Source organism: Rhizobium sp. ZW T2_16, from assembly GCF_044987325.1.
GTDB classification, from domain to species: Bacteria; Pseudomonadota; Alphaproteobacteria; order Rhizobiales; family Rhizobiaceae; genus Neorhizobium; species Neorhizobium cellulosilyticum.
Window position 1 is genome coordinate 115,344 of the sequence record NZ_JBJDRG010000010.1, and the last position, 50,004, is coordinate 165,347.

General features: G+C 57.1%; 47 protein-coding genes and 2 pseudogenes (1 of these 49 cut by a window edge). 16 read left to right on the forward strand and 33 right to left on the reverse strand.

Annotated elements, in window-relative coordinates; genetic code table 11:
- Positions 1 to 435, forward strand: partial view of a LysR family transcriptional regulator gene (locus ACI3K0_RS21250; protein ID WP_206827357.1) — the 3' portion only. It extends 432 nt beyond the left edge of the window; only the last 435 of its 867 coding nucleotides appear in the window; the start codon falls outside the window, past its left edge; the stop codon is at positions 433 to 435.
- Positions 436 to 444: 9 nt separating this feature from the next.
- Here ACI3K0_RS21250 and ACI3K0_RS21255 read toward each other — a convergent pair whose 3' ends face one another.
- Genes ACI3K0_RS21255 through ACI3K0_RS21290 form a run of 8 tightly spaced genes read right to left on the reverse strand, consistent with a single transcriptional unit; the run spans position 445 to position 6,658 of the window.
- Positions 445 to 1,227: an SDR family NAD(P)-dependent oxidoreductase gene (locus tag ACI3K0_RS21255; RefSeq protein ID WP_404946199.1), complete on the reverse strand. Its 783-nt coding sequence runs from the start codon at positions 1,225 to 1,227 to the stop codon at positions 445 to 447.
- A 10-nt stretch (positions 1,228 to 1,237) separates the two neighbouring features.
- Entirely contained in the window at positions 1,238 to 1,993 is a 756-nt protein-coding gene (locus ACI3K0_RS21260) for an amino acid ABC transporter ATP-binding protein (RefSeq protein ID WP_183688259.1), read from the reverse strand.
- Complete coding sequence (locus tag ACI3K0_RS21265; RefSeq protein ID WP_404946200.1) at positions 1,990 to 2,985, reverse strand: NAD-dependent epimerase/dehydratase family protein; 996 nt, start codon at positions 2,983 to 2,985, stop codon at positions 1,990 to 1,992. The genes ACI3K0_RS21260 and ACI3K0_RS21265 overlap by 4 nt, the downstream gene beginning before the upstream one ends.
- Before the next feature lie 4 nt (positions 2,986 to 2,989).
- Positions 2,990 to 3,664, reverse strand: a complete 675-nt coding sequence (locus ACI3K0_RS21270; RefSeq protein ID WP_148144961.1) for an amino acid ABC transporter permease — start codon at positions 3,662 to 3,664, stop codon at positions 2,990 to 2,992.
- A gap of 12 nt (positions 3,665 to 3,676) precedes the next feature.
- Positions 3,677 to 4,342 carry an amino acid ABC transporter permease gene (locus ACI3K0_RS21275; RefSeq protein ID WP_404946201.1) on the reverse strand — a complete coding sequence of 222 codons (666 nt, stop codon included), beginning with the start codon at positions 4,340 to 4,342 and terminating at the stop codon, positions 3,677 to 3,679.
- A 55-nt stretch (positions 4,343 to 4,397) separates the two neighbouring features.
- On the reverse strand, positions 4,398 to 5,240 hold the full coding sequence (locus tag ACI3K0_RS21280; protein ID WP_404946202.1) for a substrate-binding periplasmic protein: 843 nt from the start codon (positions 5,238 to 5,240) through the stop codon (positions 4,398 to 4,400).
- A gap of 24 nt (positions 5,241 to 5,264) precedes the next feature.
- Complete coding sequence (locus ACI3K0_RS21285) at positions 5,265 to 6,179, reverse strand: polysaccharide deacetylase family protein (protein WP_404946203.1); 915 nt, start codon at positions 6,177 to 6,179, stop codon at positions 5,265 to 5,267.
- A complete protein-coding gene (locus ACI3K0_RS21290; protein WP_206827361.1) occupies positions 6,179 to 6,658 on the reverse strand; it encodes an ureidoglycolate lyase in 480 nt (159 codons plus the stop codon). Before ACI3K0_RS21290 ends, ACI3K0_RS21285 begins: the two co-directional genes overlap by 1 nt.
- Positions 6,659 to 6,898: 240 nt before the next feature.
- Between ACI3K0_RS21290 and ACI3K0_RS21295 the strand changes: the two genes are divergently transcribed.
- Positions 6,899 to 7,567 carry a GntR family transcriptional regulator gene (locus tag ACI3K0_RS21295; protein ID WP_148144965.1) on the forward strand — a complete coding sequence of 223 codons (669 nt, stop codon included), beginning with the start codon at positions 6,899 to 6,901 and terminating at the stop codon, positions 7,565 to 7,567.
- 339 nt (positions 7,568 to 7,906) lie between these two features.
- Here ACI3K0_RS21295 and ACI3K0_RS21300 read toward each other — a convergent pair whose 3' ends face one another.
- Positions 7,907 to 8,530 carry a plasmid pRiA4b ORF-3 family protein gene (locus ACI3K0_RS21300; protein ID WP_404946204.1) on the reverse strand — a complete coding sequence of 208 codons (624 nt, stop codon included), beginning with the start codon at positions 8,528 to 8,530 and terminating at the stop codon, positions 7,907 to 7,909.
- A gap of 146 nt (positions 8,531 to 8,676) precedes the next feature.
- On the reverse strand, positions 8,677 to 9,036 hold the full coding sequence (locus tag ACI3K0_RS21305; protein WP_404946224.1) for a response regulator: 360 nt from the start codon (positions 9,034 to 9,036) through the stop codon (positions 8,677 to 8,679).
- Positions 9,037 to 9,738: 702 nt separating this feature from the next.
- Here ACI3K0_RS21305 and ACI3K0_RS21310 point away from each other — a divergent pair.
- Entirely contained in the window at positions 9,739 to 9,987 is a 249-nt protein-coding gene (locus ACI3K0_RS21310) for a hypothetical protein (RefSeq protein ID WP_206827363.1), read from the forward strand.
- A gap of 267 nt (positions 9,988 to 10,254) precedes the next feature.
- Positions 10,255 to 11,880 (forward strand): hybrid sensor histidine kinase/response regulator, encoded by a 1,626-nt coding sequence (locus tag ACI3K0_RS21315; RefSeq protein ID WP_286194908.1) that lies wholly within the window; start codon positions 10,255 to 10,257, stop codon positions 11,878 to 11,880.
- Between the two features lie 18 nt (positions 11,881 to 11,898).
- On the opposite strand, the gene ACI3K0_RS21320 is transcribed toward ACI3K0_RS21315, so the two are convergent.
- The 6 genes from ACI3K0_RS21320 to ACI3K0_RS21345 all read right to left on the reverse strand — a co-directional run bounded on the left by ACI3K0_RS21320 (position 11,899) and on the right by ACI3K0_RS21345 (position 17,799).
- Complete coding sequence (locus ACI3K0_RS21320; RefSeq protein WP_210298164.1) at positions 11,899 to 12,519, reverse strand: response regulator transcription factor; 621 nt, start codon at positions 12,517 to 12,519, stop codon at positions 11,899 to 11,901.
- 178 nt (positions 12,520 to 12,697) lie between these two features.
- Complete coding sequence (locus ACI3K0_RS21325; protein WP_148144969.1) at positions 12,698 to 13,600, reverse strand: hypothetical protein; 903 nt, start codon at positions 13,598 to 13,600, stop codon at positions 12,698 to 12,700.
- Positions 13,601 to 13,702: 102 nt separating this feature from the next.
- Entirely contained in the window at positions 13,703 to 13,900 is a 198-nt protein-coding gene (locus ACI3K0_RS21330) for a hypothetical protein (protein WP_148144970.1), read from the reverse strand.
- Between the two features lie 147 nt (positions 13,901 to 14,047).
- Entirely contained in the window at positions 14,048 to 16,183 is a 2,136-nt protein-coding gene (locus ACI3K0_RS21335; RefSeq protein ID WP_404946205.1) for a peptidase domain-containing ABC transporter, read from the reverse strand.
- Complete coding sequence (locus ACI3K0_RS21340; protein ID WP_183688277.1) at positions 16,180 to 17,487, reverse strand: HlyD family secretion protein; 1,308 nt, start codon at positions 17,485 to 17,487, stop codon at positions 16,180 to 16,182. The genes ACI3K0_RS21335 and ACI3K0_RS21340 overlap by 4 nt, the downstream gene beginning before the upstream one ends.
- Before the next feature lie 189 nt (positions 17,488 to 17,676).
- Entirely contained in the window at positions 17,677 to 17,799 is a 123-nt protein-coding gene (locus tag ACI3K0_RS21345; RefSeq protein ID WP_286194912.1) for a hypothetical protein, read from the reverse strand.
- Between the two features lie 380 nt (positions 17,800 to 18,179).
- Between ACI3K0_RS21345 and ACI3K0_RS21350 the strand changes: the two genes are divergently transcribed.
- The gene (locus ACI3K0_RS21350) at positions 18,180 to 18,464 is read left to right on the forward strand and encodes a transposase (protein WP_286194914.1); all 285 of its coding nucleotides are present in this window, start codon (positions 18,180 to 18,182) and stop codon (positions 18,462 to 18,464) included.
- 149 nt (positions 18,465 to 18,613) lie between these two features.
- Here ACI3K0_RS21350 and ACI3K0_RS21355 read toward each other — a convergent pair whose 3' ends face one another.
- The 6 genes and pseudogenes from ACI3K0_RS21355 to ACI3K0_RS21380 all read right to left on the reverse strand — a co-directional run bounded on the left by ACI3K0_RS21355 (position 18,614) and on the right by ACI3K0_RS21380 (position 30,979).
- On the reverse strand, positions 18,614 to 20,812 hold the full coding sequence (locus ACI3K0_RS21355; protein ID WP_404946206.1) for a putative bifunctional diguanylate cyclase/phosphodiesterase: 2,199 nt from the start codon (positions 20,810 to 20,812) through the stop codon (positions 18,614 to 18,616).
- A gap of 346 nt (positions 20,813 to 21,158) precedes the next feature.
- The gene (locus tag ACI3K0_RS21360; RefSeq protein WP_286194916.1) at positions 21,159 to 24,158 is read right to left on the reverse strand and encodes a DEAD/DEAH box helicase; all 3,000 of its coding nucleotides are present in this window, start codon (positions 24,156 to 24,158) and stop codon (positions 21,159 to 21,161) included.
- Positions 24,159 to 25,042: 884 nt separating this feature from the next.
- Positions 25,043 to 26,935 (reverse strand): annotated as a pseudogene (gene malQ / locus ACI3K0_RS21365) (4-alpha-glucanotransferase); the annotation flags it as partial.
- Positions 26,925 to 28,409 (reverse strand): alpha-amylase, encoded by a 1,485-nt coding sequence (gene amyA, locus ACI3K0_RS21370; RefSeq protein WP_404946207.1) that lies wholly within the window; start codon positions 28,407 to 28,409, stop codon positions 26,925 to 26,927. The pseudogene malQ and the gene amyA, both read right to left, overlap by 11 nt.
- Before the next feature lie 501 nt (positions 28,410 to 28,910).
- Positions 28,911 to 29,348, reverse strand: a complete 438-nt coding sequence (locus ACI3K0_RS21375) for a BLUF domain-containing protein (RefSeq protein ID WP_404946208.1) — start codon at positions 29,346 to 29,348, stop codon at positions 28,911 to 28,913.
- A gap of 14 nt (positions 29,349 to 29,362) precedes the next feature.
- A complete protein-coding gene (locus tag ACI3K0_RS21380) occupies positions 29,363 to 30,979 on the reverse strand; it encodes an EAL domain-containing protein (protein ID WP_404946209.1) in 1,617 nt (538 codons plus the stop codon).
- A gap of 600 nt (positions 30,980 to 31,579) precedes the next feature.
- On the opposite strand from ACI3K0_RS21380, the gene ACI3K0_RS21385 reads away from it, so the two are divergent.
- Together ACI3K0_RS21385 and ACI3K0_RS21390 are read left to right on the forward strand one after the other, a co-directional pair.
- The gene (locus ACI3K0_RS21385; protein WP_404946210.1) at positions 31,580 to 32,107 is read left to right on the forward strand and encodes a DUF4142 domain-containing protein; all 528 of its coding nucleotides are present in this window, start codon (positions 31,580 to 31,582) and stop codon (positions 32,105 to 32,107) included.
- A gap of 248 nt (positions 32,108 to 32,355) precedes the next feature.
- Positions 32,356 to 32,835 (forward strand): DUF3833 family protein, encoded by a 480-nt coding sequence (locus ACI3K0_RS21390; protein ID WP_206827376.1) that lies wholly within the window; start codon positions 32,356 to 32,358, stop codon positions 32,833 to 32,835.
- Positions 32,836 to 33,047: 212 nt separating this feature from the next.
- On the opposite strand, the gene ACI3K0_RS21395 is transcribed toward ACI3K0_RS21390, so the two are convergent.
- The gene (locus ACI3K0_RS21395; RefSeq protein ID WP_206827378.1) at positions 33,048 to 33,755 is read right to left on the reverse strand and encodes a Crp/Fnr family transcriptional regulator; all 708 of its coding nucleotides are present in this window, start codon (positions 33,753 to 33,755) and stop codon (positions 33,048 to 33,050) included.
- 141 nt (positions 33,756 to 33,896) lie between these two features.
- Here ACI3K0_RS21395 and ACI3K0_RS21400 point away from each other — a divergent pair, with 141 nt between their 5' ends.
- Positions 33,897 to 34,133 (forward strand): DUF6894 family protein, encoded by a 237-nt coding sequence (locus tag ACI3K0_RS21400; protein WP_206827380.1) that lies wholly within the window; start codon positions 33,897 to 33,899, stop codon positions 34,131 to 34,133.
- Between the two features lie 166 nt (positions 34,134 to 34,299).
- Here ACI3K0_RS21400 and ACI3K0_RS21405 read toward each other — a convergent pair whose 3' ends face one another.
- The 5 genes from ACI3K0_RS21405 to ACI3K0_RS21425 all read right to left on the reverse strand — a co-directional run bounded on the left by ACI3K0_RS21405 (position 34,300) and on the right by ACI3K0_RS21425 (position 37,692).
- Positions 34,300 to 34,605, reverse strand: coding sequence for a hypothetical protein (locus tag ACI3K0_RS21405; protein ID WP_404946211.1), 306 nt, complete (start codon positions 34,603 to 34,605; stop codon positions 34,300 to 34,302).
- Positions 34,605 to 36,170, reverse strand: coding sequence for an IS66 family transposase (gene tnpC, locus ACI3K0_RS21410; protein ID WP_404946212.1), 1,566 nt, complete (start codon positions 36,168 to 36,170; stop codon positions 34,605 to 34,607). Before tnpC ends, ACI3K0_RS21405 begins: the two co-directional genes overlap by 1 nt.
- 72 nt (positions 36,171 to 36,242) lie before the next feature.
- Positions 36,243 to 36,590 carry an IS66 family insertion sequence element accessory protein TnpB gene (gene tnpB / locus ACI3K0_RS21415; RefSeq protein WP_404946213.1) on the reverse strand — a complete coding sequence of 116 codons (348 nt, stop codon included), beginning with the start codon at positions 36,588 to 36,590 and terminating at the stop codon, positions 36,243 to 36,245.
- Entirely contained in the window at positions 36,587 to 36,949 is a 363-nt protein-coding gene (gene tnpA / locus ACI3K0_RS21420) for an IS66-like element accessory protein TnpA (protein WP_174059037.1), read from the reverse strand. Before tnpA ends, tnpB begins: the two co-directional genes overlap by 4 nt.
- A 248-nt stretch (positions 36,950 to 37,197) precedes the next feature.
- Entirely contained in the window at positions 37,198 to 37,692 is a 495-nt protein-coding gene (locus tag ACI3K0_RS21425) for a sigma-70 family RNA polymerase sigma factor (RefSeq protein ID WP_206827382.1), read from the reverse strand.
- A 585-nt stretch (positions 37,693 to 38,277) separates the two neighbouring features.
- Between ACI3K0_RS21425 and ACI3K0_RS21430 the strand changes: the two genes are divergently transcribed.
- Both ACI3K0_RS21430 and ACI3K0_RS21435 read left to right on the forward strand, forming a co-directional pair.
- Complete coding sequence (locus ACI3K0_RS21430; RefSeq protein WP_404946214.1) at positions 38,278 to 38,790, forward strand: ferritin-like domain-containing protein; 513 nt, start codon at positions 38,278 to 38,280, stop codon at positions 38,788 to 38,790.
- Positions 38,791 to 38,866: 76 nt separating this feature from the next.
- Positions 38,867 to 39,448, forward strand: a complete 582-nt coding sequence (locus ACI3K0_RS21435) for a cysteine hydrolase family protein (RefSeq protein WP_206827386.1) — start codon at positions 38,867 to 38,869, stop codon at positions 39,446 to 39,448.
- Between the two features lie 31 nt (positions 39,449 to 39,479).
- Here ACI3K0_RS21435 and ACI3K0_RS21440 read toward each other — a convergent pair whose 3' ends face one another.
- The 3 genes and pseudogenes from ACI3K0_RS21440 to ACI3K0_RS21450 form a co-directional block, all read right to left on the reverse strand.
- Positions 39,480 to 39,659, reverse strand: coding sequence for a DUF2934 domain-containing protein (locus tag ACI3K0_RS21440; protein WP_206827388.1), 180 nt, complete (start codon positions 39,657 to 39,659; stop codon positions 39,480 to 39,482).
- A gap of 64 nt (positions 39,660 to 39,723) precedes the next feature.
- A pseudogene (locus tag ACI3K0_RS21445) lies at positions 39,724 to 40,223 on the reverse strand (ferritin-like domain-containing protein).
- 443 nt (positions 40,224 to 40,666) lie between these two features.
- The gene (locus ACI3K0_RS21450; RefSeq protein ID WP_148144979.1) at positions 40,667 to 41,674 is read right to left on the reverse strand and encodes an NAD(P)-dependent oxidoreductase; all 1,008 of its coding nucleotides are present in this window, start codon (positions 41,672 to 41,674) and stop codon (positions 40,667 to 40,669) included.
- Positions 41,675 to 41,841: 167 nt separating this feature from the next.
- Between ACI3K0_RS21450 and ACI3K0_RS21455 the strand changes: the two genes are divergently transcribed.
- The 4 genes from ACI3K0_RS21455 to ACI3K0_RS21470 all read left to right on the forward strand — a co-directional run bounded on the left by ACI3K0_RS21455 (position 41,842) and on the right by ACI3K0_RS21470 (position 44,734).
- Positions 41,842 to 42,378, forward strand: coding sequence for a TetR/AcrR family transcriptional regulator (locus ACI3K0_RS21455; RefSeq protein ID WP_404946215.1), 537 nt, complete (start codon positions 41,842 to 41,844; stop codon positions 42,376 to 42,378).
- Positions 42,379 to 42,457: 79 nt separating this feature from the next.
- Positions 42,458 to 42,943, forward strand: a complete 486-nt coding sequence (locus ACI3K0_RS21460) for a DUF1214 domain-containing protein (RefSeq protein WP_286194925.1) — start codon at positions 42,458 to 42,460, stop codon at positions 42,941 to 42,943.
- An 857-nt stretch (positions 42,944 to 43,800) separates the two neighbouring features.
- Positions 43,801 to 43,968, forward strand: coding sequence for a hypothetical protein (locus ACI3K0_RS21465; protein WP_404946216.1), 168 nt, complete (start codon positions 43,801 to 43,803; stop codon positions 43,966 to 43,968).
- A 235-nt stretch (positions 43,969 to 44,203) separates the two neighbouring features.
- Positions 44,204 to 44,734, forward strand: coding sequence for an acyloxyacyl hydrolase (locus tag ACI3K0_RS21470; protein WP_404946217.1), 531 nt, complete (start codon positions 44,204 to 44,206; stop codon positions 44,732 to 44,734).
- Positions 44,735 to 44,758: 24 nt separating this feature from the next.
- Here ACI3K0_RS21470 and ACI3K0_RS21475 read toward each other — a convergent pair whose 3' ends face one another.
- Positions 44,759 to 44,944: a hypothetical protein gene (locus ACI3K0_RS21475; protein WP_148144982.1), complete on the reverse strand. Its 186-nt coding sequence runs from the start codon at positions 44,942 to 44,944 to the stop codon at positions 44,759 to 44,761.
- A 686-nt stretch (positions 44,945 to 45,630) separates the two neighbouring features.
- Here ACI3K0_RS21475 and htpG point away from each other — a divergent pair.
- On the forward strand, positions 45,631 to 47,523 hold the full coding sequence (gene htpG / locus ACI3K0_RS21480) for a molecular chaperone HtpG (protein WP_404946225.1): 1,893 nt from the start codon (positions 45,631 to 45,633) through the stop codon (positions 47,521 to 47,523).
- A 301-nt stretch (positions 47,524 to 47,824) separates the two neighbouring features.
- On the opposite strand, the gene ACI3K0_RS21485 is transcribed toward htpG, so the two are convergent.
- Entirely contained in the window at positions 47,825 to 48,376 is a 552-nt protein-coding gene (locus ACI3K0_RS21485) for a TetR/AcrR family transcriptional regulator (protein ID WP_404946218.1), read from the reverse strand.
- A 168-nt stretch (positions 48,377 to 48,544) separates the two neighbouring features.
- Here ACI3K0_RS21485 and ACI3K0_RS21490 point away from each other — a divergent pair, with 168 nt between their 5' ends.
- Entirely contained in the window at positions 48,545 to 49,756 is a 1,212-nt protein-coding gene (locus ACI3K0_RS21490; RefSeq protein ID WP_404946219.1) for an MFS transporter, read from the forward strand.
- The last annotated feature ends 248 nt before the right edge of the window (positions 49,757 to 50,004 follow it).

Below are 50,004 nucleotides of genomic sequence, written 5' to 3' on the forward strand. Positions count from 1 at the left end.
GTGAAGCCGCCATTCGCGATCCCGAAGTCGTTGCGCATACATGCGTTGCGCCGGGAACGCCTCATGCTTCTGTCCAAACATGCCGTCGATCCGAACGCAATAGGAATGACACTCATGGGCGAGCCCTATCTCCGTTACGATCCCGGTTCATGGGGAGGCCGGATGGCGGCTCTGTTCATCGAAGAACGCAATCTTCAGCCGGACATCTTCTGCGACCTCGACGGACTGGAGGCAATCGCCATTCTTGTAGCAAACGGTATCGGCAACTCCCTGGTGCCGGCATGGGCCGGCTTCCAGCCGCAGGGGCTTTTCGTCACCGAAGTCGATGACGATGGGCGCTACGACCGCGAGATCGTCCTCCTTCGGTCGTCGCAGCCGCGGCGGCCGAAAGCGCTTGATATTTTTCACAGGACGCTGGTCGAAACGATAGATTGACCAGTTTGGTCAGCGCGCCATCCAGCCGCCGTCGACCATGAGATTGTGGCCGGTCAGATAGGTCGCCTCATCGCTGGCGAGAAACAGTGCGGCGCGGGCGACGTCGATCGGCTTGCCGAGGCGGGGCAGCGGCGTGCGGCTTTCGGAATAGGCTAGCATATCGGGATCGACGGCGCGGCCACCCTTGCCGGTGAGGATCTTGCCGGGTGCGACTGCATTGCAGATGATGCTTTCATGGCCGTAGTCGGAGGCCACCTGCTTGGTCATGTAGACCATGCCCGCCTTGCTGACACCGTAGGCGAAATCGCCGGGTGCGGCGATCATGCCGTGCTGCGAGGTGATGTTGACGATACGGCCCCGCGCCTCGCCGATGATCTCCTGGGTCACCATCTGGCGTACGGCGGCGCGAAGGCAGAGATAGGCGCCCTTGAGGTTCACATCGGTGACGCGTTCCCACTCCGCCTCGTCGGTATCGACGAGCGAGGAGCCGCCGCGAATGACGGCATTGTTGACGAGGATATCGACGCGGCCATAACGACCGGCGACATCGTCGAACAGGGATTGGACGTCCGAGCCCTTGGAAATGTCCGTTTTGACGAAGATCGCCTTGTCGGTGACTTTGTTCAGCTCTTCCAGCACCGGTGTGCCGCCTTCGACGACGTCGGTCGTTACATCGGCTGCGATGACAGTTGCGCCTTCCTGTGCAAACAGGAGTGATATCGCACGCCCGATGCCCGAGGATGCGCCCGTGACGATCGCGGTTTTGCCGGTCAATCTCCCAGTCAATCTCATTGTCATGATCCTAGTGCCTGATGACCTGCTGCAGGAAGGTCTTCGTCCGCTCGTGCTGCGGAGAGGAGAAAAATTGTTCCGGCGTGTTGCGCTCGACGATCGTACCGCGATCCATGAAGATGACCTGGCCGGCGACCGATCGGGCAAAGCCCATTTCGTGTGTGACGCAAACCATGGTCATGCCTTCGCGAGCAAGCTCCACCATCACGTCAAGCACTTCCTTGATCATTTCCGGGTCAAGCGCCGAGGTCGGCTCGTCGAACAGCATGATCTGCGGCTCCATGCAGAGCGCTCGGGCGATGGCGACGCGCTGCTGCTGGCCGCCGGAAATCTGGGACGGCATCTTGTGTGCATGATCGGCGATGCGAACGCGCTCCAGGTAATGGCGAGCAAGCGCTTCCGCCTCGGAGCGCGTCTTGCCGCGGTTCTTCATCGGCGCGATCATCAGGTTCTGCAGGACCGTCAGATGCGGGAAGAGGTTGAAGTGCTGGAACACCATGCCGACTTCTTGGCGCACCTTGTCCAGATTGCGGGCGCTTGCGCCGATCGAAATCCCATCGACGGTGATCGAGCCGGTGTCAAAGGTCTCAAGCCCGTTGATGCAGCGGATGAGCGTCGACTTTCCGGAACCGGACGGACCGCAGATGACGATACGTTCGCCGCGCGCGACATCGAGATCGATGCCGTCCAGCGCCTTGAAGTTCGAATAGGATTTGGTGACGGCGCGCATCTCGATCACGGTGCGGCCGAGGTTGACGGTATTCATGCGCTGATCCTCTTCGGAAGCGGGTCAAAACGGGTAAGCCATTCGGCATGGTCGATGGCGGCGGTCTCGCCGCGATAATGGATGTGATAACCGGTGTCGGACGAGAGCCGCTCGATAGAGAGCGGCGCGCGATCCTGAGCCATAGTCACGGTGACGCTGGCCGCTTCGTGCGCGGCAGCAAGTGCCGCGCCATTCCCGCAGACGAGCGTCGAGAAGGCGTTTGCCCAATCGAGGACCGTTTCGCACGCACCTGCACCGATATTGTAGGTGGTGTGCTTCAAGCCACTGCCGGTGAGAAGTCCGGCGAGACCGGCCGCTGCGTCGCGGCTGTAGAGCCAGTCGCCAGCCAGCGGGCGAGCCAGCGTCGCGACAGAACCCTTGCGCCATTGCGACAGGATCTGCGCATGCGGGCTCAGCAGCGGACGAACGCCGGTGTGATATTCCCACGGGCCGAAAAGCGGGCCTATGCGCGCGATCCTCAGGTCGAAGCCGTAAAGCGATGCAAGGCGCAGCGCCGTGTCTTCCGCTGCGACCTTGGTGATGCCGTATAGGCTTGCCGGATTGGGGGAAAAGCTGCCCTCGGCTATCGGGCCGTCCTCGACATCAACATGACCATAGACGGCAACGCTGCTCGTCGCGACGATACGGGTCAGCTCCGGTGCGTGACGCAGCATCTTCAGGAGCGTCGCGGTGCCGCCGACATTGACGGTTATGATCCGCGCCGCCATTTCCCGCTCGGCTTCCAGGTTGGGCGTCATGGCGGCCAGATGCAGGACCGCCTGCGGCCTTGACTTTGCAATCGCCGCTCCGACATCCGCTTCGCAGCAGATATCGCCCAGTATGACGGCTACGCCGGCAAGTTCTTCCGCGTGCACGAAGGCATCCGGCATTCCGGCCGTGGCGAAGAGCGTCACGTCATGGCCGGCCTTGAGAAGTGCTTCAGCCGTTGCAAGACCGACAAAGCCGGTGCCGCCTGTAATCAGAATGCGCACGCGGTCACGCCTTTCCGATGATGGCTTTGCGCTCCAAGCGCGATACCCAATGGGAGAAGGGCCAGAGCATGATGAAGAAGATGACGGCGGCTGCGGTCAACGGCGTCGGATTGTAGGTCTGTTCCTGGGCAACGCGTGCTGAACGTAGCAGTTCTGGAAGGGCGACAAGCGAAGCGATCGACGTTGTCTTGACCAGTTCGAGCGAGTTGCTGGCGAGGGGCGCTACGACTTTGCGGACCGCCTGCGGCAGGATGATGTAGATCATGCCGCGGAACTTATGAAAGCCCAGCGCCGCCGCCGCTTCATGCTGACCCTTTGGGATCGACTCCAGGCCGGCGCGAAAGATTTCGCTGAAATAGCCGGTGTTGTTGATGACAAGCGCGACGACCACGGCGGTGAAGCTGCCGAGCGTTAGGCCGAAAAACGGCAGGCTATAATAGATCAGCACCAGAAGCACGAGGACCGGGAAAGCGCGCAGCAGGTCGATTAAGATAACCATCAGCTTGCGAACCCGCGCACCGGCGAAACTGTAGGTGACGGCGACGGTCAGGCCGGAGAGCAGCGACAGGGGCAGAGCGACGATCGCCAACAGCAATGTAAGCTGCAGGCCCTGCAGCAGCAGCGGATAGACGAGTTTCAGGGAGTCGATATTGGCAAAATTGAGTAGAAGAAGTTCCATGTCCGTTTCTCCTCAATGCGAAAATCGACGTTCCACATAGCGGCTGAAGGCCACCAGCGGGATGAAGAACAGAAGATAGAAAAAGGCGGCGAGCGTCAGCGGCGAGGGATTGGCCTTGATCGACATGATGCTCTGGGCGCTGCCGAGGGTTTCCTGCATCGAGACGGCGACGCCGAGTGCGGTGCCCTTGGTAATCGCTATCGACCGGTTGGTCACGAGCGGCAGCGCAAGCCGGACGGCCTGCGGCAGGATGATGAAAGCAAGTGTGCGCCAGGGCTTGAAGGCGAGCGCTGTCGCGGCCTCCCACTGTCCTTTCGGTACGGCAACGATCGACGCCCAGAATATTTCCGCAGCGAAAGCTGACAGCACGGCGGAAAGGCCGAAGACTGTTGCCAGGAAGGGAGACAGCGTGATGCCGAGATAGGGCAGGCCGAAATAGACGAATATGAGCACGACCAGCTGCGGCAGGGTCCGGAAGATCTCGATAAAGGTGGTGATCACCCCATCGATCACACGGTTGCGCAAACAGCGAAGCACTGCAAGTGCAAGACCGGTCACAAGACCGATGACGATGACGGCCAGCGACGCCTGGACCGTGACCCAGAAACCCGCCAGCACTTCGGGAAACGCCTCTTTGAGGATTTCCCAATTGAGATAGTTGTCGATAATTTTCTGCATCGCGCGCTCCCGAAAGAGGCCGCCGATCATTGATCAGCGGCTTCGGTTTCCGGACTTATTTGCAGGCAAGTTCATGCGGCGTGGCGTCGTAGCCGGTGAAGCCCGGAGCGCCATAGCCAGGATAGACCGTGCTGAGCGGGCTGTCGTGAGCCGGCTTCTCGTTGTACCACTTTTCGTAAAGGGCAACGAGCACGCCTTCCTGCTTCAGGCATTCGATCGCGTCTTCTACCTGATTGCGCAGCGCCACGTCTTCATTGCGGAAAGCATAGCCGAACTTGCGGCCGTCGAAATCCTTGAAGGCGACTTCGATCATCGGGTTTTTGCTCGCGGCATAGACCGTGGTCGGGATTTCGTTGAGTGCGCTGAAGGCGCGGCGCGTCAGAACGGCCTGGACGGAATCCGGGAATGTATCGTAACGCTGGACTTCAAAGCCGTATTTTTCGGCGTTGGCGGTCGCCCAGGTGTCCGACAGCGTGCCGCGGTTAACGGCGATCGCCTTGCCCTTCAGATCCTCGAAGCCGGCAATCTTGTTGCCCTTGGCGACGATGAAACCGTTGCCGGTTGCGAAGATCGGCTCGGCGAAGAGCATCTTCTCGCTGCGGTCCTTGGTGATGTTGAGCGGGTTGACGGTAATGTCGATGCGGCTGGCGAAGAGTGCCGCAAACAGACCCGAGAAGTTGACGTCGGTGATCTCGACCTTCGGGCGGCCGATCTTTTCACCAATGGCGTTGATCAGGTCGACGCCGAAGCCTTCGGGGCCGTTCGCGCCGCGCACCATCCACGGGGCAACGCCGAAGTCGGAACCGACGACAAGTGGTTTCGCGTCCTGGCCGGTGGCGGCCGATGCCATTGTCAGTGCCATGAGGCCGGCGATGGTAGAGAGAAGCATTTTCTTCATTTTTTAAGTTCCCCTTTTGTCGAACTATGCTTGCGGTTGATGGTAGCGATGCCAGTGGCGGGCGATATCGGAGCGGGTAGTGACCCACACGTCATCGCCGTGACGGGCAACGTATTCGAGAAACAGCTTGAGGCCCGAGGCGCGACCGGGATGACCGGCAATGCGCAGGTGCAGGCCGATAGACATCATCTTCGGTGCGGTTGTACCTTCTGCGATCAGCATGTCGAAGCTTTCGCGCAGCATGCGGAAGAAAGCCTCGCCGCTATCGATTGCGCCGCGCATGAATTTTGCGTCGTTATTAGTCAGGCTGTAAGGGACGACGAGGTGGCTCTTGCTGTTAACGTCGAGCCAATAGGGCAGCTCATCATTGTAGGCGTCGCTGTCATAAAGAAAACTGCCGTTTTCGCTAAGCAGTAAACGGGTGTTGGTGCTCGGTCCGTAGCGGCAATACCAGCCATCGGGTGCACGCCCCGTCGTCTGCTTGATCGACGCGACGGTGCGGGCTATGCGCTCGCGCTCCTCGTCGCGCGTCAATGCGCGGTGATGTTCCCAACGCCAGCCATGGGCACAGATATCGAAGAGTTCGCTGTCGCGCACATGGGCGGCAATTTTCGGGTTGCGCTCCAGTGCAAGGCCACACGCCATGATCGTCGCCGGCATCTCGCGCTCTTCGAACAGGCGGGCAATGCGCCAGTAACCGACGCGACTGCCATATTCGAACATCGATTCCGCCGCCAGATCACGGCCGGGAAAGCTGCCGGAAGCGCCTTCCGTCAGCGCGGATTCGGTGGCCGGGTCACCATCCTCGATCGAAGGCTCTGAGCCTTCCTCGACATTGATGACGAAATTTAGTGCCAGCTTCGCGCCGCCCGGCCATTTAGGATCGGGCGGCGTCGGGCCATAGCCCTCGAAATTGCGCTGCGGGTGCTTTGCCTGCATCAGACGAGTTCCTTGAAATCGACGTGGAAGGGCTTTTCCAGGGGCAGAAAGATATCCGTATCGGCGGCCGAGCGCTCCATCGCCATCGTCACCACGAATTCCGCAGGAAGATCGAGGACCGACATGCCGGCGTGCCAGACATTGCGACGATAAAGGATGCCCTGACCGGGTTCCGAAACGAAGGCGCGAAGATCCGACAGGTCCGGCCCACCATCTGCAAGCGTGGGGCAGACGACGATCAGCATGCGCTGGCCTGACAGCGGGAAGAAAGCCTGATCGGAATAGGGATGCCGCTCCATCTGTGAAATTTCAAAAGGAAACGAGATTGCTTCAGCGATCTTTGTCACCCAGAATGCTTGACCTAGGTCTTTCTGGCCTTTGAGCGGGAAGTAGTGGCGGCGATCACTGCCCCGATGGGCGATCACTTCACCGAACTCCGAAAAGGCTTCCGCGGAAAGTGGGCGGGCATGCAACTTCACAAGGGAACTCCGTCTGACGATGCGCTTTACCAGGTCTGAATACCTGTGGTATCCCAAGCGGATACACGTGGGATTTTTATCGGGAAAAAGTCCGATGTAAAGAGTTTCATTGCGTTGCAGCATAATTTGTTGCGAAAGGGTGCGGTGCCGGTCAATCGGCTGGAGTTCGGCGGGCGCCTGCAGTAACGAGGATAGTTGTGGAGTGCTTGACCGCACACGCTACCAGTTGGGAGACATCACATGGCCGAGGCCGCAGAAATCGTCAGGACCGCAGGCAAAAAGTCCGTCAACTTAACGGAACAGGCCTACCAGTATGTCCGCAGCCTCATCCTTGCACAGGAACTGAAGCCCGGCGAAGTGTTTACCGAGCGCGCTCTGGCGGATCAGTTGAACGCGTCGAGGACGCCGATGCGGGCTGCGATCAATCGCCTTGTGGGGGAGGGGTTGGTTGAACGCCTGTCCAATGGCACGATCGTGATCAAGCAAGTGGCAATCGAGGAACTGATGGACATCCTCATCATTCGGCGAATGCTGGAAGGCGAGGCCGCCGCACAGGCGGCACAGCGCCATGTGCCAGCAAGTGTTGATGCCATTCTTCTAAAGAGCCGGGAAGTCGTGGCCCATCCCCAAATGGAGCTGGAGCCGTTCTGGAAATACGACGACGAGTTCCATGAGTTTGTCGCGGAAGCCAGTGGCCGACCGGTGCTGAAACAGTATGTCCAAAACATCCGTCAGCGGGCGCGCATGTGCCATGTCGTGCGAATGGAAAAGAGTTTTGAACATCAGGCGGCCGAGCATATAGCCGTTCTGGAGGCCATTGCCGCCGGCGATGCTCCTCGTGCACGCGCGGCGATGGAAGCGCATGTCGACGGGGTAAAAGACCGTTTTGTTCGCTGGTATTTTGCTTAGCGACGTCGGCCCAACTGCTTCCAGATTTATACGCGGCATTGAGTTGTGATATCACTTCAACGCCAGTGTTTTCTCCAGGCCGCAGAGGCCGATGCCGCAATTGCTCTAAACCTGAACGCAAGTGATTTTATTGAATATAATATGAGGACCGTCTTCTAAAGACGATGCTGGCGGCAAAGCTGCGCCAGGAAAACTCATGGCTTCGAGAGCGGCTCCGACGTCGATAGCGGCGGGCTAATTGCAGCCAGCCTATTTGATCCTGTGAGTTGGTCGCCATTCCTTCGGCTAGATCGCTTCAATCCATGGGGCTCTTGCCGAAGGGCTCGATCGCTCGCTAACTCATTTCTTCGGAGCCGTTTTGGGCTTCGGTTGATACAGCCGTCGTTTGGCATTCGACCGAAGAGCATTCCGGAGATCCTTGTCGGTCATCGCAAGGTCGAACCATTCCGGATCGAAATGACCACCGCACCAGCGCATGGTCTCTTCGAACTCGGGATCACCCGGGTCGGCGATGATGTCGAGGAACCGCTCGTAACTAGACACGCCGCCAACATCTTCAGGCGGACGCGCTCTTTCGCCGGCGATACAGCTGCCCTGTTTCGGCGCAGTGGCGAGCGTCAAAAACTCTTCGATCGCAACCGTGTGCCGCCAGCCGTCCCCGAAATCATAGTGGTAGCGCAACACTGCGCCTTCCTCGAAATCCAGCAGCCGAACCTCTGTTTGATCGAAGACCCGAGGATCCTCGTCAGTCGCGTCTTCGGTCAGGATCTCGACGTCGCCATAGCGTAGACCGCCGATGCGAAATTCATAAAGGTGATAGTTCCACCAATTGAACGCGGCCTGTATGCCAAGGTGCAACTGTTCCAGGTTCCAATGGATCGGCAGGATCAAGCGGCGCCAGACGTCCGGATTGATCTCGTCGATGGAAACTCTGATCAGCGCGGCATTCGGAGTTTTGCACATAGTGCCGAGTGAACAAGTATGACAGTGACCCGTCAAGAGGTCCTTCGTGGCGACTTATCAAGCGATAGCTGTAAAGCTCTGATCTCAGCTGACCACGAGACCAATAGGCTAGCTGCCGCCTCAAACAAGCGGATACGCCGCATTGGCTAGCTGATGTTGCCCTCTGCCCACAAGGTCTTCAGCGCCTGAACCAAAGCTTCAGTGTCATAGGGTTTTCCGACGAAGGCCATCCGCTCTGTATCTGGGAACCGTGACCGCATCTGCTCTTCGCTATGTCCGCAGGCAACAACGATCGGCAGATCCGGTCTGAGATCGCAAATTTCGCTAGCCAAGAAATCGCAGGGGCGATCGGGAAGTCCAAGGTCGAGGACCACACCGTCGATCTGACCATCCAGGACGTGGAGGCGCTCCATCGCTTCGGTCGCAGACCCGGCCTCCTCAATCAGAAAACCCTGGTCTGCAAGGTTTTCCGCCATGACCATTCGGATCAGTGCCTCATCTTCCACAAACAGGATCCGGTGTTGACGCTGGCTACGAAAGCTTGGCCAGCATGCGGGCCAGGGCCGTTGGTGTATTGGCGATTTGGCCAAACGCGCGCGCGTCACCACGCCCACCGCCGTCAGCCAGCGACACCGCGATCGTCTCTTTATGAACATCCAAGCCGATGTGATAGTCTCGTCCATGGCCCGTCTCCTATGCATGAGGCTCTACGAGGGCATCGCTCTCGCAACCCTCGATACCTGCATATTGTGAGACGGGTCACCCGGTCCCAGGCGAACATTTAGTCTAGCGCATCCTGAGGTTCTTCCAGTCCCAAACCAGAAAGGAGGCTTTAATCGGCTTCCCGACGCACTCTAACCAGAATCGCTTCGATTTTGACGGGGATCACGGAGACACAGTGGAGATTTTTCGCGGTGTCGCTGACTTTGAGAGCTGAGTGTCCAAAGCTGAAAGATTGGATCGTAAGGAATGGTCCAAAGCGGTGAAAACTGAACCGACCTAGTACATGTGCCCTAATAGTAGCAGCGACTTAACTGGCCTAATTTGTGATTGGGATCACGTCGGCATCCATACCCTAGTCCGGGGCGGATTTTTCATTGGCAAGTGAACGTTTCCGTCGCCTCGTTTAGGGGGCGATGCGTGTGCGTAAATGTGTTATGAAAAATTCGGACTGACGTCGATCCCGTGTTCACATGAAAGGAAAAATTATGAACAATCCACATGTTGAAAACGCAAACAAAGACATGGCGATGTTTGAGCTCGACCCGAGCGAAATCGAGGCCGTCAGCGGTGGTATCTCTAACGATACGGGCTATGGAGCAGCGCTTGGGGCCGCCGGCGGATTCCTGGCGATGGGCGCTTTGGGCGCTGCGGCTCTGACCCCGGTCGGTATGGGAGTAATGCTCGGCGCATCGATCGTCTCTTCCGGCATGGCAATGTATTACGCTGCACAATGATCTGACGACAATCAGCGACGGCGGACGAAGACCGCCGTCGTTACCTACCGGCACAGGTCTATATGTGAGAGCCTCTGCGGCACCTACCCGGCCTATGGCGGACCTGTCGCCAACACTCCAGCACACATTTCGCCGCCGCTCCGTGAGGATGCCGCCAAAACGGGTCGCCAATGGCTCACCTCAATGTGATCACCGATAGAACACCAGTACTAATGGCTGGAAACATTTTTCGGTGAGACAGTCACAAGGGCAAATCTGGGGGGCAAATTGGCAATCAATCTGAAAAACGACATCAATACCGATCTGGCCCACGCCGTTCTACGGGTCACCTCGATCGTCTGCATGACGACTTACGGCGCCATTCTCGTCGGCACGGGGCTTGCTGATCCGGAAGATGGGAGGCTGATCTATCTCGGCATAGCAACCCTAATGACCTCGCTTCTTTTCCTTCTCTGGGTGGTGAAGTCCAGCTATGGCCAGGGTTGGCGACATTGGATCGCGATGCTCCACGATTATTCGGCTATGACAATTGCCATGGCGCTCGGGGGCGCCCCGTTTATGCCGATCTACGCATTTGCGCTTTGCACTGTCGTCGGCCATGGGCTTCGCTACGGACGTGAAGCGCTCTGGGGAGCAACCGCTATTCTGGTGGGGTCACTTCTCGTCACCATGAGCTTTAGCGACTACTGGCAGAAAAATGTCTATCTCGGCATTACGATGATCGTGACGACATTGATGCTGCCGATCTATGTAGGCATTCTCCTGAGCCGTCTGCAGACGGCCTATATTGCGGAAAAGGAACTCAGCCTTTCCAAATCGAAATTCCTTGCCCAGGCAAGCCACGATCTCAGGCAACCGATACACGCGATCAGCTTGTTCACGGCGTGTCTGCGTGATGCGGGGCTTGCTCGAAAGGAACTGGAGATGGTCGATAACATCGACCGCTCGCTCCAGGGCGTCTCCCGCCTGTTCAAATCGTTGCTGGATGTCTCGACGCTCGACAGCGGACGTGTTGTGCCGAAGTTCGAAAACATCGCGATTGCCGATATTGTGGAGGATGTCGTTCGGCAGAACTCGGAAAACGGGTTGCGAAATGGCTGTCAGATCCGGATCGTAAAATGCGGCCAGCGTGTCATCAGCGACCGCGCCTTGTTGACGACGATGCTGCAGAACATCGTCAACAACGCAATCAAATACGCCCCCGGTAAAACGATCCTTATCGGCTGTCGGCGTCAGGGCGTGACGCTGGCTTTATCCGTCGTTGATCAAGGGCCGGGGATTGAAGATAGCCACCAGGCCAGGGTCTTCGACGAATTTTACCAGGTCCGCGAACGCGGTGACCGTGACATCGAGGGCGTCGGGCTGGGGCTCTCCATTGTGTCGCGGCTTGCCAAGCTTCTGTCCTTGGAGGTCCATCTTACCTCTCACCGTGGGCGCGGAACGATGGTGAGCCTGTCGGGCATTCCCGTCGCGGCAGCTCCCACACCATCCGTCGGGCGTCCGCCGGCGCGCCCGACCGCCAGCGTCGAAGGGCTGCAGATCCTGTTGGTCGAGGATGATGAGGCGGTGTTAAACGCGACGGCAAGCCTTTTGCGCCGGTGGGGCTGCGAGGTAGAGGCCATGCAGGCGATCCCCGTACGCTCGATCTTTTGCGATCTTCTCATCACTGATTTCGATCTCGGCGGCAATGTCACCGGTTCGGACTGCATTGCGGAGGTCCGCCGATTGGCAGATTGGGATGTGCCGGCTGTCGTGATGAGCGGGCATGATGCGGCTCGTGTACGCGAAGACACTGGCGACGAGACGATCCCGATCTTGTCAAAACCGGTACGCCCGGCCGAGCTGAGGTCCGTCATCATGGCGGCCGCGATGGACGCGTCGGACCGCAGCTGAACGTCCGGTACTTGGAAATCAGGCGCGCATGGGTAGCAGGCCATCGTTGACGGCTTGCGAGACAGCAGCGGCCCTGGTTGTGACGCCGAGCGCCCTGAACAGGGCGGATACATGAATCCGCACCGTGAATGGCGATATGCCGAGCACGATGGCGATCTCCTTGTTGCTCTTGCCTTCGGCAATATAGCGAAGCACATCGGACTGCCTGTCCGTCAAAAGCGGGGTGGTGATCGTATCCGCCTCCGGAACTCTCGTGATGACATCGCCTTCGCGGATCGCCGTCAGAGCTTCCGTCAGAACCTCGGGATGAACGGCCTTGTTGATGAAGCCGTTGACCCCGCAGGCAAGAACGTCATCGATGGTGAGCCTGTCGTCTGCCATCGAGACGACGACAATCGACGAACTTGCGAATTCACGCCTGAGGGCAGGCAAGTCATCCTTGATGCTGCGCCTGGTGAAGAACAGGTCCAGTATGAACATTGACGGCGGCTCCTGCCGCGAGCGGGCCAACGTGAGAGCGTCATCGAACGTGTCCGTTGCGGTAATCTCGGCGTTCGGCATCATTCGCGTCAGCAGCGTCGTTAGACCGTCTCGGAACACTGGGTGATCGTCTGCGACAATGATTGTGTCTTCTCGCAAGGCTAAGTTCTCCTCTGCCGCACCTGCTCTAAACCAGACGATGTAAGCGGATTGGATGCCGGTAGAGCGCCGGATTTTGCCCGTCGACGTTTCCTGAGTAAGCATGACTTCCGGAGGGGTCGAAATGGGCTGGGCACGGTAAATTTCAATAGCTGAATCTCGCCGGTACGGCGCGTTTCTAGACCAAAGCAAGGATGCGTTGACGATCCTTGTCGCAATCCACGCAGACCTGTTCGCCGGTGTCGAGAAGGTGGTCGATGATTGCATCGGAAACTGCGCCATCGGCGATGCGATCGAAAGCGGCAAACATCGGCTGTGAGTTGACTTCGAGGAAATTCAATTTCCCATGATCAGCGACCATGAAGTCGGCCGCCGCGAAATCAAGCTCGAGCCGGTCGCAAAGCGCAAGCAGCTTGTCGCCGACCGCATCCGGGACGGCGACCGGCCGGATTTCGACATCGCGCGTCTGTCGGTAGTCGAGTTCCGGCGATTGCAGTTCAAACGCCAGAAGTCGTGCCCCTATACGGTAGATACGGATTTCGGGGCGGTTGAGGCGAGGTTGCACAAAGCGCGGGCCGCCTTTCTGGCCGGTCAATACGCTCAGAAGCGTAGTATAGTCTCCACCCGCAACCGGCTTCTGGATTAGCGCTTCGGCTCGGCCGGCAAATTCCTCGAAAGCGTTCGTCGCGATTGTCCGGGGAATGACGAGGCCGATTTTTGCCGCTTCGATCAGGTTATGGATCTTGTTGTTCTCCCGCAGTCCGGTGCGGCGGTTGCACAACTTGGCATCAGTGCGGCTCTCGGCCCATCCCCGAAGTGTATAATACCAGTTATGAGCCTGTGCATGGGCATAGGCGAAGTCCGCGGTCTCGTAGAGAAAGACGTCCTGGCGAATGAAATAGGCCGTTGGGCGCAAGGTTTCGCCCTCAAGCTCGAATGTATCGTTTTGGATATCGAGCCGAACCCGTGGAGGCGTATCCGGACCGACCAGCAAAGTGCGAAACGGTAGGTCCCGCGCTTTCAATCGGTGAATGAGAACCCGCAGATTGGGGTCGTTCTGGCCGCCGCAAACTAAAATCATGATCGTTCTGCCTTCGCTTGGCCTTTCAGCCGCAACCTGTCTGATCGGGAAGGTCGGTCCGGGCAAACCGGACCGACCCGATGGATAGCAACAAGTCTACAATCAACCGTGCAGCTTTGCTTCCAGCACCGGGAAGTGGATTACGCCGCCGTCTTCCTCACCGACAGCAAGGGTCGTTGCCCGGCCGCCGCCATCTTCTTCACCGATTGCAAGAGTCGTTATGCGATCGAAGCCGGCGCCGGCAACGGCATTGGTTTCCTCTTCGTTCAGCACCCGGTGCTCGCGCTTGTCATTCTCCATCTAGGCCTCCTATTACCTGAAACATTGCGGGGACAGACTTCGGTGCCTCTCCCGGTTGCGAACATGGCTGCCGGGCAGGGCGGCATCAACTCGCGCGAATGTGCTATAGGCCATCGTGAAAGGGGGACGTCATCCCACGAAGCCGCCTCATGACGTGACTGGCGACAATCCGTTGGGCGACAAAGGTACGTCGTGCACCCGACCGTTCTGTACCCGAAAAACTCTTGAAGCATTGCGTATCAGGGCCGGACGATGGGCGATGACGATGCGGGTGATCGGAAGCGACGCAACCAGCATGGCGATTTCTTCCTCCGTTTGCTCGTCAAGATTTGCTGTCCCTTCATCAAGCAGCAATAGCTTCGGTTGCCGATAGAGCGCCCGCGCCAGAAGTAGTCTCTGGCGTTGACCACCGGAAAGTGCCGCTCCCATATCTCCTATCAGAGAGAGGTACTGCATCGGCATTTTTACAATGTCGTCGTGAACACGGGCCGCCGCTGCGGCCATGACAACGCGCTCCATGTCCAGATTGGGATCGAAGAAGGCGATGTTGTCGGCGATTGATCCGGAAAGGAGGCGGTCGTCCTGCGCTACCACGCCGATGTGGCTGCGCCATGCCTGCCACAATTCCGGTGTCGCCCTGCGCCCGTCGAGAAGGATTTCACCTGTCTCCGCTTCATGCAGGCCTAGGATGAGCTTGAACAGAGTGCTCTTGCCTCCACCCGACTGGCCGGTGATTGCCACATAATCCCCCGTCTCGATCTTCAGATTGACGTCTTCCAACACAAGCGGATCGGAGGTGCCGTAGCGAAACGAAATGTCGCTTAGCTCGATTGCGCCACGAGCCTCGTGGGTGACGGCGCCGGCACTCGACTGGATGGCACCTTGTGCCATCGCGATATCGGCGATGCGATCGAGATGCACTTTGAGAAGCCGGAACTGGATAATCTCGGCCACCAGCGACATCGTTCGGTCGCTGAACGTCTGGCGAAAGGACAGGAAAGCCATCAGCATGCCAATCGACAGGCCGTCGGCATTGAGGATGGATCGCGCGCCGAGATAGATCACAATAACAGTCTGTAACCCGATGATGATGCTGTGAACCAGCTTCAGCGTGATCTCGTATCTGCCGAGCGAAATCGACGCGTTTATGACCGAGGCGTAGCGATTGCGCCAGTTGCTCTCCCGTTCGGATTCTCCACCCATGATCTTGATCGTGGTGGCTGCCCGTACCGTCTCCATCAGCTGTGACTGTTCCTTCGCCGAGGCAATTAATTGCTCCTGCGTGCGGGAGCGCATGACAGGATAAAAGGCAAAGGACGCAGCTAGAACCATGAGCAGCGAGAGGCAGACGACGAATGCCAGAAGTGGCGAATAGAGGAACAGGATGAAGGCCGCCACAAGCGCCATCAGACCGTCGATCAGCGCCACCGCCATGCCGCGCGTTACGGCATCCTGAATGGCACTGGTCGATTCGATCCGCGATATGATGTCGCCAACATGCCGTTTTTCGAAGAATGAAGATGGCAGTCGCAGGAGATGACGAACAAGATTGCCAACGATCTGGAACAGCATCATAGATCCGAGAATCCTGACCACCCAGGCCCTCACGGCCTCCAGCCCAGCATGGACGATGAATAAGGCGCCAAAACCCAGCGCCAGCACCGCCAGAAGGTCTCTATCCGCACGTCCAATCGCCTCGTCAACCACCAACTGAATCTGGAATGGAATGCCGAATGACGCGATCTGGAAGGCAAGGGACAAACCCATAATCTGAAAAATCGCCGGCCAGATGCCGGTAAGCCGTGACCAGAGATCGGTCAGCTGCAGCGTTTCCGTCGCTTCGATCTTCTCAAAAACCGGAGCCGGTGCCAGTTCCAGCACCACCCCGGTGAAATGCCGGGAAAACTCCTGCAGCGGCAGTTCGCGCATGCCCAGTGCCGGATCGTGGATGACCGCCTTCTTACCCGAGACAGATTTCAAAACTACGAAATGGTTGAAATCCCAATGCAGGATGGCGGGCAGGCTTACCTTCGACAGGGCGTCTAGGCCGACACGAAGTGCGCGCGGCGCAAGCGACAGCTTGCTCGCCATCTGCATTAGGCCGCGCAAGTTTGCACCACTCATCGAAAGCGGAAACCGCTGCCGTAGTCCGTTGAGGTCGATATTGTGACCGTGATAGCTGCCAACCATGGTCAGACACGCAAGCCCGCACTCCGCCCCCTCACTGGCAAGCACGACAGGGAGCCTGCGGCTGCGTGAAAAATTGAGTTCCTGCAAGCTCATCCCATCCGCCCCACTGCATAAAGAGGATCGAGCAGCCACTCCAGTAGCGTGCGGCGATCGATGATCACATCGGCTGAAAGCAGCATGCCAGGTTGAACGGGCATGTCCTGCCCATAGGCGCTGACGAGTTCACGATCGAGCCTCACCTTCACCCGGAAAACCGGTTCATTCAGCTGCAGGCCAGGTACGGAAATTTCGTCGGGGCCAAGCACCGTGCGCGATACCTGCACAACCGTGCCTTCGGCGCTGCCAAATTTCTGATACGGAAACGCCTGATACATCAGCCGAACGTCCTGGCCCGGCTTGATAAAACCGGCCGCGCGCGAAGGAACGAAAAGCTCCGCCTCGAGCTTGCTACCGGCGGGCGTGATAGCTGCGATCATAGTTCCTGCCGCAACATCCTGGCCCTGACTGACGGGCAGCGCCACGACGCGGCCGGAAACCGTTGCGCCGACGATATAGTTATGGCGGACCGCCGCTTCGGTCTGGCGTTGGGCCAGCGCCGCTTGCGACACACGCGCCTGTGCCTGCGCTGCGTCGATTTCCAGCGGCAGGGTGCGGTGGCGCGCGTCAAGATCACTGATCTGCCGTTCATAGTTGAGGATCGACGCTTTTGCCTGGGAGACATCCTGGCGCGCCACCAGCTCTCCCATTCGAGCGTCCTCAAGGCCTTTCTGGGTAAAGGCACCTTGTGCGGCTAATTGGGTGGCGCGTGCGACGTTCAGTTTGAGAAGGTCTGCCTTCTCTTCCAGCACGGTCAGGCCGGATCGGGTTTCATCGAGTTCGCGCAAAAGAGCGATTTTGCGCAAGCTGACCTGCTCTCGTTCGGCCTGCAACTGCCCCTTTGTTGCCGCGGCCTGAGCCGCTGCCGCCTCTGCTTCCGTCCGCAGTTGGTTCTCCAGAAGCGTGCCGGCATTACCGCTGTTGAAATCAGAGGATATACGCACCTGCGCAAGCGTTTGATTTACCTGTACCTCGTCTCCCTCAACGACGTTGATACGCTCGACGATACCACCTTGCCGTGCGCCAATCCTGATAATGCCGCCCTCAGGTACGACCCAGCCGGATACACTTTCCATCCTGGCATAGGTTGCGGTCGAAAGGAAAAGCAAGCCCGCTACGACGATCGCCATGCCCGCATAGCCGAGTACGCGTGACGCCAATGGCTGAGTGAGGATCACCTCACCCTCCAGCCGGGCGTTCTGGCTGGCCAACGCTTCCTGTCGAAACAGGTTGTTGTGCGGTGGAGGGGGAGAGGCTTTGGCGTCCTGTGGTTCCGCATGCTTGCGGGCGGCTTCACTCATCATTGCCTACCATGTCTAATGTTTTTGCATTGGAGGGCTGATGCGGGATCGCTGGTGAAACCTAGAAAATCTCCGCACTGCCTGATCGTGATGACGGCGTCGAAGGCGCGTTCGGGCGTGCCAAGCTCCGACCCAAGATCATGGTTGGCAACCGACGCGTTTTCGTTCAAGAGGACTCGTCACCCCGAATTACAGGCTTCGGCTCCAGAGGTATTGGGCAAGCCGGTCGACGAGCCCACCGAGATGAACGCCGCCGGACACGTCCTTGATTTCCGCTTCGCACAATTTCCTTATTTCGGTGCTTTTCTGCATGGCTTGCTCCAGTGTTTTTCAACGTGATCTTCATAGACGTTCTGGTCTTGTCGATCGGTCCGGCTAGTCGGCGCGGCTCCGCACTCCTCATCCGTCAGCGGTCGATTGACGAGACGCCGATATTTGAGTGCCTGCAGGACAAGATCAATTAGTGCGAATGGTCTATGGTGCGGGTCGCCTGCAATCGGCATTGTGGATTTCGGTTACGGCAACGATCGCGTTGGAAAATCGGCGTTGCGAGTTAGTGCTATGTTTTCATTGCAATTTACTCGAGGACCTCTGGGATCGGTTTGCGGCTTTCCGCGCCTAGGTCATGTTGACAAAGTGCCTTCTCAAATCAGCTTAGGTCTGAGTTCAAGGCTGTCTTTCAGGAGACAGTGATGGCACGTGGTGATCTTACCGATGCAGAATTGCGGATCGTGGAGCCGCTTCTTCCCGCGGAGCGGGGGCGAAAATCTCGTCCTTCGCATGGTAACCGCCAGTTCATGAACGGCATGCTGCACGTACTTCGGGTGGGGTGCCCTTGGCGTGATATGCATGAGCGATATGGAAAGTGGAACTCGGTCTATGTCCGGTTCCGCCGTTGGGCTGAGCAAGGGTTCGCCGCATTCCTGGCGATCGCCGCGGCGAAGATATGGCTGCCATACTTTGTCAACATAACCTAAGCAGATGGAAGCGATCCGCGCGGCAAAAGCGACAGGGCTTAGGTAGTCGCGGCGCTGCTGAAAATTGGGCAGCCGGCCCTTATCCAGATATCTGCGTGCATTTGCAAAACTATATATGGATTGTAATACATTCTCAATAGTGCCGCACATCAACTACTTGGCAAGACTGCAATCGCGTCGCTCGATTCCTGTCGTATCTTTAACATAAGCGCGACCACGGCAGGCCGGGGCATGGGACGGGAGAGTAGAAATCCCTGTAGACTGTCACAGCCAAGGCTCTTCAATACGGATTGCTGTTCTGTCGTTTCTACACCTTCAGCCGTGATTTTAAGGCCTTTGGCTCGTGCCATGTCGATCATGGCGACGACAAGTGCCTTGCTGTCATTGCGATGCATCTCGTCGATGAAAGACTTATCGATTTTTATTCTATCGACCTCAATCTTTTGAACACGAGAAAACGACGAGTAGCCTGTTCCGAAATCGTCGATGGCAAACTGCACCCCTGCTTTTCGCAACATAGAAATCGTTCTTTCGAGTTCGCCCCCGTCGCCCGTTGTTGCGCTCTCGGTCATTTCGATTTCCAGCCTGCATGGGCTGATCTGCCATTTCGCGAGTGCAGTTAAGACCCGGAGCGGGTACCCAGGCGCAGCGAGCTCAAGCGCGGAAGCGTTGATTGCTATCGAGATCTCGGGAAACTCCGCCAGTGTCTTGCAAGCATCCTCCAGGACGAGAGTGCCTATGTCATTGATCAGCCCGATTTCCTCGGCCAGGGGGATGAATTCCTCAGGGCTGATGTAACCGATCAGGGGATGCTTCCAGCGCGCAAGCGCTTCGAGCGAGCAAAGGTTTCCCTCATCAGCCGCGAACACAGGCTGATAGAAAACTTCCAGTTGGCTTCCGTTCTCTAACGCGGAACGGAGGTCGTCTTCCAAAGTGCGGCGTTTGCGCAGAACTTCGTCCATATGACCGCCGAATATCGCATAGGTATTCCGACCGGCGGCTTTTGCGTGGTAAAGCGCAATGTCTGCTTGACGCATAAGTTCGGCGGGATCGCTGGCGCCGGCCGCGTGAGCTGCGCCAACACTTGCTCCGATGGTGATATGCGACGCCCCGACCTCAAATGGTACTTTAAGCCTGCGCACGAGGTTGTCCGACAGCTCCTCAGCGTTTCGAGCGTCTCCGGCGTGGAGCAAGATCGTGAACTCGTCGCCTCCTATACGGGCAATGAGCGCCTCGGGCAGGAGAGCGCGCATACGCGCCGCAGCCATGCCGATCAACTCGTCACCGACAGGGTGGCCGAACGTATCATTCACTGCCTTGAACCTATCAAGATCGACAAACAAAAGGCAATGCTGCTCGTCAGCTTGGGCGCGGCGAAGCCGCAAGTCCAGCTGTTCGCCAAAATGGGCGCGGTTTGCAAGCCCCGTCAGCACGTCGTGTGATGCCTGATGTTTCAGCTCTGCTCGACTTGTTGCCAGCCGTTCGGAGCGCCGCCAAAACGCTCCACCAGCAAGGCTTGTCCCAGAAAATAAGGCTACAAATGCAAGGAGAAGAGCAGGAGCGGTATTGTTGAGAACCTGTTTGCCTGGCTGGAACGGTCTCCAGCGAAAATACCCAAACACCTGGCCATCCTTCGCTCGCAATGGGACAAATGCCAGATCGCGCCCTCGCGGCTGCTTCGCAGAGAATTTTAAAGCATCGAAGGCATACTCACTACCAATAATTGGCGGTAGGTCTCCATCAAGGAAGCGGACAGCGACGTGAATCCTTTCCTTCCCAGGAACCTGCTCGATGTCACCTGAATCAGAGACAATCGGCTTAACGCTGACGATAGCTGGTCGGAAGCCAACATAACGCAGGTCCGACTCTCCGATAGAAAGAACTCTATCATTCGTGCCTTCGGTATCACCAGCCGCCAGACGAGCCTGGAGTCTTATCGCCAGGGGCAGGTAGGCTCTTTTAAGATCGTCCGGCGCTGGAGCATACTCCGCATCGGCCAAAAACTGATAAAGCGGCGACAGATCTGTCCGCAGCACCAATGCGGCGTCATGTCCGAAATAGCTGTGCATCCATGAGCCCAAGTTCGCCTCGACCCATTCGAGGTTGCCGCTCGCGGTGTTTTTAACGGCGTCATCCCAGACGGTGGCGCTCTCTTGATCGTGCGCCAATCCGGCCTTCAATTTTGAAACTGTCAGCGTCACGAGATCGCGCTGGCGAACAGCGGCTACTTCGTCAGTTCGCCCTGCCGCCCAAACAAGCGCCAGTAGAAGCAGGCCGCATACCAAGAGGGACGCGCACGCTGGCACGACCCACCGTAAAACCCATTGCGACTGAAGCTGTATGCTCATTGCGAATGTTTTCCTGTATTTCACGCAATCATAAAACAGCGGCTGTTAAAACGATCGCAAGCAAAGTGGTTAGGGGAGGGTTTAAGCACCGTGCGTCCGATTTCGTACAATTCGGAACTGGAGCCGAGTACTGTCGACCAAGTGACGCTTGTTGCTGGCGAGCTGCCTTGAGCATCACGAATGGCATTGAGCAATGCGATAACTTTGAATGCGTCGCCACAAGCCATCTGATTTGCCGTCGATCGCCTGGCGAATGCGAGGGACAGTCGCCCATAGCACGTTCCTTCAAGGGCGACCGCTCTACTTAATCCAGTCTCCTGGCCGTTTCGATCTTCCTCACAAAATCTTATCCTGCGGCTGCCGACAGAACCCGGTCAAAGAAATGGGACGGATCCTCGCCGGCCAGACTTGAGGCCTCGAATATCAGCCGGTCTTCCCGCCGAACCGCGCCGGCTTTCGTCGATGCTGCCACAAGCTTTGCCGACGCGTTCTTTGTCAGCGTTATTGCAAGTGCTTTCGGCCCGGCTTCAAGCTTGGCAATACCCAACCCTCCCGCGATAAGCTGCAGTTTGGTCGTTCTCAAGAGAAGCAGTAGATCGTGCGGCGCGTCGCCGAACCTGTCCTCGAACTCGTTTTCCAGGTCGTTCAGGTCACCGACCGCGGATGCCCGCAACAGTTTGGCGTAAAGGTTGAGTCTGACAGCTGGATCCGACACATAGTTTGACGGTATTGTCCCGACTTCTCCGAGATTGACGACCGCGCGCTGTTGTACGCCTGACGGTTGCCAGCGAAGTCTTGCAACGGCGCCTGCGAGCAGCTTTTGATAGAGCCCGATACCAATCGTCTTCATATGGCCCGCCTGGTCCTCTCCAGCGATATCCCCTCCGCCGCGCAGATCGAGATCTCGCAGGCTGATTGCGAGGCCAGCGCCAAGGCGGTCGTTCTCAACCAGGGTCGAAAGGCGCAAGCGCGTTTCCTCAGCCAGCTCAGCGTCCGACTCGGTTAAAAGGGTAGTGATGCCCTGGGTTGCTCCGCGCCCGACGCGTCCACGTAACTGATGGAGCTGAGCTAGGCCGAACCGATCAGCGTGCCAGATGAACATCGTGTTGGCGCGCGGGACATCAAGGCCGTTTTCAATGATGTTTGTGGCGAGAAGGACGTCGCCATCGCCTTTCGCAAAGTCGACGATTGCTTCATCGATCGCAGCAGGCGGCATCTTCCCATGAGCGACCTTGACCGCAAGTTCCGGAACGATCTTTTGCAGCAGTGTCTCGACATTTTCTATATCCTCGATACGCGGCACTACGATAAAGCTCTGGCCTCGGCGCCGGTATTCCCGCATTAGGCCGGTCCGCAAGGACGCCGGATCGAATGACGCAAGTGAGGTGCGGACGGGCCGGCGCCTGGATGGTGGCGTGGTCAGCAGGCTGACCTCCTGAACGCCCACCATCGCCGATTGCAATGTCCGCGGGATCGGCGTGGCCGACATGGACAGCGTGTGAAGAGATGGCGCGAGGCTGTTCATCGCCCGCTTTTCTTTCAGACCAAATCGGTGTTCCTCGTCCACGATCAGCAGCGAAAGACGCGCAAAGCGAACGTCTTTCGAAAGGATCGCCTGGGTCGCGATAATGATGCCGATCTCGCCCTCAGCGAGCGCCGTCTTCGTCTTTTTCGCCTCACTTGGCTTGAGCATGCGAGACAGCATGCCGACAGAGATGCCGGTTCCCGCGAACCGCTGCTCAAAGGTCGCAAAGTGTTGTCGAGCGAGCACTGTGGTCGGTGCGATAACAGCCACCTGGCCGCCCGAAAGCGCAACCGCTGCTGCGGCGCGTAAGGCGACTTCGGTCTTGCCGAAGCCGACATCTCCGCAGACGAGACGGTTCATGGTATGTCCGGAGGCGAGATCGGAGAAGACGGCCCGGATGGCTTCGGCTTGATCGGGAGTTTCGGAAAATGGAAAACGCCGCGCGAAGGCAGAAAATTCGGCACGCGGTGAGACGAATCTCTCTGCTTGCGACGCCTGCCTCTGTTTCGCTACCTTCATAAAATGGCGCGCGGTGGATTGAATGTTCGCGTGAATCTTGTCGCGTTTCTTCTGCCAGGCATCGGTGTGAAGGCGATCGAGCGTGATTGCTTCTGGCTCGGAGCCATAACGCCATAGCTTTCCAAATTCTTCCACCGGTACGAGGAGAGAGCCGCCATCGCGATATTCCAGGCGAGCAGCGTCCCGTGTGACATCGTCCACGGTGATGCTTTCCAGATCTTTCAGGACGCCGACGCCATGATCTTCGTGAACGACGACATCGCCTATTCGAAGCTCTGCTTCCGCCAGAACGGCACTCGAACTCGCAACCCTGCCCGCTCTATCGGTTGCGGCAATAACAACGACGTTCTGTCCGGCGTCGATAAACCCTTGGTCCAGGTCGCAGGCCAAGCTTAGGAGGGTGCCGGGCTCTGCTTTCAATACGGCCTCCCATGTATCGACGGACCGAGGCACTTTCCTGGATGCTTTTGCCAAACGCCGACCCATCGCTTCGGCGGTTTTTCCCTTTCCAGTGATGAGAACCTTCATTCCTTCGCGCAGGTGATCTTGCACGAATTCGACCAAGGCTTTGCGTTGCTCTCTCTCGGTTACATCTGTTGGGATGTCACCTCCGTTTTCGAGATCGAGAACGCCTGTGAGAACGCTGCCAGAGAGCCGTTCCCACTCCGCTCTATCCAGATAGAGCGACCGGGAGGAGGAAGGCTGACTATCGCCGAAGTCTGCTCGTGACTGACGTGCATCTTCGATAATCTCAAGATAGCGTCCGACACGCTCGGTCGCGCCGGGAGCCAGAAGGACTGTGGTATCGCCGAGCACGTCAAACACGGTCGGCATGTCTTGATAAAGGCGCAGCAGCAATTGCTCCATCGTTTCCGGCAGTGGAGCACGGTCCTCTGCGAGATCGCCAACAAAAATGGCTTCGGATGCCGGACCGAACGTCACGTTGTCGAGATTACTTTCTGTCCGCTGCGTTGAGCGGTCGAAACCTCTGAGCTCCTTGACCGTCTCGTTCTCCGACAGAACAATCCGCATTGGACCCGGTGCGCCGGCGGGGTAGATGTCGATCAAGCCTTCTCGAACCGCCAGCTCGCCGGGATCGTCCGCGACGCCTTCTTCCTCATAGCCGGTCCGCTGGACGAAGTCGGAAAACGCTTCGCGATCGAACGGCTTTCCCATTACAAGCTCGATATGGCTTTCCGAAATAACGGCCGCTGGCGGGATACGTTGAAGCGTTGCATCCAGCGATGTTAAAAACAGCCGCGCCGCGCCGCTCGGCGTGCTCCAGATCCGTAATGCATCCATTCGCACCCCCATGCAGTGCCGCGACGGTGGCACCCGGTCATAGGGCAGGCAATCCCATGGCGGAAAAACGATCACCTCGATCTCAGGAAACAGCGCACTGAAAGTCTCAGCGATTCTGGCAGCCGCGCCCTCGCTTTGTGCCACATAGCACAGGGGACTCTCGGAGCTTCTTAGAGCTGCGGCCAGCCTGGTCGCTACGACACCCGGCGGAGGCTTGGAGACTTGGGTGTGATCGGCCGTAGCAGCGGGTGGGGGGGCATCTTCATCTCTGGACTCAACGACACTCACATGAACCTGCCATTTTATCGCCGGCGACTTTACCAGCTTAACCAAACGGCTTCTCAATCAGGCTGTTCCATTCGAGCGGGTCTGTTGGCTAATTCTATTGAGAGCGATAGTTACAGGTAACCTGCCAAAGCCGCTGAAATGTCGAAGCGATCCTCGAAGCCCTTCAAATGTAAATCGTCGCAACGGCCGAATGATTGCCGCTGCTTGAACTATCTAAGCAGTTTTCCTTCTAGCCAGGTAATCGCTTTCAGCGTCGGGCGCTGTAGCCACTTGCTGTCCTGTGCAAGAATAATCAATCCCAACGGCACCATCCAGAAACCCAGGATCGGCAGAAACCCGACAAATCCGAATATGACGAACAGGATACCCACGATGAGACGGAGCCATCGCAGTTCCGGCTTTCTCATCGACCGGATGAAGCGGCCAAGGGGTCTCGGTATTTTGTCGGCGTATCTCTCGACGATTGCATCGAGCTTCTGGGCGTCTGTCTTGTCGGTTTCTTTGGTCGCCGCCTGCCTGGAAGTGCCGAGTATCTCCGGAGAGCGTTTCTTGTCTCGATAGTCTGAACTCGGGCCACGGCCAGGCTGGCTTGACGACCGTCCCTCGTTAATTGCGTCGGCTACCGCCTTGACCAGAGGCAAGTCGGACAGCGTCTCGATCGCCACCGAAAGTTTGGGTTGCCAATTGGGATAGCTGCTGCTGGTGCCTGGAACGTTAGTCGGTCGCATTTCATCTGTCAGGTCTGCCAGACGGATAACGACCAGTATGCTCGGCGTGCCGGCGATAAATCGATGTGCTCGGATGGTTAGGTCTTGCAGGGTGGATTGCGACAGGGTCTCGATCAGATCGCCTGCATCAGGAATGCCAACCGCCTGGATCAGTTGCCGCCGTTCCTGCTTGCGCTCGGCCTCATGCTGGCGTGTCAGGTCTGGCGAAACAATGCCGTGTTCGGCACGAAGATCGATATCCGCACCGCGCCACCATCCCGTTAGCGTCTGATGGTCATGTGTCGATATACAGGCCAGTGCGAGAGCCGGATATTCTGTCGCGGGTTTGAAGCCCTCGTCATCGCGCTCGTAGGAGAGGATGCGGTAAGACAGGATGCTGGCGGCCGTCAGATCGTCCTGAAGTCCGTCGGGGAGCAATCCCAGATCCTCGCCGATGACGAGGCAACGATGCCGCCCGGACGTATCTGCCAGGATCCGTATCAGGTCTTCCTGCGGATAGCTGACATAGGCGCCGTCAGATGGCGTTTTGTCTATCGGGACGAGGAACAGTCTACGAAGCGCTGCCGCGTGGTCGATCCGGATGGCGCCGGCATACTGCATGGCCGCGGTCACCATTCGCTCGAATGGCGAAGCCTCACCCGAGGCGATCCGTGACGGCTGGAACCCTGCAAGGTGCCAGTCCTGACCATCTGGTGCGAACGGATCGGGCGGGCTGCCGATTGTCGCTTCTGTCAGGTAGTTATCGCCTTCGCTCCACGTCGCGGAGCCGTCGAGAGCCTCGCCGACGGCAAGGTCGAGATAAAGTCCGATTCGCAGGCCGCAAGTGCCGGCATATGCCGCGGCGTCCGAAAGCTGTCGGTGGGTGATCCATTGCAGCCAGGAATGAAACCGGATTTCATCGCTATGCGCGGCGGCAAATGAAACAACCGATGGCGCGTCTGGATCCTGAAACTCATCCGGCCAGGAGTGCCAGCCAGCCGCAAAGCCGCTCTGTACCATATACTCCGACAGGGTTTCGAATAGGGCGTGACGTCGAAGAGCCTCGCCGCCGTAACCGACGAAGGCTTCGAAGTCCGTGTGTGCGTCATCGGCCGCATTTGTGGTTTTCCACCGCTCCCAGATTGATCGTAGGGCTGAAAGCTTCACATCAGTCACTGCCCCGTATGCGACGAGATCGGTGGCGCGTAATGCGCTGATCGCTGCTTGTTGTTCGGCATCCGGCTGGAAACCGGGCAGCTTGTCGACAGCGATATAGAGCGGGTTGAGGAAGAGCCGGTTGGAAGGTTCATAGGGACTGCATCGCCCTGCGTCAGCGAGAAAGGGAGCGTGCAGCGGGTTCAGCCCGATGAAATCGCCACCAAGCGACGCGACCATATCGATCATGACACGCAGGTCTTCAAGATCGCCGATGCCCCAGTTCCTCTCAGAGCGCAGCTCGTATAGCTGGAGGCTAAGGCCCCAGACGCGCTCTGCGGACAGGAAGTCTGGAACGAAGCATGAAGCCGCATTTTCGAGCATGTGCGATCCGGCATTCCGGCCACCGGATCCGGCAGGATGATCATCGATCAGTTCCACATTCAGCGCCTGGAGAAGCCTTCGCTTGGTGTCATCGGAAATTTCCACCGCCTCTCCGCTGGGCGTCGGACGTTTCAGATCGATACCATGCCCAAGCGCCAGCCGATCAAGTGCGCTTCCCCTGAGACCATCAAGCTGCAATCCATGCTCTACTCCCGCACGGTAATCTGACCTACTACGCAACATCGGCGCGAACCCAAACGCTGACGCTGCCGCCGTGAACCGGGAAACTTGCCTTGCCATCATCGCCGACGACGATCTCGTCATCGCGGTGGCCGAGGTAATCCCGGAAATTGGCGCCCGCTACCTCCATGCCGAGATCAACTGATTTCTCGCCCGCGTCACTATTGGACAAGACGGTGACGCAGCCGGGCATGTTGGCGGTTCCATGTCTCACGAATGCGACGCATGAATGATGATCGAAGTAATCCGTCTGCGGTCCGTGCGCGAAGCGTCTGCGCGCCTCGACCAGTTTTGGCAGGCATTCGATCGCCGGCATGTCGACCGAGCGATGTTCGCCGTCCTTGCTCTCCGTATAGCTTGCGCCATAGAGATCGGGATAGAAGACGCATGGTGCGCCCTGTTCGCGCAACAGGATCAGCGCATATGCAAGCGGCTTGAACCATGGGTCAACGGCGGCTTCGAGGGATTGAAGCGGCTGGGTATCGTGATTGTCGACGATGGTCACAGAATGGTCGGGATGCACCGACACGAGCGATCCGTCGAAGATAGTCCGCATGTCGAAATCGCCGCCGGACTTCGACGCCTCATGGAAACGGTGGTGGAGCGCCACGTCGAACACGGTCAGTTGGTGATCGACGAGATCGAGGTAGCTCTTCAGCGTTCCCATGTTCGGGTGCCAGTATTCGGCAACCACGAACAAGTCCTGCTTGACGGTCTGGCGCATATGGCCGACCCAATCGCGGAAGAACCAGGCGGGAATGTGCTTTGCCGCATCGAGCCGGAAACCGTCGACACGAACCTGCTCGGACAGCCATCGCCCCCAATATTTCAGTTCCTCATAGACGGCCTTGTTGCGAAACTCGACATCGGCGCCCATCAGGTAGTCGAAATTGCCAAGCTCGTCGTCGACCTCGTCATTCCATTCGCCTTCGCCATATTCGTTGACGAGCCGGAAGACACCGCTTTCGTCCGGATTTTCGATGCGGTCGACACCGCTGAAGCACTTTTGATCCCAGACGAATTTCGAGTGCGCGCCGCCGCGCCCGGGAAAGTTGAAGCGTGTATGAGCGAGCGCCTTGAACTCCTCGTCCTCGATCTGGGTGCGGTCGTCGGGATTGACCCGCCTGACACGGACAGTCTCTTTCTCGTCGGCGCCCATCTTGTGATTGAATACCACGTCGTGGATCACACCGATGCTGTTTTCGTTCAGGATCCGGCATGCATGTTCGAGCGCAGCCTTGTCGCCATATTTGGTCGCGACCGTTCCTTTCTGATCGAATTCACCGAGATCGAACAGGTCGTAGGTGTCGTAACCAACGGAAAATCCCCCGGCAGAACCCTTGTAGGCTGGGGGCAACCAGATATCCGTGATGCCGATTGCCGCCAAACTTTCCGCCTTCTCCACGACTTCTTTCCAAAGTCCGCCTCCGTCTTGCGTGTACCAGTGGAAGAATTGCAGGAGTGTGCGTTGCATCATTGCGAACCTCGTTGAGTGGCGCCATTCAACGGGCGTGAGAAGATTTGGTTTCGCGGGGTCCGTCGCCACGCACAGATTCTTTGGGCCAGCTCTGTCAGAAAAATTAAGTGTACTATGACGGCGACGGAACTTAGGCCGCCTTGACCAGTTCAGGCCTGTGTTCGAACACGATCTGTCGAACAAGCTCTATTGATGCTCGATTGCCTTCCTGCTGCGCAAGCTTCCATCGTCAAAGACGTCAAGAGCGTCAGAGACATCGCTGAGACGATATCGAAGGCGATACTGGAAACGGAAGCCCCGCCGGCCCTGTCAATCGCCTGATGGGCAATGTCTGCCACAATTCTGTAAGCTGTGTCGCCGACGGCGATCACGCCGGGTACCGCAGATGACAACGACCTTTGCTGATTCACCGTCGGAAGAGGCATCTGGGTGCGAGCGACGGGCCCCAAGGCCGATCCCATCGAGGCGCCCGATAGCACTCCATCATCTATAGCCATCGAGTCAGGCTGCCTCCTCCTCGATCGCGAGGTCTCTCAGCAGGGCATGGATTTCGTCGCCACTCAGGCGAGAAGGGTCAAAACCACTGGAGAGGCCGATGGCAGCAAAGCGCTTGGCGTGTATGTCCGACGTGCCGATGAAGCCCATCGCCCAGTTCGGAAAAGACCGGCGATCGATTGGATCCAAGGCGAGCAGCGACACATCTCCGTGCCGTTCATCTTGCTGGATGCGCTCAAAGGCTGCCTCGACTTTATCGAGAGGGCCTTCCAAAACTTGGGCAAAGCACCCGGAATTGAATAGCAGCGCTCCGGTAATCTCGTCGCGTTGATTGTTTATCCGGCTCTTTTCGAGGATTTCCTCCAAATGTGAGCCAAAGGTCGCTTCATTGTGGGCAATATGATTGCGACTGTAATAAACGAGCCGGTACATGCCAGAAGCCATGGTTAAACCCTTTGTCATTCTACATCATTTTGCGCGAGGAAGGCAGGGATCTGATCCATGCCCATCGGCCGGCCGGTAAGGTATCCCTGCACATGCGTGCAACGCTCTCCACGGATCCGAGACAATTGTTCGGCGGTCTCGACGCCTTCGGCTGTAATGGCCATGCCAAGGCTGGCGCCGAGACCTGCGATGGAGCGCAGAATGGCTTCGCTGTCGGCGTCGTCAGTGGCAACGAAGGACCGATCGATCTTGATCTTGTTGAAGGGAAACTTCTGCAGATAGCTCAGTGACGAATAGCCGGTTCCAAAGTCGTCCATCGAGATCTTAACGCCGAGCTCGCGCAGGGAATTGAGCGTCTGAATGACGTTGTCGGTATCGTCGAGAAGCGCGCCTTCGGTGATCTCGATTTCCAGCCGATGGGCTGGCAGTCCGGACCGTTTGAGCGCGGTAGCTACCGTGTCGAGCAACGTGTCGGCTTTGAACTGCAGCGGCGAAACGTTAACAGCCACGATCATCTCGCCAGGCCATGACATGGCTTCAACACACGCAGTTCTCATTACCCACTCGCCGATCTTCATGATTAAGCCGTTCTCCTCGGCAAGTGAGATGAAGGAGAGAGGCGGGATATTGCCCTTGACCGGGTGTTCCCAGCGCAGGAGCGCCTCAAACCCGTCTACTCTGTTGCTGGTGACATTGATAAACGGCTGGTAGTTCAGCTTGAACTGCTTCAGGGCCAGCGCACGGCGCAGATCGATTTCCATCTCCCGGCGCGCGAAGAGAAGCGCGTCCATGCCGTTCTTGAACATGCTGTAACGGCCTCTTCCGGCCTTCTTTGCCTCATACAAGGCGAGGTCACCGTTGCGGAGGAGGTCGCGCGCCTGAACGGCATCTTTGCCGATCGCTACGCCGACGCTGACGCCGATATTGACGGTGTGACCATGGATGACATATGTGCGGCCGATGAGGTCGACAATACGAGAAGCCAAGGTCTCTGCTGCGCCCTCCTCCTCAACGTGCCGCTGCATGACGACAAATTCATCCCCACCGATACGAGCGACGATATCATCCTTGTGGCAGGCAGCTGTGAGCCGGTCTGCAACCTTTTTTAGAAGAAGGTCGCCGACCGCATGTCCGAGCGTGTCGTTGATCATCTTGAAACGATCGAGATCGAGGCAGTGAACTGCGACCGAAGACGCCGGTCCAGTGCACAAGGCCGAAGAAAGGTACGCGAGCAAGGCATTGCGTTTGGTTAGACCGGTCAGTTCATCCAAACCGCTTGGTTTGTCGGCGCATTGTGCATGTAGGGAGGGCCGCAAATCGATGAGGAACTGTCCTGCACCCAATGCTGCAATGGCGGCATCGAAATTCTCGCTGTCCCTGGATACTAGGAGAGAGGAGGGTGCGCCGGTCATGGTGGCAAGGTTCAACGCGCATCCTGGAAAAAGGTCGTGCATTTCGCTCCCGACGACCGCTGCCAATGATGTCATGCTGGCCGTGTTCGCATATGTGACGAGCCCGTCCGAACCGACGACCAAGACTGGACGCGGCAATAGCTCGAGGATCTGCTCGGCACTGGGGATGCCAGCTGGATGAGCTTGGGTTATTTGCGGAAACGGCGTTGCGACGTTCATGGGGGCCTACCAATGCGAGTTGGCCACAAGGTAAGCCTCGGAAGTTACCCAACAACGGATCGGCCCGGTAAACGTGGATGTTTCATGCCAGACGGTTACCAATTGCTGAACATCGACAAGGTTGCATAAGGGTTGGCGCCACTACAGAGGACACGATTAGCAAGTCGGCGCTTGATAGTCAGGCATCATCTTCCGCCCCCAGCGCGCTTTCGAGAAAAATCTACATCATGGTTCTGTTCAACAACGATTGCGACGGCTTCCGATCAAGAACGCTCAACGCCTTGCAGTGCTGCCAAGCGAGAGCGGAGGTAGGGACCTCAACCGTCGGTGATCGAACGTCGCGGGGCTGCTTCTCCTCATCGGCTGAACGTTGTTATAGTTGGTGAAATCTTCACATGACGTCCGCGCGAGGAAGCCGGGAGAATACGAGTGTGGTGCTAATTGTAGCACTAGAGGTTGGTGGGTTTGTAACTCTCTAAGAAACGTCAGGCCGCCTCTAACGTGACCTTTTAGCCCATAATTTCTCTTCAAACACAGACATTTAACGGGAACCGATGGCAGTTCGCCCAGTTGTAGCCGCACAACAACAGGAGAGACATCGTGAAAAAGATCCTACTCGCTTCAGCGTTCGCTTTGGCTGCCACAGGTGCCTTGGCGCAGTCCGCCACGGAATCGACCGGAGTGAATTCAGCTCTCGGCGTGGCCCCAAAGACAGAAGACTTCATCCTGCAGGCTTCCGCCAGCGATGTGTTTGAGATCGAATCGAGCAAGCTCGCGCTTCAGAAGGGTGACGAGACCATCAAGGCATTCGCGCAGAAGATGATCACCGATCACGAGAAGACGACCGTCGAACTCAAAGCACTTCTTACGGGTGGCAAGGTCCAAGGTAATGCTGTGACTGCTCTGATTGAGGATCACAAGGAAGAGGTAGATGAGCTAGGCAAGCTTAACGGTGCCGAGTTCAATGAAGAATACATCGATGATCAGGTCGAAGCTCACGAAGACGCTGTTGATCTCTTCAAGCGCTATGCAACCGAAGGGGAAAACGCTGACCTGAAGGCTTGGGCGGCAAAGACGCTTCCTGCATTGGAGCACCACTACAAGATGGCTCAGGATCTCGACAAGTAACGTCTTTGGCGGGAAGGCAGCTGTCGCCTTCCCGCGTTGAGCTCTGGTTATCGGCAGCCATGGCGTTAAGCTCTTCGTTCAGGAAGCTGACTCGTTGGCATAGGGTGGAGTCCATGACCGCCATCATGGACGTGATAAATGCCCGACACTCCCTGATGGAGGGCGGGAAGTTGAGGCGAGCGATGACATATCGCCGCTGGTGTTGAGATATCAGCTGCATGTGGAATCTGCGATCAAGGAGCTGGAATGTGACCATTGACAACAATTCAGAAACGGCCCCTGCCTTTGTGCTGGAAGAGTTCTTCTCGGGCTCGCTTCGAGGATGGGGTGTTTCGCTCGGCCGAATGGGCGGTCTTAAGAACCGATTCTCCATCGAGGCGGAGGGTCGGTGGGATGCCCAGGCCAATACCTTGTCTCTTAAGGAAGTATACAGCTTCGATGATGGCCACCATGATTTCCTGACCTGGACAATCATCAATCGGGGCGAGGGCGCTTACGAAGGACGGGAGACGCTCATCGACGGCACCGCAGATGGCGAGCAGTTCGGCAATACCTTTCGCTGGAAGTATACCCGCGAGGTGCCCGCTGCAGACGGCACGAAAACGAAGTTCGGCTTTGACGACTGGTTCTATCTGCATGACAAGGACCACATGACGGCACATGCCTCGATGACCAAGGTTGGCATAGAATTTGCGACGCTCACAGCGTTCTATGAACGACTGATTTGAACCATGTAGGGTGGGCCGCGATGATCATGCCCGATGTCGCGGGAACCTCGCCTGCTCGCCGGGCAAGCTCCAACGGGCTGACGAAAGCTGCTTAACCCTGATGCGCATCGAACACGCGCTGCAACGGGTCTGGACGAAGTCATCGATGACCCATGCAAGAATCCCGAACCGCCTTCGTTCCGTTTGGCTGCTGATCAAATATCGGCTGCCTTTCAATCACGGCGCCAATCGGTTCCGAGATGTCGTACATACTCCATTTCGGCGATCCCATAAGCTTGACCGGCTATCGTCTCCAGTTCCAGCCTGTCCGTGACTCTTATCATCGAGCGTTCGGCTTTGATCGCAAGATCACCTTCAAGCTTGTGAAGGGCGTCTGTGACACTCGGCCGTCGTACACCGAGCATCAGCGCAAGGAAATCGTGGGTGAGGGGAAGTTCGTCTCCGATCCTGTCCTGGCTCATAAGTATCCAACGTGCCAAGCGCTGCTGAACGTTATACCGACCGTCAGAAAGTGCGGTTGCTGCAATCTGGATCATGAATACATGCGCGTACTTCAGTAAGAGGTCTCGCAACGGTATGGACCTCGACATCGCTTCTCGAAGTCTGCCAACTTCAATTCGCAATGCTGGGCCTCCGCACTGCATAAACGCATAGTGAGGGGTCGTTTCCACGCCGAGGACGATGGGCACAGCGGAGAAACCTTCACGGCCTATGCATCCGACTTCGATTTCCTTCCCGGACCGTCCTCCGGCAATCTCGGAAGACAATCCGCCTTCGAAAAAAAAGACATGCCCGATGGGATCGTTGGCCTCAAACAGTCGCTCACCAAGCGTCAACCTGACCGGCACTAGGTGCTGGCGTATGAACTCTGTCTCGATCGGCGGCAGTAATGAAAGTAGCTTATTTGTGGTCCAGGACATTTCAGAATTCATCTTAATGCACATAAAACTCCACATATGGCTGAGATGAACGATTCCTAGCAGAAAAAGCAACTTACGCGCGGAGCGAGGAAACTTATCTGCAACTTTGCTGTTGAGCACGCAACATAGCAGGAGTGAGTCATGCCAAGGTACTACTTCCACATTCGGGACGGCGATAAGATCGCACACGACCCTGAAGGCGCTGATTTCGTTGACCTGGCAAGCGCTGAAGCCGAAGCCGTCAAATCAGCTCGTGAGCTGCTCTCGCAGCGCGTGTTTGACGGGGAGCTCGTTGATGGCCAGGCTTTCGAGCTGACAGATGAAAACGGGTCCATCGCCGCTGTGGTAAAGTTCAAGGATGTCCTGCGGCTCACATAGACGGTGGCGGTACGCTTTCGGAACCAATTATTACGAAGAAACGTTGGCGATATCGTTCGGTTCGACGTTCGTCTCGAACCGAAAGGATATCACATGTTAATGAGAAAAGACCAGCTCCAGGGTGAGCGTCCGGCGAACGCATTTTTCGGTTGTCGAGAGGTGGAAGCTATAGGTCGTGTTTCATTTCATCGGCCATGATGCGTTCGATTATTTCAGGATCGCACTGTGTGTCGATGAGGAACTCGCGGATACCGCCGTCCCACGTCCTGATGTCGGCAAGCAGGCTTTGAAGTTCTTCGATGTCATTCTTGGTCAGACCCTTCGTGCCATCCTCACTGCCATCGCTTACGTAAACCAGTTCGCCCTCGGAGATGTTGTCCGAGTTTGCGGTCACTTCTTCGATCAGTTCGAGGTTCTCGCCGATCATGCCGGCGACTTGGCTGAGGGTGTAGATGAACCTCGAGCGCGCCATCAGACGGCCTCGCATGAAGCGTTTGCTGGCGTCCAGTTCCAGGGCAGTAGGTCCTCAATTCGATCCTTAGGATGATCCTGGATCCGGGCGAGGACATCTGTCAGATATACCTCCGGATTTTGGCCGTGCAATTTGACCGTTTCGATGATGGTCAGGATGTTGGCGATGCGCTCACCGCCCTTGTCCGAGCCGGCAAACAGCCAGTTTTTCCTTCCAATTCCAAGCGGTCTCATGGCTCGTTCAGCGATGTTGTTGTCGATTTCGACCCGACCATCGTCGATGTAGACGCCCAAAGCCGCCCAACGAGACAAGGCATATCGCATCGCCTCGGCCAGCCTCTGCTTCTGTGGCAAAGTTGAGAGTGTCGCCTCGATCCAGGCCTTGAGCTCGTGCAGAATGGGCCGGGCATGGTGTTGGCGCAGGGTGCGCCGCTCGTCAGCCGACATGCCTCGGATACGGTTCTCGATATCGTAGAGAGCGCCGATACGCGACAGCGCCTCCTCAGCGATTGGAGATGGCTTCAGCTTGATCACATCATGGAACTTGCGCCGCACATGTGCCATGCAGGCGGCTTCGACGATCTGATTGCCGTAGAGTTTCTTGTAACCCCCATAGCCGTCGGCATGCATCACGCCGCTGAAGTTTGCGAGGTGGTCAGCCGGATGCGCGCCTTTGCGGTCAGGGCTGTAGTAATAGGCGATGGCTGCGGGAGTGGCGGCTTGATAGCCACTGCCGTCGAAGACGTAGACCCAGACCCTGCCGGTTTTTGTCTTGCCCCGGCCAGGGTCGAGAACATCGACCGGGGTATCGTCCGTATGTATTCGGTCGAGCGCGGCGATGTGGGCCCTGATCATCAAGACGAGTGGTGTCAGCAAAGCGGATACCCGGCCGACCCAGTCAGCCATTACGGATCGGGAGATGTCTATCCCCAATCGATCGTACATCTCGGACAGGCGGTAGAGGGGGATGTGATCGTCGAATTTGGCGATCATGATATGGGCGAGCAGTCCCGGCCCGGGTTTGCCGCGCTCGATCGGCAAGGTCGGCATCTCACCAACCACTGTTGTATCGCATTCCCTACAGATCATGCGCTTCTCGACATGCCGGACAATCTTGACCGCCGCCGGCACGTGCTCCAGCACCTGGACCACTCTGTCGGCCGCCTTCAGGAACGAAGTGCCACCGCAGGTCGGGCAATTGCAGGGAGCCGCATAGACCAGTTCTTCGGTGGCGAGATCATCGGGTAGAGGCTTGCGCTTCGGCTTCTCGGATGCGTCGTCCAACTCTGGCAGAGGAGGTTTCCCGGAGCGCAGCTCAGCTTCGGCACGAGAGGCCTCGATCTCCTCCAGCATCAGCTCGAACTGCTCGATCTTACGGTCGATCTTTTCCGAAGATGCGCCATGCTGCCGATGTCGGAGAAGCTCTAGTTGCGCGCGAAGAAGCCCGATTATGGAGTCTCGCTTGATGACCTCGGCTTCCTGGCTCTCAAGTTTCGCCGCCTGTTCCGCGACGAGTGCGCGCAAAGCAGTGAGCTCGTCCTGACTGTCCAGCGGCGCTGTTTCCATACCCGCGAATCTAGCCGATTTGCAAATGACGCGCCAGCGTGAAGCCTCGGATGACCCTGCAAAATATAGCTTTTATCCCATTCGGCGGGGAGCGGACGTCCACGCAGGGCGTCGCCAATCGATCCCTTCAACGAGCATGGAAAGCTGCGCCTGCGTCAGGTGCGCTACACCCTCTTTCGCCGTCGGCCACGGAAAGTATCCGCGCTCCAAAATCTTGTAGAATAGGCAGAACCCCTGGCCGTCCCACCAAAGAAGCTTGATCCTGTCCGCGCGCTTTCCGCGGAAGCCGAAGATCGCGCCCGAGCCCGGCGCCTCCTTCACCACCGTCTCGACCAACGCCGATAGACCATCAATGCCACGCCGCATATCGGTCACTCCGCAGGCCAGGTAGACCCGCACATTCCCCGATGGCCCGATCATGCCGCCTCCACGCAAGCGACGAGCGGGCCAAGCAGCTTCAACTCAACGTCAACCGGAACCTTCAAGCTCCGACCGTTTCGAAGCAATATCTCGACGATCGCCGGCCTCGTCGCTGCGGTAGACGGCTGGCTTACGCCAACGTCCTCGGTGATTTCCACCGGGAGGAACACCGTTGGCCGATCGACATAGCTGAATGATTGCCGCCACAAGCGGATCTGGCCCGGATGAATGTCGTGCCGGCGCGCCACATCGCCAATGCGAGCACCGGGCTCATCAGCTTCCGCAAGTATCCTCAGCTTCGCCTCGTCCGACCAACGCCGTCTGCGCTCGGTACCGGACATGATCTCTATACGAGCCATGAAACCTCTTTGGTCTGGTATTAATGTCAGCACTAATGCTGGTTCTAATGCCAGAACATCGCCTGATTTCCCCGATCAGCAAAAACAGCTCACCGGACGCTCACGCTCCAGGCGGAGCTGCCCGCGCCGAAAACCGCGGCCCCGAATGCTCCCCGACAAGTGCTTATAGGCCGGACGGGGGACTGTCAGCTTATGCCGCGCTAGCGGAGCTAGGTTCGCATCGAGCCCATTGATCTCAAATGACACTTCTATTGATTTATCATCGCCGACAAGTGGAGCCGAGCTCGGTTAACCCTGCTTTTTATTGTACCCAGCGCGCAGCCGCATCGGCCTGCGGCATCCTCGTAACTCAAGCATTCGATAAAAATAAGTTCGATTGCCATCCGATGATCTTTCGATAGTCCCGCTATCGCGACTTCGAGTTCATGGCCCCGAACAGTCCATTCCTGGTTCGCTGGGGTAGACACCCGCAAGGCTGCGTCTTCCACGTTCCCTACTTGCTCTCGCTTGACGATCCCGAATTTCGTGCAGAAGGTGTTACGCATAATTGTGAACAGCCAGGACCGTAACTGAGTGCCACGCTGAAACTTATCCGCGTTAGCGATTGCTTTTACCATCGTCTCCTGCACAAGATCGTCAATGTCGCTGGATGAAGGATGAAATCGCCTCGCGAAGTTTCTCAACGCTTGGGTATGCTCAAGAAGTTGCGCCTCAGTGAAGCCAATGGAATCGAACTGGTTCATTGCCTCATTCCCCGTTAGTCGACACAACCTTCCCTGTTGAATTACGTTCCGACCCTAAATTCGTTCGTACGATATCAGACCGGCGTAAGGTCTCACGTAAGAACTCATGAGCCATTCGCTGAACCCGACGGATTGCCGTTCGGTCGTGCGTTGCCTCGAAAAAGGTGACTGAGTTAGGCATTGCGCTGACGGTGGTCGGCGCTTTTGATGTCGGTTATTATTTTTGAAATGGCAGCCACGAAGGCCCCGCAGACCCACCCGATGTTTCAACTACCAACCAATGACGCGGGATAGGAGAGCGTGAAGGAGATGAGGCTATGGCTCAGGCGACAAGGCGGCACATGGGATGATGCTGTTTGCGGCAATTATTCTTATCTCGGCGCTTCTTTTGGCAGAGCTGTATTACTTCGTGTTGACACCCGGCGATCCGAACAGCGCAACGATCCAACGCCCACAGGAGAGGACATCGGGGCCTCAGAGTCGCTAAAGCCGTCATTGCAGCCTCAATGTGAGACGCGAAGCCGCAATCCTAGAATGGAACTTTCGCCCGCTTAAGCGGTTCGCAAAGCCCCAAAGGAGAAGCTAATGTCTGATGATAAGACCCGCGAAATTTTTGTGACTGGCTTGAGAAACGCTCACGCCATGGAAAACCAGGCCCTGTCGATCATGAAGCCGCAGGTGAAGCGAATTGAGAACTATCCCGAAATGGCCGCCATGCTGCAGCAGCACATTAACGAAACTCAGGGTCAGATTGATCGGATCGAGGAAATCCTCACTTCGCTTGCCGAGGACTATTCGACGTTGAAGGATTTGGCATTGTCTCTCACTGGATCGCTTGCGGCGTTAGGGCATTCGGTTGCCGGCGACGAGATCCTCAAAAATAGCATGGCGAATTTCGCCTTCGAGAATTTCGAAATTGCGGCGTATAAGTCGCTGATTACGATCGCCGAGCTTGGAGGCTACGCAGGTCTGGTGAGCCCATTGCAAATGAGCCTTGACCAGGAAGTTGCCATGGCCGCCTGGCTGGAAGAGAATTTGCGGCCGACGACGATCAAGTTTGCAAATCTTAAAGAGGCCGGTCAAACGGCGAAAGTCTAAGGTTCGAATGGAGCGTGACCTATTCATCGCGCCTGTTCGCATCAGCCTTACGTTAAATTGGTTGAGGAAGGGCAAGATGTCGTCTCGAAACTGGCGTCACCTCTGTATCGATATGCAGCGGATGTTCAGTGAGGACACGCCGTGGCAAGTCGAGTGGATGGGGGCCGTCCTACCTGTCGTCTGCGAGGTCGTCGGGCGCTTCCCGGACAAGACGGTATTCACACGGTTTGTTCCCCCGGAAAAATCCTCACAAGCCAGCGGCAACTGGCGCGGCTACTATGAGCGGTGGGAGGCCATGACCCTCGCGAAGCTTCCGCCCGAGATGGTCGAAATTGTCGAACCCTTGAGGCGGCACATTCCCCCGGCGCGGGTATTCGACAAGTCTACCTACAGTCCCTGGACCGATGGTCGCCTACATTCCGTATTCAGCCAGGAAGAAATATCGTCAATCGCGGTGTCAGGTGGCGAAACCGATGTCTGCGTCCTGGCGACGGTCTTGGGCGCGGTCGATCTCGGCTACCACGTGACCGTGTTGTCGGATGCCGTCTGCAGCGGGGCAAATGCCACCCACGACGCGGCGATCACTTTGCTACGAGACCGGTTTTCCATGCAGCTTGACGTGCAGACTGTTGAACAGTTCCTTCGCACCGCGGAGTAATGCGGTGCGAAGGATTGTGGGCAGGTTCTGATCAGGATTCTTCATCATCCCAAACAGTGTTAGCGGCTTTTCCTCCGTCCTTTCCGGATTTTGATTCCCATTCCGCACTTGCCTGTGCCCACTGCTCGCTGTCCTGCCCTTCAGGCCGGCCAGCTTGCTCCCAGAGTTCGTACGCGCGCTTTGAGATCCATTCCTCGCGTTCGGTACGCATAATTTCCTCCACACGAATATGAAATTGTCGGCGAGCACCTATATGCGCGCCCCCGATCTTCACTTCAGGCCGTGTTTTTAGCACCCTTGGAGTTTGCTGACGCTTCCCCAAGCTGCGTAAGCAGCTCGTCGGTTTCGAGCTCTTCCTGGAGATTGGCATCGATAAGCGGGATCGCTTCTTCAAGGCCCAACTGGCCAGCCCAGCTCTTGAGCGTCCCATATCGTGCAATTTCGTAATGCTCTACCGCCTGCGCAGAAGAAATCAGGCCTGCGTCGAGAGCGATCGAGCCTTTGTACTCCTCGATGATTTCCTCGCCTTCGGCGATGATGCCCTGGATTGCTTCACAGGTCTTGCCGCGAGCCGGTTTTCCAATCAGCTCGAACACTTGCTGGAGACGGTCAATTTGACCTTCTGTCGGATCCCGGTGCTTCAGGAACGCTGCTTTGCCCTCTTCCGATTGCGACGCACGTGCCATCTTCGGGAGCGCCTTCAGGATCTGCTTTTCGGCAAAGTGAATGTCCTTGAGCGTATCCAGAAAAGATCGTTCAGTGTTTTCTCAGCCATATTTGCTTCCTCCTCGGTTGAAATTGGCCACATAAACCGCGCGGAGCTTGGAAAGTTCCTGTCTTCGCCGTGCCATTGGAAGCCAAGGCGAAAGCTATTTTGCAGTTGCTTTTTTGGTGCTCAGTTTTTTGAACAGAATAAACGCTGACGAGATGAAACATGCCGAGTTGGTCAGTATAGTGGGCCATTCCATTCGCGTGACGCCGAATGCTGTCCACAGCGCGAAACCTGTGACGGTGGGCAGTACACCCGCGCTGAAATAGCTTCGTATTATCGGTGCTCGTCAAGCAGGAGGTGCCTCGGGTATGGCAGATATCCGCTTGGCCGCTAGTTTTCTGTCGGGTGCCCGCAGTCCGGGCAAATATGGCGACGGGCTGTTCGATTTCGTGGCTGAGCGCTGACAAAGATTGACTCTACTGGCAGCCACATTTTGATGACGACCCTCAAGGGAGGTTCAGTGTCAGTACGCTGCCCCCGGCTGCTTCCAACCGATGCAGATACGTGTCGGGCCCGATCAACTGATACGGAAAATAGAGACCGGGCGGTGCAGGCGCTCGACCGTCGAGCCCGGTCAGGCGCTCGAGGATCATCGTCACGCCCATCGCGGTAAGAGGTGCCGCTCCCCCTGGGTGAAAGACCGCATGTCGTGTCCGTAGCGGCTGACGATCATGATCCTTGCCGGAGAGTTCGATGATGATCTCTGTCGATTTCGGTTCGCCACGGCGACGGGCCGAACTGACGCCCGTTGCAAGATCGAACTGGACGTTCTTCGCGCCGGTGGCCGTTGCCAACCCCGCGACGTCGATCGAAGAAAAGCCGGAGGCTTTGATCTCGGTGCCGTCAATCGCATGAAACAGCGCCTGGGCATCGTCGCCGTCACGCCAGATATAGGCGCCATCGCGACGCGTCAGTGCTGCGGACATCATCTTGGACAGGCGTTCGAAATCTTCCGCCACGGCGGGTCCGCCGCCATCCTCTTCATCCACCAAGGCTCCGATCTTGATCTCGTCGATGCGATCGAATTTTTTCGCGAGTTGGAGTGTGGGAACCGTTGTGGCGCCGACGAGCCATTCGTAGCCGAGAACGACGGCCCCCGCGTCCGGCTTGTGCATGAATATTGCAATTTCGGGTGCGATCTCGAAGACGCCGGACGAAATGCCGAGATGGGGCAGAGCACGTGAATTGGCATAGCGAAGTCCGGCGAGGCTTTCGTCCGAATAGAAGACAGCGACGGCGCCAACCTGGCGACTGCCCAATCCGAGATCGTCCGCGCCGAGGTCCAGTTGCACGGCTTCGGCATTGCCAAGCTCCTTGGCCACCGCTTGTGCCTTTTCGATGTTCCGGCCGGCAATCAAAAATGGTGCGTCCTGATGCAGGTTGCGTAGCATTTGAGCGCTCAGGCGGCCGATTGCGCCGGAGCCACCCATCATCAGGATAGGATTTACGGACATAGGTTTTTCCTTCTACTATTTCGTAAGTTACTATTAGTAGGCAGAACGTTCATAACCTACCTTTAGTAGTATTGGCAACAGACGAGGTTTCAATGAAGCGAAGCGACGATATGACGGATCACGCAACGGCGGCGAAAAGGCTGCCGCGCGCCGACCGGCGTCGGCAGTTGCTCGACACCGCCCTTTTGATTGTCCGCGAAGAAGGCGCCGACCGGCTGACACTGGGACATCTTGCAGCCCGCGCCGGGGTGTCCAAGCCCGTTGCCTACGATCATTTCGAGACCAAGTCCGAGCTTCTGATCGCTCTCTATCGCTGGATCGACACGGAGAAGGTCAATGCCTTTCGCGAGGCGGTGACCGGAAGCGGGCGCCGCGCGGCGGAAACGGTCGATCTGCTCGCCGCAGCCTATATTCAATGTGCCGCCGACATAGACGGCGAATTCCATGCGGTCGGAGCAGCGCTGACTGGCAGCGAGGAGAAGGCGGCCGTGTTCCAAGAGCTGCTGGCAAACAATGTCGCGATGTTAGTCTCAGTGCTGGCGCCGCACAGCGCGCTAGCGCCCGATGAATTGACAAGACGCTGCATAGGCATGGTTGGCGCTGGTGAAGCAATCGCGGCAGCCCGGTTGCGTGGCGATTGCGACGAGAGTGAAGCAATCGCCACGTTCAGCGCCATTATCGCTGGCGCCTTCACCAAAGCATAGCCACAGTCTACAGACAGCGAACCTAGAAGGGGTCTACAACGCGCGTTTCTAGGAAAGAGAAGCCGTCTTTGCCGATAATTTGAGTCCGCTGGTAACGAGGGCTTGTAGAAATAGCTACTGGCACCAGCCTTGCGAGGCAAAGCTTCGGCGGGGTAGTAGATCGCCGACCGAAACGAAATACTTTTATCATGACCTAGATGCGAATGGCCGCCGGCTGAATGGAGCGAGCAGCTACAAGGTGACTTTCCCTAAGGCCGATACGCCGCCTGTCGATGGGTCTTGGTTGCTGACGGTGTACGATGCCCAGCACTTTTTCTCGCCTAAAGAGCTCGGTCGCTACTCGCTGGGTACCAAGAAGAAGATCCATGACGACGGGTCGCTGACGATTTACGTTCAACCTACGTCACCAGGGAAGTATCTCGAGACCAATTGGCTTCCAGCACCCGCAGGCGCTTTTTCTCTCTATCTCGGACGTACTGGCCGAAGACTGAAATTGCTGACCGTAGCTGGACGCCGCCATCGGTTAGGAGATAACGAGGATGGCATCAGGTTGGATCGATGGTAAGGCGAGAATCTTGTCCATGGGCGGCCCCTTCGATTGAGATCTTAACAGCTCATTCTGGCACATTTCGATGCCGTTCAGGGGCCGTCCACTCCAACATCAAGTCGGAGGACTGGCAAAGCGTACGCCCACGGCTTGGGGGTGAACGCACAGCGACAAGCTCGCGAATCATGGCCCCTCAGTGAGACGTGGCTCGCTTGTCGCCGAGGTCGAGCTAACAAGACTAGCCGCCAAAACCTGCTTCGGGAATCGGGGTCTGCAACTTCCTGTGTCGAAGGTTGCCACTGCATCGCGGTTTCTGGTCAGAGCGCGGACCCGATACTGATTGCTTTTGAGGAGTAGAAAAAACAATGTGGCCTACGCTGGCCTCCACGGCCGAATCTGCAAGCAGCTTGCCAAGCGTGAATTCGGCATTGCCTTGCGGTTCGAGCTGGGGCGTCATCAGGTATGCGCCGACGGCGCGAGTTCCTTCTCGTGGCCGAGGCTGAGGGGCGCAACCACAATTTCCGCCCCCAAATCCGCCAAATTGCGAGCTAAACGGCGCAGATGTCGCATTCACGTACCAACGCTCCGCTGAAAGAGCTTCGAGGGTAACGGAAAACTGTACCTGTATTAATGAGAATATGTAGATCGCGGGTCATGGCTGCGGTCCGCAAAAGCGCATGACCGCCCTCTGTAAAAAGCGGCGCTGCTCATAGGTGCCGATCTTTTCAATTTCGTTCGCAGAGCGAATGAGTTCGGTACTGAAGGTCTTGGTCGCGCCAAGCTTCTATTCCAGGTCTAGAATTTTGCCGTAATGAAACACTATGACCGGAGGCCGACGCGAGTGTACGTCCCCGGCTCCAAGCGAGGAGGCCGACATGTTGCTCCACCATCAGCCCGACCGTCCTGTCGCGCCCTACGGACCCGGCCTGACGCAGATCGAAAGCACGCGCCACGTCGCCGTTACCGTTCCAAAGAACGCGGCGAGTGCGATCAGCGTCGCTTTGCTCGACAAAGCCACCTCGCATCTTGGTTTTTTAGACTAGAGACGTCATCCGGTTCCTACGGCCGCATCGCTTTGGTTAAACCAAATGATGCTGCACCTCACGGCGGCAGCCATTAGAAGCTAACAAACATACGGGCTGAAGGAGTACCTCTTACCTTCTGAAGATCGATTGGTCAGTTGCAGCGCAAGATAAAGAGCACCGCCCCAGTCCCCGCTTCGTGACAAACCTAAACGGCTCGGAAATACTCGGCGCGGGTGATTCGAGGGATTGCAGGATGAGACTTATATTTGCGGCGGCAATTGTTCCGCTCCTTTTTTCGTCGATTCATGGCCAGGCTGGCGAAATCTTTGACGAGATAAGATTTGGGGGAAGCGGTCTTATTGACAGCGACTCCTCAAAGGATCGAGGATTTGTCGGCTCTGCGGAAGTCTTCTTTGCTCCATTCGATAGTTCAGAAGACGGTCTAAACAAAGTGCTTTCGCCAAGGGCGCAGGTTGGTGTCTCTGGTGGAGCCTCCGCAACTGATCAGATCTATGTAGGCGTCAATTGGCATCTGCCGATCGGCGAGACATTCTTCGCGGAGGCTGGGATCGGAGGGACTGTCCACAATGGCAGTTTGGAAAGCGGAGACGGCCCTCGGCTCGGCTGCCGGCTTCTGTTCCGCGAAAACGTTGTTCTTGGTGTGAAAGTCAAGGAAAAAGTCAGCCTTATGGCGACCGCGGATCACTCGTCCCACGCCAACATCTGCGATGGACCAAATGATGGCATAACCCACGCCGGTCTCGCGATAGGGGTCAAATTCTAAGGTTGTCTCGGCACCAGTGAGGAATCACGAGCTCGAAGAAGGTTTATCATCCGTCACATTGAACTTGTACCGAGCCAAAGCGGTAATCTTATCGAGAGCGGCCTCGACGACAGGCGGAATGTCGTCTTCCGACGACGCTTTCGCTGCGATATCGTGGATCAGGTCCAGAACTTCGGTCAACTGCTCAACGGTGGGCTGCTCAATCGACATCGTCTTCTCCTTACAAGGTTGAGAAGACAATCCATTGAAGTTGAGGAATCCCTCAAGCCGGTTCGATAGCGCTTTTTTCAGAGCTGCTGCAAGCAAGCCAATATTTGTTTTGCTTCTGCGACATCGCTAATGACGCCTTCATCCGGCAGAGTGATTTTGAAGGCCGTAATCCAACCGCTTTCCATATCTTGAATGACAGCTCGCAATGCATGCGGAAGATAGCGCCTCCTTGGTCTGTCGGTAGCCCAATGGCCAAGGGCGGGCGTGACTGAGAGTATAACTTCGGTCTGCAGAGAATAGTCCAAACGTCACTCGATTCGGGCATTAGGGCTGAAAAAACGCTCCTCCGATTATCGGAAATCAGCACAAGTGCAATCCTGAAATGTTCGCCCCCTACTGCTTACAGACCATCCGCGACCACTGCCATACAGCGTCATATGCGGCTTGTCTTCCTTTATGCCGTCGGGAAGAATGGCCGTCTCCGCGTCTGCTTTGTCGAGCCTGTCATGTAGCAACACCGCTTGAGAGGCTTACTGCGATGTTTGCAGAAAGATAGAGTTCTGCCCGGTTCATCTGAGGAAGCTGTTCAGGACGTCATTCCTGTCGGCGCCACGCGGCAGTCAGCTCTTGAATTCTGATGCATTAGAGACCATTTGTCCGGCGATTTCAGTAGGATGGAGATATCAATGACGACAGCAGAAGAGCGGCAGCCCGAGCAACACGTATTTGAAGCCGACGTGAGCCGGCTCCTGCACATGATGGTGCATTCAGTTTACTCGGACAAAGACGTGTTCCTCCGAGAATTGATCTCGAACGCGGCGGATGCCTGCGAAAAGCTGCGGTATGAGTCGATCTCGAAGCCGCAGCTTTCTTCCGATGGGATCCAGCCGGGAATTCTGGTGACGCTTAATGAGGAGGCGCAGACGCTCGTTATCGAGGACAACGGCATCGGCATGAACCGCGACGAGATGATCGACGCGCTTGGCACGATCGCGCGCTCGGGGACAAAAGCGTTCATGGAGCGGCTTGAGGCGGCCAAAGCTGGGGAGAAGGCTGAACTGATCGGACAGTTCGGCGTCGGGTTCTATTCCTCGTTCATGGTTGCTGATCGGGTTGATGTAATATCCCGCCGTGCCGGCGAGGGCGAAGCCTGGAAATGGTCATCCGACGGTAAGGGAAGCTATGACATCGTCGGTGTCGATGTCGGGCAAGCACCAGCGCGCGGTACGCGTGTCGTGCTACATCTCATGGACGATGCGAAGAAATACGCCAGCAAATGGACCGTCGAGAAGATTATCCGTGAACAATCCGGCCACGTGCCTATTCCTATACGTCTCGTTGACAAAGAGGGCGCCGAACCGTCACAGGTGTCCGATGGTGCAGCGCTCTGGGTAAAGCAAAAGAGCGAGATATCCAAGCAGGATTACGACGATTTCTATCGGAGCGTCTCGGGCCAGTACGATGAGCCGCTTGCAAACGTGCATTTCCGCGCTGAGGGACGCCACGAATATACAACGCTTGCCTTCATCCCCGGCTCCCAACCATTTGACCTGTTCGATCCGGACCGACAGGGCCGGATGAAGCTATACGTGAAGCGCGTCTTCATAACCGACGAAGCCGAGTTACTGCCGCGTTACCTGCGGTTCGTGCGTGGCATCGTCGACACCACGGATCTGCCACTCAACATTTCCCGTGAAATGATCCAGGAAAGTCCCGTGCTTGCCGCTATCAAAAAGGGCGTAACGAGCCGGATACTGTCCGCTCTGGAGAAGATGGCCGAAGGCGAAGCCGAGACGTTTTCCAAGGTATGGGACCTGTTCGGACCCATTCTCAAGGAAGGTATTTACGACGACTTTGAGCGGCGCTCGCAGTTGCTGAAACTGTCGCGCTTCCGTAGTACGGCGTCCAGCGAGGCAACTCGGAGCCTGGCCGACTATCTGACTTCAATGAAGGAAGGCCAGTCGGCGATCTATTACATTAGCGGCTCCAACCTGGATCAACTCAAGTCGTCGCCGCACCTTGAAGGGTTCCGAGCCAAAGGTATCGAAGTCCTTCTGCTTACCGATGGCGTAGACAGTTTCTGGCCACCCAGCGCCCCCGATTTCGAGGGCAAGCCGTTTAAATCGGTTACCCAGGGTCTTGCCGATCTGAACGCTGTGACCGGCGATGGCGGCACTGATGAAGCTGGTCGGCAAGCTTCTCCCGAAGTCGGGGCATTTATCGATTTCGCTCGAAGTGTCCTTGGTGACGAGGTCGATGATGTGCGCGTTTCCGATCGGTTGACCGAAAGCGCGGTGTGCCTCGTCGCGTCGGAACATGGGCCCGATCGCCAGCTCGAAAAGCTCCTCCAAGGGGCAGGGCGGTTGCAGACAGCATCGAAGCCAATCCTGGAGATAAATGCAACGAGCGAGCGTGTTGCAAGCATCGCATCGATCAACGATAAGTCCTTCCGCGAGGATGCGGCGTGGTTGTTGCTTGACGAGGCCCGCATCCTCGACGGGGATAAACCGGCCAATCCCCGCGCGTTCGCCGATCGGCAGGCCAGGTTGTTCGGGCGTGCGATCGGGCACGGCAATTAAATGGTTCCAGGCGAGGTGGTCGTTGGCTGCCTCGCCAAAAGCCTCAGAAGATAAGATCGTGTGCGTGACCACCGATGTTCGCAATCTTCGGGAATAGACTGGGTTCTTGGTCTAAGACCCTAGTTCATCGCCGTCCGAAATCGATGCACTAGCAACTGATTTTCAGAGAATATCTTAGTCTTTGATTGTTCGAGAATTACGGGCCGGTGGTTCGGCTCCCTTCAAGTGCTTAGCTAAACACAATTGGTTTGCAGTCGCCCCGAAGCAGTCATCCAGTACCGCCCCTTTGACCAGGCCACTCTCACGTCGCCATGTGCCGATCCCATATCTGCATCAGTGCTGTCACAGCTTCGTTGATATCGCCGCCATCAGCACCGTCCCGTGCTTCAAATGCGATACCCATCAGAAAAGTATGAAACAGGGTCGCCAACCCACGTACATTCGTGGTGCTGACAAGCTCTCCTGCATCGACTGCACGCCTGATGCAGGTTTCGATGCCCGCACGATTTCGCATCCGGTCGGCTACAAGCACATCATCTACGTGCCGATTTTCGGGCGCACAGTTGTTGGCTCCAAGGATCATCAAGCATCCTGGCGGGTGCGTCTTGTCGGTTTGCATCCTTGCTGAAAGCCTCAGAGCCGTCTCGATAGCTTCGCGTGGTGGCCGAGCCTCATTCTTTAGGCTTGCAGTTACGCGCCCGTAGGAGGCCTGATAGCGAAGGACGACCTCGTTGAAGAGGGCTTCCTTAGACCCGAAGGCCGCATAAAAACTAGCCGGAGAAATGTCTCCCATCGCGGCTTTCAGTTGATTGAGAGAGGTCGGCTCATAGCCCTGCTCCCAGAATAGGATCATCGCGGCATCCAGTGCCTTGTTTCTGTCAAACGCCCTTGGCCGCCCAGTTCGAGCCATATCGTGCCTCCGTAAATTTATTCTGCACTACTCGATCCAGAATATCTTGCCAAGCGTGTTTGGTGCAGATATCTGGACTGCTTGATCCATATATCAAGGTGCACGAACTCAATGAAAACTACCGAAGTTGAAAATGATACCGAACGATTGCCGGTTGCTGGCTTACTCGCATTGGCGATGACTGGCTTTATCTGCATTCTCACAGAGACGCTTCCCGCGGGGCTACTGCCGCAAATCACTGAGGGTTTGGGCGTTTCTCCATCCCTCGCTGGCCAGATGGTGACTGTCTACGCCCTCGGTTCGCTGCTAGCGGCGATACCTTTGACCATTGCCACAAGCAGTTGGCGGCGCAGGACAGTCCTGCTGTCCACCATCATTGGGTTTCTGATCTTCAACTCTGTTACAGCAATTTCGTCCAACTACACACTTACCTTGGTCGCACGTTTCTTCGCCGGCGTTGCAGCTGGTCTGGCCTGGAGCCTATTGGCGGGCTATGCGCGACGCATGGTCCCTTCACATCAACAGGGGAAGGCGATGGCGATCGCTATGGTAGGCACGCCGATCGCGCTGTCGCTCGGCGTGCCGATGGGGACATGGCTTGGTACGCAGGTCGGCTGGCGAACCGCCTTTTGGATCATGTCGATATTGACGTTGATTCTGATCGGCTGGGTCGTGATGAAAGTGCCGGACTATCCAGGCCAGAAGAAGGGCGATCGACTGCCCCTGTTTCGGGTATTTTCAACCCCCGGCGTTCGACCGGTTCTTTCCGTTGTCGTCGCATGGATGCTCGCTCACAACATTCTCTACACTTACATCGCACCCTTCGTTCAGTCGGCCGGGATGCGGGATCGGGTCGACCTTGTTCTCCTGGTATTTGGATTGGCCGCGCTCATCGGCATCTGGATGGCGGGAAAGCTGGTCGACCGTCACCTGCGAGCAACCGTGCTGGCCAGTCTAGCCGCCTTCGGGCTGGTATCCCTGCTTTTCGGGATTGTTTCGATGTCACCTTGGGTCATTTATGGTGGCGTTGCCATTTGGGGCCTGACATTTGGCGGCGCTGCAACGCTCTTGCAAACCGCACTGGCAGACACCGCGGGTGATGGTGCAGACGTTGCATTGTCGATGAACGTCGTCGCCTGGAATGGCGCCATCGCAGGTGGCGGAATCATGGGCGGTATTCTTTTGGATGCGTATGGACCCACGGCGTTTCCCTGGGCACTAACCTTTCTGCTCGTCATCGCCCTTCTGATCGCCTGGTCCGGACGCGCGCGCGGATTTACTTCGGGTGCACGCACCTCCAACGCAAAGGTGGGGGGACACTGACGCTTCACGAAGACATGGATCGGTCCTATCGTTGCAGCGATGGGGCCGAAACACGACCGCGACCGAAATGCGGAGCCATGTCTCCCATTGGCGCGCAGTAACAACGGGTCAGCGGTTCGATTCCGTTGTCTAATCGCCTGCATCCGGTCAAGCGGATTTTAAACGAGTTTCTTCGTTGCCGTGTTGCTAACGCGACATCTTTTTAGATTTCCTTTCGACATCTTTCATTCCTGCAATTCGTCCGGTGC

What these genes read in the sequence shown, in the direction of transcription:
- ACI3K0_RS21450 (WP_148144979.1), bottom strand. Translation starts at nt 41,674, where the DNA reads ATGTCCGTAAATCCTATCCTGATGATGGGTGGCTCCGGCGCAATCGGC.
- ACI3K0_RS21275 (WP_404946201.1), bottom strand. Translation starts at nt 4,342, where the DNA reads ATGCAGAAAATTATCGACAACTATCTCAATTGGGAAATCCTCAAAGAG.
- ACI3K0_RS21280 (WP_404946202.1), bottom strand. Translation starts at nt 5,240, where the DNA reads ATGAAGAAAATGCTTCTCTCTACCATCGCCGGCCTCATGGCACTGACA.
- amyA (WP_404946207.1), bottom strand. Translation starts at nt 28,409, where the DNA reads ATGATGCAACGCACACTCCTGCAATTCTTCCACTGGTACACGCAAGAC.
- ACI3K0_RS21295 (WP_148144965.1), top strand. Translation starts at nt 6,899, where the DNA reads ATGGCCGAGGCCGCAGAAATCGTCAGGACCGCAGGCAAAAAGTCCGTC.
- ACI3K0_RS21425 (WP_206827382.1), bottom strand. Translation starts at nt 37,692, where the DNA reads ATGAACCAGTTCGATTCCATTGGCTTCACTGAGGCGCAACTTCTTGAG.
- ACI3K0_RS21470 (WP_404946217.1), top strand. Translation starts at nt 44,204, where the DNA reads ATGAGACTTATATTTGCGGCGGCAATTGTTCCGCTCCTTTTTTCGTCG.
- ACI3K0_RS21490 (WP_404946219.1), top strand. Translation starts at nt 48,545, where the DNA reads ATGAAAACTACCGAAGTTGAAAATGATACCGAACGATTGCCGGTTGCT.
- ACI3K0_RS21360 (WP_286194916.1), bottom strand. Translation starts at nt 24,158, where the DNA reads ATGGATGCATTACGGATCTGGAGCACGCCGAGCGGCGCGGCGCGGCTG.
- ACI3K0_RS21405 (WP_404946211.1), bottom strand. Translation starts at nt 34,605, where the DNA reads ATGGCGCGCTCGAGGTTCATCTACACCCTCAGCCAAGTCGCCGGCATG.
- ACI3K0_RS21260 (WP_183688259.1), bottom strand. Translation starts at nt 1,993, where the DNA reads ATGAATACCGTCAACCTCGGCCGCACCGTGATCGAGATGCGCGCCGTC.
- ACI3K0_RS21375 (WP_404946208.1), bottom strand. Translation starts at nt 29,348, where the DNA reads ATGGCTTCTGGCATGTACCGGCTCGTTTATTACAGTCGCAATCATATT.
- ACI3K0_RS21285 (WP_404946203.1), bottom strand. Translation starts at nt 6,179, where the DNA reads ATGCAGGCAAAGCACCCGCAGCGCAATTTCGAGGGCTATGGCCCGACG.
- ACI3K0_RS21435 (WP_206827386.1), top strand. Translation starts at nt 38,867, where the DNA reads ATGTCGTCTCGAAACTGGCGTCACCTCTGTATCGATATGCAGCGGATG.
- ACI3K0_RS21430 (WP_404946214.1), top strand. Translation starts at nt 38,278, where the DNA reads ATGTCTGATGATAAGACCCGCGAAATTTTTGTGACTGGCTTGAGAAAC.
- ACI3K0_RS21310 (WP_206827363.1), top strand. Translation starts at nt 9,739, where the DNA reads ATGAACAATCCACATGTTGAAAACGCAAACAAAGACATGGCGATGTTT.
- ACI3K0_RS21395 (WP_206827378.1), bottom strand. Translation starts at nt 33,755, where the DNA reads ATGTCCTGGACCACAAATAAGCTACTTTCATTACTGCCGCCGATCGAG.
- tnpC (WP_404946212.1), bottom strand. Translation starts at nt 36,170, where the DNA reads ATGGAAACAGCGCCGCTGGACAGTCAGGACGAGCTCACTGCTTTGCGC.
- ACI3K0_RS21400 (WP_206827380.1), top strand. Translation starts at nt 33,897, where the DNA reads ATGCCAAGGTACTACTTCCACATTCGGGACGGCGATAAGATCGCACAC.
- ACI3K0_RS21330 (WP_148144970.1), bottom strand. Translation starts at nt 13,900, where the DNA reads ATGGAGAATGACAAGCGCGAGCACCGGGTGCTGAACGAAGAGGAAACC.
- ACI3K0_RS21340 (WP_183688277.1), bottom strand. Translation starts at nt 17,487, where the DNA reads ATGAGTGAAGCCGCCCGCAAGCATGCGGAACCACAGGACGCCAAAGCC.
- ACI3K0_RS21380 (WP_404946209.1), bottom strand. Translation starts at nt 30,979, where the DNA reads ATGAACGTCGCAACGCCGTTTCCGCAAATAACCCAAGCTCATCCAGCT.
- ACI3K0_RS21355 (WP_404946206.1), bottom strand. Translation starts at nt 20,812, where the DNA reads ATGAGCATACAGCTTCAGTCGCAATGGGTTTTACGGTGGGTCGTGCCA.
- ACI3K0_RS21345 (WP_286194912.1), bottom strand. Translation starts at nt 17,799, where the DNA reads ATGCAGAAAAGCACCGAAATAAGGAAATTGTGCGAAGCGGAAATCAAG.
- ACI3K0_RS21440 (WP_206827388.1), bottom strand. Translation starts at nt 39,659, where the DNA reads ATGCGTACCGAACGCGAGGAATGGATCTCAAAGCGCGCGTACGAACTC.
- ACI3K0_RS21350 (WP_286194914.1), top strand. Translation starts at nt 18,180, where the DNA reads ATGGCACGTGGTGATCTTACCGATGCAGAATTGCGGATCGTGGAGCCG.
- ACI3K0_RS21270 (WP_148144961.1), bottom strand. Translation starts at nt 3,664, where the DNA reads ATGGAACTTCTTCTACTCAATTTTGCCAATATCGACTCCCTGAAACTC.
- ACI3K0_RS21335 (WP_404946205.1), bottom strand. Translation starts at nt 16,183, where the DNA reads ATGAGCTTGCAGGAACTCAATTTTTCACGCAGCCGCAGGCTCCCTGTC.
- ACI3K0_RS21485 (WP_404946218.1), bottom strand. Translation starts at nt 48,376, where the DNA reads ATGATCCTATTCTGGGAGCAGGGCTATGAGCCGACCTCTCTCAATCAA.
- ACI3K0_RS21255 (WP_404946199.1), bottom strand. Translation starts at nt 1,227, where the DNA reads ATGAGATTGACTGGGAGATTGACCGGCAAAACCGCGATCGTCACGGGC.
- tnpA (WP_174059037.1), bottom strand. Translation starts at nt 36,949, where the DNA reads ATGGCTCGTATAGAGATCATGTCCGGTACCGAGCGCAGACGGCGTTGG.
- ACI3K0_RS21300 (WP_404946204.1), bottom strand. Translation starts at nt 8,530, where the DNA reads ATGTGCAAAACTCCGAATGCCGCGCTGATCAGAGTTTCCATCGACGAG.
- ACI3K0_RS21475 (WP_148144982.1), bottom strand. Translation starts at nt 44,944, where the DNA reads ATGTCGATTGAGCAGCCCACCGTTGAGCAGTTGACCGAAGTTCTGGAC.
- tnpB (WP_404946213.1), bottom strand. Translation starts at nt 36,590, where the DNA reads ATGATCGGGCCATCGGGGAATGTGCGGGTCTACCTGGCCTGCGGAGTG.
- ACI3K0_RS21325 (WP_148144969.1), bottom strand. Translation starts at nt 13,600, where the DNA reads ATGATTTTAGTTTGCGGCGGCCAGAACGACCCCAATCTGCGGGTTCTC.
- htpG (WP_404946225.1), top strand. Translation starts at nt 45,631, where the DNA reads ATGACGACAGCAGAAGAGCGGCAGCCCGAGCAACACGTATTTGAAGCC.
- ACI3K0_RS21465 (WP_404946216.1), top strand. Translation starts at nt 43,801, where the DNA reads ATGTTGCTCCACCATCAGCCCGACCGTCCTGTCGCGCCCTACGGACCC.